This window comes from Mizugakiibacter sediminis (assembly GCF_000953855.2).
GTDB lineage: Bacteria > Pseudomonadota > Gammaproteobacteria > Xanthomonadales > Rhodanobacteraceae > Mizugakiibacter > Mizugakiibacter sediminis.
Window position 1 is genome coordinate 85,868 of record NZ_DF970177.1, and the last position, 54,406, is coordinate 140,273.

The 54,406-nt window shown below is 70.6% G+C and carries 48 protein-coding genes, 11 tRNA genes and 1 other RNA gene; 45 read left to right on the forward strand and 15 right to left on the reverse strand.

From position 1 onward, the window contains the following. Positions 1–75 precede the first annotated feature (75 nt). Positions 76–507: a SufE family protein gene (locus MBSD_RS05995; RefSeq protein ID WP_062536023.1), complete on the reverse strand. Its 432-nt coding sequence runs from the start codon at positions 505–507 to the stop codon at positions 76–78. Further along, a complete protein-coding gene (cysS, locus tag MBSD_RS06000) occupies positions 504–1,892 on the reverse strand; it encodes a cysteine--tRNA ligase (RefSeq protein WP_062536026.1) in 1,389 nt (462 codons plus the stop codon). The genes MBSD_RS05995 and cysS overlap by 4 nt, the downstream gene beginning before the upstream one ends. 162 nt (positions 1,893–2,054) lie before the next feature. Here cysS and MBSD_RS06005 point away from each other — a divergent pair, with 162 nt between their 5' ends. From MBSD_RS06005 to argH, 7 genes are all read left to right on the forward strand, one after another. Then, positions 2,055–2,579, forward strand: coding sequence for a glycine zipper 2TM domain-containing protein (locus MBSD_RS06005; RefSeq protein WP_062536028.1), 525 nt, complete (start codon positions 2,055–2,057; stop codon positions 2,577–2,579). Between the two features lie 380 nt (positions 2,580–2,959). Continuing rightward, positions 2,960–3,982, forward strand: a complete 1,023-nt coding sequence (locus MBSD_RS06010; RefSeq protein ID WP_062536029.1) for an N-acetylornithine carbamoyltransferase — start codon at positions 2,960–2,962, stop codon at positions 3,980–3,982. Between the two features lie 67 nt (positions 3,983–4,049). Further along, on the forward strand, positions 4,050–5,321 hold the full coding sequence (locus MBSD_RS06015; protein WP_062536031.1) for an argininosuccinate synthase: 1,272 nt from the start codon (positions 4,050–4,052) through the stop codon (positions 5,319–5,321). A gap of 41 nt (positions 5,322–5,362) precedes the next feature. Further along, entirely contained in the window at positions 5,363–6,463 is a 1,101-nt protein-coding gene (locus MBSD_RS06020) for an acetylornithine deacetylase (protein WP_062536033.1), read from the forward strand. A 1-nt stretch (position 6,464) separates the two neighbouring features. Beyond that, a complete protein-coding gene (locus MBSD_RS06025) occupies positions 6,465–7,781 on the forward strand; it encodes an acetylglutamate kinase (protein ID WP_062536036.1) in 1,317 nt (438 codons plus the stop codon). A gap of 57 nt (positions 7,782–7,838) precedes the next feature. After that, a complete protein-coding gene (gene argC / locus MBSD_RS06030) occupies positions 7,839–8,813 on the forward strand; it encodes an N-acetyl-gamma-glutamyl-phosphate reductase (RefSeq protein ID WP_062536037.1) in 975 nt (324 codons plus the stop codon). Beyond that, positions 8,810–10,117 (forward strand): argininosuccinate lyase, encoded by a 1,308-nt coding sequence (gene argH, locus MBSD_RS06035; RefSeq protein ID WP_062536040.1) that lies wholly within the window; start codon positions 8,810–8,812, stop codon positions 10,115–10,117. Before argC ends, argH begins: the two co-directional genes overlap by 4 nt. Before the next feature lie 120 nt (positions 10,118–10,237). On the opposite strand, the gene phbB (MBSD_RS06040) is transcribed toward argH, so the two are convergent. The 5 genes from phbB (MBSD_RS06040) to gluQRS all read right to left on the reverse strand — a co-directional run bounded on the left by phbB (MBSD_RS06040) (position 10,238) and on the right by gluQRS (position 14,077). Beyond that, positions 10,238–10,984 (reverse strand): acetoacetyl-CoA reductase, encoded by a 747-nt coding sequence (gene phbB / locus MBSD_RS06040; RefSeq protein ID WP_062536042.1) that lies wholly within the window; start codon positions 10,982–10,984, stop codon positions 10,238–10,240. A gap of 95 nt (positions 10,985–11,079) precedes the next feature. Continuing rightward, entirely contained in the window at positions 11,080–11,562 is a 483-nt protein-coding gene (gene phaR / locus MBSD_RS06045) for a polyhydroxyalkanoate synthesis repressor PhaR (RefSeq protein WP_062536044.1), read from the reverse strand. A gap of 165 nt (positions 11,563–11,727) precedes the next feature. Continuing rightward, a complete protein-coding gene (locus MBSD_RS15130) occupies positions 11,728–12,225 on the reverse strand; it encodes a hypothetical protein (RefSeq protein WP_148667820.1) in 498 nt (165 codons plus the stop codon). Positions 12,226–12,338: 113 nt separating this feature from the next. Next, positions 12,339–13,079 (reverse strand): beta-ketoacyl-ACP reductase, encoded by a 741-nt coding sequence (gene phbB / locus MBSD_RS06050; protein ID WP_062536046.1) that lies wholly within the window; start codon positions 13,077–13,079, stop codon positions 12,339–12,341. 104 nt (positions 13,080–13,183) lie between these two features. After that, the gene (gluQRS, locus tag MBSD_RS06055; protein ID WP_062536048.1) at positions 13,184–14,077 is read right to left on the reverse strand and encodes a tRNA glutamyl-Q(34) synthetase GluQRS; all 894 of its coding nucleotides are present in this window, start codon (positions 14,075–14,077) and stop codon (positions 13,184–13,186) included. 181 nt (positions 14,078–14,258) lie between these two features. Here gluQRS and htpX point away from each other — a divergent pair, with 181 nt between their 5' ends. The 4 genes from htpX to MBSD_RS06075 all read left to right on the forward strand — a co-directional run bounded on the left by htpX (position 14,259) and on the right by MBSD_RS06075 (position 19,055). Continuing rightward, positions 14,259–15,143, forward strand: coding sequence for a protease HtpX (gene htpX / locus MBSD_RS06060; protein ID WP_062536050.1), 885 nt, complete (start codon positions 14,259–14,261; stop codon positions 15,141–15,143). Between the two features lie 57 nt (positions 15,144–15,200). Beyond that, entirely contained in the window at positions 15,201–17,090 is a 1,890-nt protein-coding gene (gene htpG / locus MBSD_RS06065) for a molecular chaperone HtpG (protein WP_062536052.1), read from the forward strand. Next, on the forward strand, positions 17,074–17,487 hold the full coding sequence (locus MBSD_RS06070) for an RNA-binding S4 domain-containing protein (protein WP_062536054.1): 414 nt from the start codon (positions 17,074–17,076) through the stop codon (positions 17,485–17,487). The genes htpG and MBSD_RS06070 overlap by 17 nt, the downstream gene beginning before the upstream one ends. Before the next feature lie 302 nt (positions 17,488–17,789). Beyond that, positions 17,790–19,055: a cytochrome C gene (locus MBSD_RS06075; protein WP_201797460.1), complete on the forward strand. Its 1,266-nt coding sequence runs from the start codon at positions 17,790–17,792 to the stop codon at positions 19,053–19,055. Between the two features lie 233 nt (positions 19,056–19,288). On the opposite strand, the gene mutS is transcribed toward MBSD_RS06075, so the two are convergent. After that, complete coding sequence (gene mutS, locus MBSD_RS06080; RefSeq protein WP_062536058.1) at positions 19,289–21,922, reverse strand: DNA mismatch repair protein MutS; 2,634 nt, start codon at positions 21,920–21,922, stop codon at positions 19,289–19,291. Positions 21,923–21,979: 57 nt separating this feature from the next. On the opposite strand from mutS, the gene MBSD_RS06085 reads away from it, so the two are divergent. The 20 genes from MBSD_RS06085 to MBSD_RS06180 all read left to right on the forward strand — a co-directional run bounded on the left by MBSD_RS06085 (position 21,980) and on the right by MBSD_RS06180 (position 37,605). Further along, positions 21,980–22,489 (forward strand): CinA family protein, encoded by a 510-nt coding sequence (locus MBSD_RS06085; protein WP_062536060.1) that lies wholly within the window; start codon positions 21,980–21,982, stop codon positions 22,487–22,489. A 128-nt stretch (positions 22,490–22,617) separates the two neighbouring features. Continuing rightward, positions 22,618–23,664 (forward strand): recombinase RecA, encoded by a 1,047-nt coding sequence (gene recA, locus MBSD_RS06090; protein WP_062536062.1) that lies wholly within the window; start codon positions 22,618–22,620, stop codon positions 23,662–23,664. 74 nt (positions 23,665–23,738) lie between these two features. Continuing rightward, positions 23,739–24,239, forward strand: a complete 501-nt coding sequence (locus MBSD_RS06095; RefSeq protein ID WP_062536064.1) for a regulatory protein RecX — start codon at positions 23,739–23,741, stop codon at positions 24,237–24,239. A 174-nt stretch (positions 24,240–24,413) separates the two neighbouring features. Further along, positions 24,414–27,047 (forward strand): alanine--tRNA ligase, encoded by a 2,634-nt coding sequence (gene alaS / locus MBSD_RS06100; RefSeq protein ID WP_062536066.1) that lies wholly within the window; start codon positions 24,414–24,416, stop codon positions 27,045–27,047. A 304-nt stretch (positions 27,048–27,351) separates the two neighbouring features. Beyond that, positions 27,352–27,558: a carbon storage regulator CsrA gene (csrA, locus tag MBSD_RS06105; RefSeq protein ID WP_062536068.1), complete on the forward strand. Its 207-nt coding sequence runs from the start codon at positions 27,352–27,354 to the stop codon at positions 27,556–27,558. A 72-nt stretch (positions 27,559–27,630) separates the two neighbouring features. Then, positions 27,631–27,723, forward strand: a tRNA-Ser gene (locus MBSD_RS06110). 291 nt (positions 27,724–28,014) lie between these two features. Beyond that, positions 28,015–28,091: transfer RNA gene (locus MBSD_RS06115), tRNA-Arg, on the forward strand. Positions 28,092–28,273: 182 nt separating this feature from the next. Beyond that, positions 28,274–28,350 (forward strand) — tRNA-Pro (locus MBSD_RS06120). A gap of 22 nt (positions 28,351–28,372) precedes the next feature. Next, positions 28,373–28,449 (forward strand) — tRNA-Arg (locus MBSD_RS06125). 21 nt (positions 28,450–28,470) lie between these two features. Then, positions 28,471–28,547: transfer RNA gene (locus MBSD_RS06130), tRNA-His, on the forward strand. Between the two features lie 37 nt (positions 28,548–28,584). Continuing rightward, positions 28,585–28,660, forward strand: a tRNA-Lys gene (locus tag MBSD_RS06135). Positions 28,661–28,726: 66 nt separating this feature from the next. Then, positions 28,727–28,811 (forward strand) — tRNA-Leu (locus tag MBSD_RS06140). Between the two features lie 56 nt (positions 28,812–28,867). Further along, positions 28,868–30,163: a trigger factor gene (tig, locus tag MBSD_RS06145; RefSeq protein WP_062536070.1), complete on the forward strand. Its 1,296-nt coding sequence runs from the start codon at positions 28,868–28,870 to the stop codon at positions 30,161–30,163. A 25-nt stretch (positions 30,164–30,188) separates the two neighbouring features. After that, on the forward strand, positions 30,189–30,824 hold the full coding sequence (clpP, locus tag MBSD_RS06150) for an ATP-dependent Clp endopeptidase proteolytic subunit ClpP (RefSeq protein WP_062536072.1): 636 nt from the start codon (positions 30,189–30,191) through the stop codon (positions 30,822–30,824). Positions 30,825–30,924: 100 nt separating this feature from the next. Continuing rightward, positions 30,925–32,223 (forward strand): ATP-dependent Clp protease ATP-binding subunit ClpX, encoded by a 1,299-nt coding sequence (gene clpX, locus MBSD_RS06155; protein WP_062536074.1) that lies wholly within the window; start codon positions 30,925–30,927, stop codon positions 32,221–32,223. A 101-nt stretch (positions 32,224–32,324) separates the two neighbouring features. Beyond that, positions 32,325–34,832: an endopeptidase La gene (lon, locus tag MBSD_RS06160; RefSeq protein WP_062536076.1), complete on the forward strand. Its 2,508-nt coding sequence runs from the start codon at positions 32,325–32,327 to the stop codon at positions 34,830–34,832. Positions 34,833–35,167: 335 nt separating this feature from the next. Next, positions 35,168–35,440, forward strand: coding sequence for an HU family DNA-binding protein (locus MBSD_RS06165; protein ID WP_062536078.1), 273 nt, complete (start codon positions 35,168–35,170; stop codon positions 35,438–35,440). An 11-nt stretch (positions 35,441–35,451) separates the two neighbouring features. Next, positions 35,452–35,526 (forward strand) — tRNA-Val (locus MBSD_RS06170). 6 nt (positions 35,527–35,532) lie between these two features. Beyond that, positions 35,533–35,609: transfer RNA gene (locus MBSD_RS06175), tRNA-Asp, on the forward strand. Positions 35,610–35,691: 82 nt separating this feature from the next. After that, complete coding sequence (locus MBSD_RS06180; protein ID WP_062536079.1) at positions 35,692–37,605, forward strand: SurA N-terminal domain-containing protein; 1,914 nt, start codon at positions 35,692–35,694, stop codon at positions 37,603–37,605. A gap of 72 nt (positions 37,606–37,677) precedes the next feature. On the opposite strand, the gene MBSD_RS06185 is transcribed toward MBSD_RS06180, so the two are convergent. The 3 genes from MBSD_RS06185 to gloB form a co-directional block, all read right to left on the reverse strand. Continuing rightward, entirely contained in the window at positions 37,678–38,457 is a 780-nt protein-coding gene (locus tag MBSD_RS06185) for an enoyl-ACP reductase FabI (RefSeq protein ID WP_062536081.1), read from the reverse strand. A gap of 89 nt (positions 38,458–38,546) precedes the next feature. Then, on the reverse strand, positions 38,547–39,875 hold the full coding sequence (locus MBSD_RS06190) for a LysM peptidoglycan-binding domain-containing protein (RefSeq protein ID WP_062536083.1): 1,329 nt from the start codon (positions 39,873–39,875) through the stop codon (positions 38,547–38,549). Beyond that, complete coding sequence (gene gloB / locus MBSD_RS06195) at positions 39,872–40,636, reverse strand: hydroxyacylglutathione hydrolase (protein WP_062536109.1); 765 nt, start codon at positions 40,634–40,636, stop codon at positions 39,872–39,874. The genes MBSD_RS06190 and gloB overlap by 4 nt, the downstream gene beginning before the upstream one ends. A 101-nt stretch (positions 40,637–40,737) precedes the next feature. Here gloB and MBSD_RS06200 point away from each other — a divergent pair, with 101 nt between their 5' ends. Genes MBSD_RS06200 through dnaQ form a run of 3 tightly spaced genes read left to right on the forward strand, consistent with a single transcriptional unit; the run spans position 40,738 to position 42,659 of the window. Beyond that, positions 40,738–41,460: a class I SAM-dependent methyltransferase gene (locus MBSD_RS06200; RefSeq protein WP_148667821.1), complete on the forward strand. Its 723-nt coding sequence runs from the start codon at positions 40,738–40,740 to the stop codon at positions 41,458–41,460. Continuing rightward, the gene (rnhA, locus tag MBSD_RS06205; RefSeq protein ID WP_062536086.1) at positions 41,457–41,915 is read left to right on the forward strand and encodes a ribonuclease HI; all 459 of its coding nucleotides are present in this window, start codon (positions 41,457–41,459) and stop codon (positions 41,913–41,915) included. The genes MBSD_RS06200 and rnhA overlap by 4 nt, the downstream gene beginning before the upstream one ends. A 33-nt stretch (positions 41,916–41,948) precedes the next feature. Then, the gene (dnaQ, locus tag MBSD_RS06210; protein WP_062536088.1) at positions 41,949–42,659 is read left to right on the forward strand and encodes a DNA polymerase III subunit epsilon; all 711 of its coding nucleotides are present in this window, start codon (positions 41,949–41,951) and stop codon (positions 42,657–42,659) included. Positions 42,660–42,677: 18 nt separating this feature from the next. On the opposite strand, the gene MBSD_RS06215 is transcribed toward dnaQ, so the two are convergent. Next, positions 42,678–43,379: a PP2C family protein-serine/threonine phosphatase gene (locus MBSD_RS06215; RefSeq protein ID WP_062536090.1), complete on the reverse strand. Its 702-nt coding sequence runs from the start codon at positions 43,377–43,379 to the stop codon at positions 42,678–42,680. Between the two features lie 117 nt (positions 43,380–43,496). On the opposite strand from MBSD_RS06215, the gene MBSD_RS06220 reads away from it, so the two are divergent. The 4 genes from MBSD_RS06220 to MBSD_RS06240 all read left to right on the forward strand — a co-directional run bounded on the left by MBSD_RS06220 (position 43,497) and on the right by MBSD_RS06240 (position 47,492). Further along, positions 43,497–43,587: transfer RNA gene (locus tag MBSD_RS06220), tRNA-Ser, on the forward strand. A 769-nt stretch (positions 43,588–44,356) separates the two neighbouring features. After that, positions 44,357–45,391: a putative barnase/colicin E5 family endoribonuclease gene (locus MBSD_RS15370; protein ID WP_187300563.1), complete on the forward strand. Its 1,035-nt coding sequence runs from the start codon at positions 44,357–44,359 to the stop codon at positions 45,389–45,391. Positions 45,392–45,675: 284 nt separating this feature from the next. Further along, positions 45,676–47,034 (forward strand): DEAD/DEAH box helicase, encoded by a 1,359-nt coding sequence (locus MBSD_RS06235; protein ID WP_082306517.1) that lies wholly within the window; start codon positions 45,676–45,678, stop codon positions 47,032–47,034. Positions 47,035–47,090: 56 nt separating this feature from the next. Next, entirely contained in the window at positions 47,091–47,492 is a 402-nt protein-coding gene (locus MBSD_RS06240) for a DUF6165 family protein (protein ID WP_062536093.1), read from the forward strand. Here MBSD_RS06240 and MBSD_RS06245 read toward each other — a convergent pair. After that, positions 47,474–48,535, reverse strand: coding sequence for a glycosyltransferase family 9 protein (locus tag MBSD_RS06245; RefSeq protein WP_062536095.1), 1,062 nt, complete (start codon positions 48,533–48,535; stop codon positions 47,474–47,476). The genes MBSD_RS06240 and MBSD_RS06245 overlap by 19 nt on opposite strands. A gap of 76 nt (positions 48,536–48,611) precedes the next feature. Between MBSD_RS06245 and MBSD_RS06250 the strand changes: the two genes are divergently transcribed. The 6 genes from MBSD_RS06250 (at position 48,612) to MBSD_RS06275 (ending at position 52,497) form a co-directional block, all read left to right on the forward strand. After that, positions 48,612–49,358 (forward strand): 3-deoxy-D-manno-octulosonic acid kinase, encoded by a 747-nt coding sequence (locus MBSD_RS06250; protein WP_062536097.1) that lies wholly within the window; start codon positions 48,612–48,614, stop codon positions 49,356–49,358. Next, on the forward strand, positions 49,355–50,113 hold the full coding sequence (locus tag MBSD_RS06255) for an MBL fold metallo-hydrolase (RefSeq protein WP_062536099.1): 759 nt from the start codon (positions 49,355–49,357) through the stop codon (positions 50,111–50,113). The genes MBSD_RS06250 and MBSD_RS06255 overlap by 4 nt, the downstream gene beginning before the upstream one ends. Further along, complete coding sequence (moaA, locus tag MBSD_RS06260; protein WP_062536101.1) at positions 50,110–51,156, forward strand: GTP 3',8-cyclase MoaA; 1,047 nt, start codon at positions 50,110–50,112, stop codon at positions 51,154–51,156. Before MBSD_RS06255 ends, moaA begins: the two co-directional genes overlap by 4 nt. A 176-nt stretch (positions 51,157–51,332) precedes the next feature. Then, on the forward strand, positions 51,333–51,833 hold the full coding sequence (moaC, locus tag MBSD_RS06265; protein WP_062536103.1) for a cyclic pyranopterin monophosphate synthase MoaC: 501 nt from the start codon (positions 51,333–51,335) through the stop codon (positions 51,831–51,833). Beyond that, the gene (locus MBSD_RS06270) at positions 51,830–52,069 is read left to right on the forward strand and encodes a MoaD/ThiS family protein (RefSeq protein ID WP_062536104.1); all 240 of its coding nucleotides are present in this window, start codon (positions 51,830–51,832) and stop codon (positions 52,067–52,069) included. Before moaC ends, MBSD_RS06270 begins: the two co-directional genes overlap by 4 nt. Before the next feature lie 2 nt (positions 52,070–52,071). Further along, positions 52,072–52,497 (forward strand): molybdenum cofactor biosynthesis protein MoaE, encoded by a 426-nt coding sequence (locus tag MBSD_RS06275; RefSeq protein ID WP_062536106.1) that lies wholly within the window; start codon positions 52,072–52,074, stop codon positions 52,495–52,497. Positions 52,498–52,713: 216 nt separating this feature from the next. Here the strand turns inward: MBSD_RS06275 and ffs are convergent. Continuing rightward, positions 52,714–52,810: signal recognition particle sRNA small type (gene ffs / locus MBSD_RS06280), an RNA gene on the reverse strand. Positions 52,811–52,826: 16 nt separating this feature from the next. Next, positions 52,827–52,919 (reverse strand) — tRNA-Ser (locus MBSD_RS06285). A 292-nt stretch (positions 52,920–53,211) separates the two neighbouring features. Here MBSD_RS06285 and dnaX point away from each other — a divergent pair. Continuing rightward, the coding region (dnaX, locus tag MBSD_RS06290) for a DNA polymerase III subunit gamma/tau (protein ID WP_062536107.1) at positions 53,212–54,406 on the forward strand (1,195 nt) is incomplete at its 3' end.

Genomic DNA, 54,406 nt, shown 5'->3' on the forward strand with positions numbered 1-54,406 from the left:
CGGCGCCGCCCGCGCAGGAGCCTACGTGCAGGCGACCACCGAGACGAGCTTGACGAGCTTGCTACATCCGGCGCGTCATGCCGCCGCCAGCGCCCGCTCGGCGTGCGCGCGCACGGTCTTCAGCATGGCGGCGAGTCCGTTCGATCGCGTCGGCGAGAGGTGCTGGGCGAGGCCGATCGCCTGCACGAACGTGGGTTCGGTGGCGAGGATCTCCTCGGCGGAACGGCCGGAATAGACGCGCAGCAGCAGCGCGATCAGCCCGGAGACGATCGCCGAATCGCTGGCGGCGCGGAATTCCAGGCGCCGCGCGTCGCCCTCGGCCACCAGCCACACCTGCGACTGGCAGCCGTGCACCCTGTGCTCCTCCGTCATCAGTTCCGGCGGCAGCGGCGGCAGTCTGCGGCCGAGGTCGATCAGGTACTGGTAGCGCTCGGTCCAGTCACCGAAGTAGGCGAACTCGTCGACGATGGCCCGCTCGGCTTCGCGCGCGGTGGCTTCGGTGTTCATGCGTTCGCCATTCTCCAGCGGGTGCCCTGCGGGCCGTCCTCGATGGCGACGCCCATCGCGGCCAGCTCGTCGCGGATCGCGTCGGCGCGCGCCCAGTCGCGGGCGGCGCGGGCGGCGCGGCGCTGCTCCAGCAGCGACTCCACCGTCGCGGCATCGACGCCGGCTCCCGGCGCGGCCTGCTTGAACCAGGCTTCGGGATCCTGCTGCAGCAGGCCCAGCAGGGCGCCGCCGCCGAGCAGCGCGCCCTTGGCGCGGCGTCGCGCATCCGGCGTCGCCGCCTGGCGCGCGTCCTCGGCGAGCTTCGCCAGCACGGCGAAGGCCTCGGGCGTGTTGAGGTCGTCGCACAACGCGGCTTCCAGCGCTTCGGGCACGCCGCGATCGCTGGCGGCGACGGCGACGTCGGCCAGATCGCGCAGCACGCCGTACCAGCCGTCCAGCGTGCGCCGCGCCTGCGTGAGCGCAGCCTCCGACCAGTCCAGCGGCTGCCGGTAGTGCGCCTTCAGCAGCAGGAAGCGCAGCACCTCGGGCGGATGCCGCTGCAGCAGCTCGTGCAGCAGCATCACGTTGCCCAGCGACTTGGACATCTTGCGGCCTTCGAAGGTCAGCATGCCGTTGTGCAGCCAGTAGCGCGCGAACGGCTTGCCGCCGTGCGCGCAGGTGCTCTGCGCGACCTCGTTCTCGTGGTGCGGGAACATCAGGTCGTTGCCGCCGGCGTGGATGTCGATGGTCTCGCCGAGGTGCGCCTCGGCCATCGCCGAGCACTCGATGTGCCAGCCCGGGCGGCCGCGGCCCCACGGGCTGCCCCAGCCGGGCAGGTCGGGCGTGGACGGCTTCCACAGCACGAAATCGCCGGGATTCTTCTTGTAGGGCGCCACTTCCACGCGCGCGCCGGCCAGCATCTCGTCGGTCGAGCGCCGCGACAGACGGCCGTATTCGGGATAGCTGGCGACGTCGAACAAGACGTGGCCGTCGGCGGCGTAGGCATGGCCGTCGGCGATCAGGCGCTCGCACATGGCGATGATCTGCGGGATGTGCGCGGTGGCGTGCGGCTCGAGGTCCGGCGGGTCGACGCCGAGCCTGGCCATGTCCTCGCGGTAGGCGGCGGCGTAACGTTCGGCGATGGCGCCGATGGGCACGCCGGCTTCCTTCGCCGCGGCGTTGATCTTGTCGTCGACGTCGGTGATGTTGCGCGCGTAGACGACGCGGGGGTAATGCCGGCGCAGCAACCGCGCCAGCAGGCCGAACACCACCGGCGGCCGCGCGTTGCCGATGTGCACGTAGTTGTAGACGGTCGGCCCGCAGACGTACATGGTCACGCGCTCGGGCACGAGCGGGACGAACGGCTCGATCTGGCGGCTGAGGGTGTTGTAGAGCCTGATCTGCATGCCTGGGCCTGCGCGAGGGGAGGGGCCTACCCGTTCCAGATGAGGGTGGACAGGCGATTTTAACAGCCGCAGGGCATCCTTAGCCTCGATTCAGCGTGAGTTTGCTGCAATATGGCCGACAGAAGGCACCGAAGTGCCCCGCGCGCCCCGATGGAGGCTGTCATGCGCAAACTGCTTTTGCCGGCCCTGCTGATGCTGGTCGCGGCCGCTGCCGCGCAGGCGCAGCCGCCCGGCTATTACCGCCAGGACGACAACGCCCACTACGCCTGGGCGGACGTGCTGCGCGTCGATCCCGTGTACGAAAGCGTGCGTGTCGAGCAGCCGCGGCAGGAGTGCTACGACCAGCCGGTGGTGCGCCAGGACAGCGGCGGCAGCACGGCCGGCACCGTGCTCGGCGCGATCGTCGGCGGCGCGCTCGGCCACACCGTCGGCAAGGGCGACGGCCGCAAGGCCGCGACCATCGGCGGCGCGGTGATCGGCGGTGCGATCGGCAACCGCGCCAGCCGCGGCGGCACCTACACCGACAACCAGACCGTCTGCCGCGACGTCAGCACGGTGCGCGAGGACCGCCGCATCGTCGGCTACGACGTCGAGTACCGCTTCCGCGGCGAGACCTACGTGTCGCGGCTGGATTACGACCCGGGCGAGCGCCTGCGCGTGCGGGTCAGCGTCACGCCGGCGGACTGACCGCCCCGGCCGGCCCGCTTCCCCGGCGGCGGCCCCTGCGGCCGCCGTCGCATTCCCGGGCCGCGGATCGCCGGGCGCGCTTGCGACGCCGGAAACTTCCATGCATGATGACCGCCCGATTCCTCCGCAGGTTTCCATGAGCCACCGTCCCGCCGCCGTCCGTGTCCTGACCAGCGCCCGCATGGCCGCCGGCATGACCTCGCGCGCGCGCCGACCGCTGCCGCCAGCATCGGCCGGGTAGGCTTTCGCTCGTTCTTCATCGAATCCGACGAAAACCCGGCCTCGTGCCGGGTTTTTGTTTGATTTTTCTCGGCGCGTCTTCATGCGCGCAAAGAACGAGCCAGCCATCCATGGCCGACTTTTCGCCAAGAGCATCTTCCATGAACCTTCGCCATTTCCTCACCACCCAGGACTGGAGCCGCGCCGAGCTGGACGCGCTGCTCGCGCAGGCCGCCGCCTTCAAGCGCGCGCGCATCGGCCGCCAGCTCGAGGGCAAGGCCATTGCCTTGCTGTTCTTCAACAGTTCGATGCGCACGCGCACCAGCTTCGAACTAGGCGCGCACCAACTCGGCGGCAAGGCGATCGTGCTGGCGCCGGGCAAGGACGCCTGGCCGATCGAGTTCGGCGACGGCACGGTGATGGACGGCGAGGCCGAGGAGCACATCGCCGAGGTGGCGCGCGTGCTGAGCCGCTACGTCGACCTGATCGGCGTGCGCGCCTTCCCCAAGTTCCGGGACTGGGCGGTCGACCGCGAGGATGCGGTGATCCGCGCGTTCGCGCGCTACGCCACGGTGCCGGTGATCAACATGGAGACGATCACCCATCCCTGCCAGGAGCTGGCGCACGTGATGGCGCTCTCGGAGCACTTCGGCACGACCGATCTGCGCGGCAAGAAATACGTGCTCACCTGGACCTACCACCCCAAGCCGTTGAACACCGCGGTGGCCAACTCCGCGCTGCTGATCGCCACCCGCTACGGCATGGACGTGACCCTGCTGTGCCCCACGCCCGAGTACGTCCTCGACCAGCGCTACATGGAGGCCTCGCGGCGCAACGCCGCGGAGAACGGCGGCTCGCTGCGCGTCTGCCACGACATCGAGGAGGCCTACCGCGGCGCGCACGTGGTCTACGCCAAGAGCTGGGGCGCGCTGCCGTATTTCGGCCGCTGGGAGCAGGAGAAGCCGATCCGCGACGCCTACCGTCACTTCATCGTCGACGAAGCCAAGATGGCGCTGACCGACCACGCGGTGTTCAGCCACTGCCTGCCGCTGCGGCGCAACGTCAAGGCCACCGACGCGGTGATGGATTCGCCCGCCTGCATCGCCATCGACGAGGCGGAGAACCGGCTGCACGTGCAGAAGGCGGTGATGGCGGCTTTGGCGGAGCAGGGAGCGGGGGGGTAGGGAGCAGGCTGCGGGCTGAAGTCTTGGGCCACGACATGCGTGACGATTCGAACCGACGAGACATGAGATGACTATCGAAACCCTTGTTCCCGGCTCCCGGCTCCCGGCTCCCGGCGAGGACATCGTCCTCGCCTTCTCCGGCGGTCTCGACACCAGCTTCTGCGTCCCCTGGCTGCGCGAGCGCGGTTATGCCGTGCATACCGTGTTCGCCGACACCGGCGGCGTGGATGCCGAGGAGCGCGCCTACATCGAGGCACGCGCCAAGGAGCTGGGCGCCGCCAGCCATGTCACCGTCGACGGCGGACCGGCGCTCTGGAACGGCTTCGTCAAGCCGTTCGTGTGGGCGGGGGAAGGTTATCAGGGGCAGTATCCGCTGCTGGTGTCCGATCGGTATCTCATCGTCGAGGCGGCGCTGGCGCGCGCCGATGCGCTCGGCACGCGCGCGATCGCGCACGGCTGCACCGGCATGGGCAACGATCAGGTGCGCTTCGACCTGGCGGTGAAGGCGCTGGGCGACTACGCCATCGTCGCGCCGATCCGCGAGATCCAGAAGGAGCACGCGCAGACGCGCGCCTACGAGCAGGCCTACCTGGAAGCGCGCGGCTACGGCGTGCGCGCCAAGCAGAAGCGTTACACCATCAACGAGAACCTGCTCGGCGTGACCCTGTCCGGCGGCGAGATCGACCGCTGGCAGGCGCCGGGCGAAGGCGCGCGCGGCTGGTGCGCGCCGCGCGCCGAGTGGCCGAGCGAACCCTTGCGCGTGACGCTCGCCTTCGAACGCGGCGAGGCGGTGGCGCTGGACGGCGCGCGCCTGCCGGGCCACGCGCTGCTGGCGCGCTTGAACGCGCTGTTCGCGCGCTACGGCGTCGGCCGCGGGCTGTACACCGGCGACACCACCATCGGCCTCAAGGGCCGCATCGTGTTCGAGGCCCCGGGCTTGACCGCGTTGCTGGCGGCGCATCGCGCGCTGGAAGAGGCGGTGCTGTCCAAGCAGCAGAACCGCTTCAAGCCGGAGGCGGCGCGCAAGTGGGTGGAGCTGGTCTACGAAGGTTTCTTCCACGATCCGCTGAAGGCCGACCTGGAGGCGTTCCTCGCCTCGACCCAGCGCTGCGTCAACGGCGAGGTGGTGCTGGAAACGGCGGGCGGGCGCGTCGACGCGGTCGAGGTGCGTTCGCCGCACATCCTCAACGCCAAGGGCGCTACCTACGCGCAGTCCGCCGACTGGGGCGTGGCCGAGGCCGAAGGGTTCATTCGCCTCTACGGCATGAGCTCGACGCTGTGGGCGGAGGTGAACAGGGCAGGGGGCGGGGTAGAGGGAGCGGGGAGCGGGGAAAGGTGAAGCGTTGGCTTCGCCCGGCTCCCCGCCCCCTCGAAGAAACCATGAACGCACTGCTGCGAGACACGCTCACGCATCTGCGCGCGCTGGTCGCCCACGACACGCGCAATCCGCCGCGCGCGATCGGCGCCGGCGGCATTTTCGACTACCTGCGCGCGCGGCTGCCGGGCTTCGCGCTGACCCTGACCGACCACGGCGCCGGTGCGGTCAGCCTGCTGGCCGTGCGCGGCCGGCCGCGGCTGCTGTTCAACGTGCACCTCGACACCGTGCCGGATTCGCCGCACTGGAGCGCCAGTCCGTTCGAGCTGCGCGTCGACGGCGAACGCGCGATCGGCCTCGGCGCCTGCGACATCAAGGGCGCGGCCGCCGCGCTGCTGGCCGCCGCGGCGCACACCGACGGCGCTTGCGCGTTCCTGTTCTCCAGCGACGAGGAAGGCAACGACGCGCGCTGCATTCCGGCGTTCCTGCGCGAGCGCCGTGCGTTCGACGGCATCGTGATCGCCGAACCCACGCGCGCCGAAGCGGTGCTGGCGCATCGCGGCATCGCCTCGGTGCGCGTGCGCTTCGAGGGCCGCGCGGGCCACGCCTCCGCCGAACAGCATTCCGCCGACAGCGCGTTGCATCAGGCGGTGCGCTGGGGGGCGCGCGCGCTGGACGTGGTCGACGCCGAGGCGCACCAGCGCTTCGGCGGGCTGACCGGGCTGCGCTTCAACATCGGCCGCATCGAGGGCGGCATCAAGGCCAACGTGATCGCGCCCGAAGCCGAGCTGCGCTTCGGCTTCCGCCCGCTGCCATCGATGGATGCCGACGCGCTGCTGGCGCGCTTCCGCGCCTGCGCGGAGCCGCCGCCCGCCGCGTTCGAGGAAACCTTCCGCGGCCCGCCGCTGCCGGCCGGCGACATCGCCGGCGCCGAGGCGCGAAGGCTCGCCGCCCGCGACCTCGCCGACGCGCTGGGGCTTCCGATCGGCAACGCCGTCGATTTCTGGACCGAGGCCGCGCTGTTCTCGCAGGCCGGCTACACCGCGCTGGTGTACGGCCCCGGCGACATCGCGCAGGCGCACGGCGCCGACGAATGGGTCGCGCTGGGTCAACTGCAGACCTACGCCGACCACGTGCATCGCATCATCGACAAGGGGCTCGCCTGACGTGGACGCGCACAAGCAAACGCGCCAGACCATCGTGCGCCTGCTCTCCAGCATGGGCAGCGCCAAGGAAATCCAGCAGTATCTCAAGCGCTTCTCGCAGCTCGACGCCAAGCGCTTCGCCGTGGTCAAGGTCGGCGGCGCCGTGCTGCGCGACGACCTGGACGCGCTGACCTCCTCGCTGGCGTTCCTGCAGCAGGTCGGCCTGACGCCGATCGTGCTGCACGGCGCCGGGCCGCAGCTCGACGAGGAACTGGCCGCCGCCGGCATCGTCAAGCAGACCGTCGACGGCCTGCGCGTCACCTCGCCGCAGGCGCTGGCGATCGTGCGCCGCGTGTTCCAGGCGCAGAACCTGAAGCTGGTGGAGGCGCTGCAGGCGGTGGACGCGCGCGCCACCTCGATCCTGTCCGGCGTGTTCGAGGCCGACTACATCGATCGCGATCGCCTCGGCCTGGTCGGCGAGGTGGTGCGCGTCAACCTGGCGCCGATCGAGGCCAGCATCCGCGTGAGTTCCATTCCGGTGATCGCCTCGCTGGGCGAGACGGCGGGCGGGCAGATCCTCAACGTCAACGCCGACTTCGCCGCCAACGAACTGGTGCAGGTGCTGCAGCCGTACAAGATCGTGTTCCTCACCGGCGCCGGCGGCCTGCTGGACGGCGACGGCAAGGTGATCGATTCGATCAACCTCAGCAGCGAGTACGAGTCGCTGATGGCACAGCCGTGGATCGAGGGCGGCATGCGCCTCAAGCTGGAACAGATCAAGCGGCTGCTGGACGGGTTGCCGCCGGCGTCGTCGGTGTCGATCACGCGGCCGGCGGAGCTGGCCAAGGAATTGTTCACCCATCGCGGCTCGGGCACGCTGGTGCGGCGCGGCGAGAAAGTGCTGCGTTTCGACGGCTGGACCGGGGTCGACCGCGAACGCCTGCGCGCGCTGATCGAGTCGAGCTTCGGCCGGCGCCTGGTGCCGGACTACTTCGCGCGCACGCGGCCCTGCCGCGTCTACGTCAGCGAGAACTACCGCGCGGCGATGGTGCTCACCGACGAGGGCGGCGACGTCTACCTCGACAAGTTCGCCGTGCTGGACGAGGCGCAGGGCGAGGGCCTGGGACGCGCGGTCTGGCAGGTGATGCGCGCGGAGAACCCGCGGCTGTTCTGGCGTTCGCGCCACGGCAACGTGATCAACCATTTCTACTACGCCGAGTCGGACGGCTGCTACAAGCAGCCGCGCTGGAAGGTGTTCTGGTACGGCATGCGCGGCTTCGACGAGATCGCGCGCTGCGTCGAGCACTGCGCGGCGCGGCCGGCAACGCTGATGGACTGATTTCGATCTCCTCCCCCGCAGGCGGGCGAGGGGGGCGAAACCCAAGGGGAACCCGACATGGCAGACGACAGGAAAACCATCGGTATCGTCGGCGCGCGCGGCCACACCGGCGCGGAGCTGATCCGCCTGATCGCGGCGCATCCGCACCTCGAACCGGCTTTCGTGTCCTCGCGCGAGCTGGCCGGCCGGCGCGTGGCCGATCACGTCGACGGCTACGCGGGCGGGCTGCGCTACGAGAACCTCGATGCGGCGGCGGTGGCCGCGAAGGGCGCCGACGCGGTGGTGCTGGCGCTGCCGAACGGCGCCGCCGCGCCCTACGTCGAGGCGCTGGAGGCGCAGGCGCCGGAGACCGTGATCGTCGACCTGTCGGCCGACCACCGTTTCGACGGCGCCTGGTACTACGGCCTGCCCGAGCTGACCCGCGGCAGGTACCGCGGCGAGAGGCGCATCAGCAACCCGGGCTGCTACGCCACGGCCATCCAGCTGGCGGTCGCGCCGCTCAAGGAGGTGCTGGCCGCGCCGCCGGCCTGTTTCGGCGTGTCCGGCTACTCCGGCGCCGGCACCACGCCGTCGGACAGGAACGATCCGGAGAAGCTCCGCGACAACCTGATGCCGTACCAACTGGTCGGCCACATGCACGAGCGCGAGGCCACGCGCCAGCTCGGGCTGCCGGTCGAGTTCATGCCGCACGTCGCGCCGCACTTCCGCGGCATCACCCTCACCGCCAATCTGTGGCTGCAACGTCCGATGACGGCGGAGGCGATCAAGGCGCGCTACCGCGAACGCTACGCCGGCGAGCCGCTGGTGCGCGTCGTCGACGACGCGCCTTGGGTCAGCCGCATCGCCGGGCGCCACCATGCCGAGATCGGCGGCTTCGCCGTCGCCCAGGACGGCAAGCGCGTGGTGGTGGTGGCGACGCTGGACAACCTGCTGAAGGGCGCGGCCACGCAGGCGATGCAGAATCTCAACCTCGCGCTCGGCCTGCCGGAAACGGAAGGCATCCCCGCAGCGGCGGAGGAGGCGACGCCATGAGCGACGTGCTGTGGAAGAAGGCCGACACGCGGGTGGACGCGCGCATCATGCGCTTCCTCGCCGGCGACGACGTGCTGCTCGACGCCGAGTTCTTCCTGCACGACATCGCCGCCAGCAAGGCGCACGTCGAAGGCCTCGCCCATATCGGCGTGGTTTCCGACGACGAGGCCGCCGCGCTGAAGCGCGAACTGGATGCGCTGGCGGAGGATTTCCGCGGCGGCCGCTTCGTGCTGGACGCGCGCTACGAGGACGGCCATTCGGCGATCGAAGCGCGCCTGACCGAGCGCCTCGGCGATGCCGGCCGCCGCGTGCACACCGGGCGCAGCCGCAACGACCAGATCCTGGTGGCGACGCGGCTGTGGCTGAAGGAGCGGCTGGCGGCGCTGGAGACGCACTGCCGCGCCAGCGCGCGCGCGTGCCTCGAACGCGCCGCGGGCGAAGCGCTGCCGCTGCCCGGCTACACGCACCTGCAGCGCGCGGTGGTGTCGTCCACCGCGATGTGGTTCGCCGGCTACGCCGAAGCGTTCATCGACGACGCCGTGCGCGCGCGCCAGACCCGCGGCTGGATCGACGCCAATCCGCTCGGCACCGCCGCCGGCTACGGCGTCAATCTGCCGCTGGACCGCGCGCACACCACGCGCGCGCTCGGCTTCGCGCGCATGCAGGTGTCGCCGGTGTACGCGCAGCTCTCGCGCGGCAAGTTCGAGATCGCCGCGCTGGACGCACTGGGCGCGGCGCTGCTCGACCTGCGCCGGCTGGCCTGGGACCTGTCGCTGTTCACCACCGCCGAGTTCGGCTTCGTCGCGCTGCCGCCGGAATACACCACCGGCAGCTCGATCATGCCGAACAAGCGCAACCCCGACGTGATCGAGCTGATGCGCGCGAGCTACGCCAGCGTGGCCGCGGCGCGCGTCGAGATCGAATCGCTGCTGTCGCTGCCGAGCGGCTACCAACGCGACCTGCAGCCCAGCAAGGGCTCGCTGTTCCACGGCTTCCGCCACGGCCTCGGCGCGCTGGAGCTGCTGCCGGACCTGCTGGCGCGGCTGCGCTGGAACGAGGGCGCGATGCGCGCCGCGATCGAGCCGGCGATGTACGCCACCGATGCGGCGATCGAACAGGCCGCGGCCGGCGTGCCGTTCCGCGAGGCCTACCGGCGCGCGGCCGAGAGCGCGCAGCAGGCGGGGCAGGGGCGCAGCCCGGAGGCGAGCCTGGCCGCGCGCGTGTCGCCGGGCGGCGCGGCGGCGCTCGGCCTGGAGGTGCTGCGCGCGCGCCTCGATGCCCTCGACGACGCGCGGTCCGCATGAGGGATTCGCCGCGCCGCGGCGCCTCGGGACGGCGTTCGCCGTGGACGGCGCAAGCCGCGTGGCGGTTACCGCCCTACCCGAAACGGAGGGCCGCGCTCGCGGGAAGCGCGGGCGCTTCGCTCAGAAGCTCATGAAATAGCCGCCGTTCACCGGGATGTTGGCGCCGGTGATGAAGCCGGCGTCGTCGGCGGTGAGGAATTCCACGGTGCGGGCGATGTCGGCCGGCTCGCCCAGGCGGCCGACGGGGATCTGCGCGACGATCTGGTTGCGGATCTCCTCCGGCACCGCCATCACCATCGCGGTGCGGCAGTAGCCCGGGGAGACGCTGTTGACGGTCACGCCCTTCTTCGCCACCTCGCGCGCCAGCGCCATGCTGAAGCCGTGCATGCCGGCCTTGGCCGCGGCGTAGTTGGTCTGGCCGAACTGGCCGGTCTGGCCGTTGACCGAACTGATGTTGACGATGCGGCCGAAGCCGCGCGCGCTCATGCCGTCGACCACCTGGCGGCACATGTTGAACACGCCGTCGAGGTTCACCTGCATCAGCGTGCGCCACTGTTCCGGCGTCATCTTGCGCAGCGAGGTGTCGCGGGTGATGCCGGCGGCGTTGACCAGGATGTCGACGGCGCCGTGCTTCGCCTCGACGCGGCGTATCAGGTCGGCGCAGCTGTCGAAATCGGACACGTCCACCGGTTCGAAGGCGACGCGGCCGTCGATGTCGGCCATCTCGGCGCGGAAGGCGTCGATGCGCTCGGCGCGGGCGCCGAGGTCGGCGGCGATCACCCGGCGGCCGGCGCGGGCGAGGTAGCGGCAGATCTCGCTGCCCAGGCCGCCGATGCCGCCGGTGACGACGGCGATGCGGGTAGTCATGCGGAGCTCCTGCGTGGATGCGGCACGGCAATACGTGCTGCGGCGCAACAAACGGCGCGCATGGTAGGAGCGGGTCGGAACCCTGTCAAACGGGTTCAGCGGGATTTCTTGGCGTCCCTGGCGGCGTGCGCCTGGCCGGTGGCGGCCTCGATGAAGCCGCGCTGCAGCGACTTCCAGGCGTCCAGGTTGCGCTCGGTCAGCTCGTTCAGCATCGACCAGGGCGTCTGCCCCATCAGGCTGTTCAACTGCGTGCGGAACTGCTGCTGCTGGTCGAGGAACACCTGCAGGCTCTTTTCCAGGTACGGGCCCATGAAGCCCTGCAGCGAATCGCCATAGAAACGGATGATCTGCGACAGCAGCCGGGTGGAGAACATCGGCTGCCCGCGCTCCTCGTGCTCGGCGATGATCTGCAGCAGCACCGAGCGCGTCAGGTCCTCGCCGGTCTTGGCGTCGCGCACCTCGAAATCCTCGCCGTCCAGCACGAGCTGCCGCACCTCTTCCAGCGTGATGTAGCTGGAGATCTCGGTGTCGTACAGCCGCCGGTTGGGATACTTCTTGATGACGCGCGGTTGTGCCATGCGGCAAAACTAGCACGGGGTGCCGCGACGCACCAGTTCGAAACCCACACCGGCCAGTTCACGAAAACGCTGTCGAAGCCGAAGGGTACGGTGCCGACCCCGCCCGCGCCGCTCGATGTGGCGCGAACGGATCGGCGCGTTCATACAGCCGAATCGCCGCAGGTGTCACGCCTCGGCTTGGCAACTCCGAGCGTGTTGGTGAGAGAAGTTCCAGAGGACCCAATGGCCACCGCCGTCTCCGTCGGGTACCCAGATGTATACCCATTCGTCCTTCACGCTCGTTGCGGCGTTGCAGGTACTCACGGTGTAAGTATCGCCAGGCTGGCCCGAGGTGACCGGCGGACTGCCGGGCGGAGGCGCCGGCAAATCCAGCGTGGAAACGGACGATCTGTCGCCGACCGTGCGCTCATACGTGACGTGCAGGTCGCCAAGCGAAGAGGGGTCGATCCTCATCTCCTTGAGGCGTCCGGAATCGGCGTTGCGCTCCGGTGCGGTCATCCAAGCCACGATCGATGCGAAAGTCTCCGATCCTTTGACCACATAAGCGTGGGTGATGACGATGCTCTTCGCATGCACGTCGGGCGGCGAACCAGCGAGTGCCAAGCCGGTGCCACCGAAGCCGACGATCAGCGCGCACAGTTTCGAAACGAGACCTCCTGGCATGCTGCAGCCTCCTGGCAGTGCCGCACTCATCGGCGGCCGAGTCGATGGTAGTCATGCCGGAGGTTGGGGGAATAGGAAAAATTCCTACGCTGCGCCCGAGCGCTAACGACAGGCTACCACCCCATGTAATGCCCGCCGTTGATCGCCAGGTTCGCCCCGGTGATCCAGCCCGCCTCCTCGCCGACGAAGAAGGCCACCGCGTGCGCGATCTCGTCGGGCTCGCCCAGCCGACCCATCGGGATCTGCGCGACGATCTTGGCGCGCACCTCCTCGGGCACGGCCATCACCATGTCGGTGGCGACGTAGCCGGGCGAGACGGTGTTGACGGTGATGCCGAGCCGCGCGTTCTCTTGCGCCAGCGAGATGGTGAAGCCGTGCATGCCGGCCTTGGCGGCGGCGTAGTTGGCCTGGCCGTACTGGCCTTTCTGGCCGTTGATCGAGCTGATCTGCACGATGCGGCCCCAGCGCCGTTCGCGCATGCCCTCGATCACCGGACGGGTGACGTTGAAGCAGGCGTTGAGATTGGTGTTCACCACCTCGGTCCACTGCAGGTAGGTCATCCTGTGGAAGGTGGTGTCGCGGGTGATGCCGGCGTTGTTGATCAGGATCTCGACCGGACCGAGCCTGCGCTCGATCTCGCGCACCATCGCCTCCGAGGCCTGCGGATCGGCGACGTCGCCCGGCACGAGCGTCGCCTCGATGCCCTCGGCATGCATGCGTTCCAGCCAGGCGCGCGCGCGTTCCTCGTCGCGGTAGTTGGTGGCGACGCGGTGGCCGAGCCTCGCCAGCTTCTTCACGATCGCGGTGCCGATGCCGCCGCAGCCGCCGGTGACCAGTGCGACGCGCTGTTTCATGTCCCGCCCTCCGTGCCGAACCTGCCCGCATTCTAGGCATAGTTGCGGGGCCAGCGGGCGGCCGCGGCGCGACCCGAGGCGCGCATTCGATTGCGCGGCGGCACTCAGGCCAGCGGCGCGGGCAGGGCGGCGCCGGCCGGCGCCGGCAGCGCCTGGGCGTGCGGCAGGCGCGCCAGGTCGAAGTCGCGCACGGCCGCGGCCAGCATCGCCGCGACGCTGCCGGCCGCGGCGGCCTCGGCCAGGCCGAGGAAGGCGAGCGCGGCGCGCAGCGCCGGCCGAGGATCGGCGGGGTCCACCGCCAGCGCTCCCTCCGACTTGGACAGCTTGCGGCCGTCCGCGTCCAGCGCCAGCGGCAGGTGCAGATAGGCCGGCGTCGGCAGGCCGAGCAGGCGCTGCAGGTGGATCTGCCGCGGCGTGGAGTCCAGCAGGTCGGCGCCGCGCACCACCTCGGTGATGCCCTGCGCGGCGTCGTCCACCACCACGGCCAATTGATATGCGTACAGGCCCTCGACGCGCTTGACCACGAAGTCGCCGGCGACTTCGGCCAGCAGCTGGCGCTGCGGCCCCTGCAGGCGGTCCTCGAAGGCGATCGCGGTCTCGCCGACGCGCAGCCGCCAGGCCGGCGCGCGCGTCGGATCCGGCGGCGCCGTGCACGGTCCGCGGTGCAGGCCGCCGCGCGCGGCCACCTCGGCACGCGAACACCAGCAGGGGTAGACGTGACCGGCCGCGCGCAGGCGCTCGAACGCGGCGGCGTAGGCGTCGAGACGCGTGCTCTGGTACATCGGCGGCTCGTCCGGCGTCATGCCGAACGCGGCCAGCGCATCCAGGATCGCCCGCGCGGCGCCGGGAACTTCGCGCGGCGGGTCGATGTCCTCGATGCGCACCAGCCAGGCGCCGCCCGCGCTGCGCGCGCGCAGCCAGCTGCCCGCCGCTGCGACCAGCGAGCCGAAGTGCAGCGGGCCGGTGGGCGAGGGGGCGAAGCGGCCGCGGTAGCGCATGGCTTCATCTTGCACGGAGCGCCCGCGGCTTGAAAACCGGCCGCCGGCGCACGCGCCCGGCCGGGCCGCAGCCGATACGGCGGCGCGCCCGCCGTCAATGCTTGAAAAGACGCCCGTCAGCCCCGAAAAATCGCCTGGCGGCGTGCGCCGCTCCTCCTCCATGACTGCCCGAGAGACAGCCATGCTTCGCATCGTCCTGTTCGTCGTCACCAACCTCGCCGTCCTGCTGCTGCTGGGCGTCGTCTGCAAGATCTTCGGCATCGATGCCTGGGCCTACCGCAACGGCATGAGCCTGCAGGGCCTGCTGGTGATGGCCGCCATCTTCGGCATGGGCGGCGCCTTCATCTCCCTGGCCATCTCCAAGTGGATGGCGAAGATGACCACCGGCGCGCGGGTGATCGTCGAACCGCAGAACGCCGCCGAGCGCTGGCTGGTCGAGACCGTGCGCCGTCACGCCCAGAACGCCGGCATCGGCATGCCGGAAGTGGCCGTCTACGATGCGCCCGAGATGAACGCTTTCGCCACCGGCATGAGCAAGAACCATGCGCTGGTGGCGGTCAGCAGCGGCCTGCTGCAGAGCATGGACCGCCAGGAGGTCGAGGCCGTGCTCGGCCACGAGGTCAGCCACATCGCCAACGGCGACATGGTCACGCTGACGCTGATCCAGGGCGTGCTGAACACCTTCGTGATCTTCCTCGCCCGCGTGGTCGGCCGCGTGATCGACAGCGCGCTCAGCGGCAACCGCGAGGACCGCGGCCCCGGCTTCGGCTATTTCATGATCGTGATGGTGCTGGAGCTGGTGTTCGGCCTGATCGCCTCGATGATCGTGATGTGGTTCTCGCGCTGGCGCGAGTTCCGCGCCGACGCCGGCGGCGCCAGGCTGGCCGGCCGCGGCGCGATGATCGCGGCGCTGGAACGCCTCGCCGGCAACCGCGGCGAGAGCATGCTGCCGAAGTCGATCCAGGCGTTCGGCATTTCCGGCGATCTCACCCGCGGCTTCGCGCGCCTGTTCATGAGCCACCCGCCGCTGGAAGAGCGCATCGCCGCGCTGCGCAGCGCCGCCTGATCGCCCCCGTCGAACCCCCGCGCCGCGGCCGCGGCGCGGGGCCCGGAGAACATCCGCATGAACGCGACCGCCGCCGAAACCCGCAAGTTCGAAGCCGAAGTCGACCAGGTGCTGCACCTGGTCACGCACTCGCTGTACTCGCACAAGGAAATCTTCCTGCGCGAGCTGATCTCCAACGCCTCCGACGCCTGCGACAAGCTGCGCTTCGAGGCGCTGTCGCGCCCGGAACTGGTGCAGGACGACGCCGAGCTGCGCATCGAGATCCGCTGGGATCCCGAGGCGCGCACGCTGACCGTGCGCGACAACGGCATCGGCATGAGCCGCGACGAGGTGATCGGCAACATCGGCACGATCGCGCGCTCGGGCACGCGCCGTTTCCTCGAATCGCTGACCGGCGACGCGCGCCGCGACACGCAGCTGATCGGCCAGTTCGGCGTCGGCTTCTATTCCGCCTTCATCGTCGCCGACAAGGTGACGCTGACCACCCGCCGCGCCGATGCCGCGCCGGGCGAGGGCGTGCGCTGGGAGTCCACCGGCAGCGGCGAGTACACCGTCGAGGCGATCGAGCAACCCTGGCGCGGCACCGCGGTGACGCTGCACCTGAAGGCGGACGAGGGCGAATTCCTCGACGGCTGGAAACTGCGCGAGCTGGTACGCAAGTACTCCGACCACGTCGCTTTCCCGATCCGCCTGCCGAAGCAGAAGGACGGCAAGCCCGGCGACGAGCTGGAGACCGTCAACCACGCCTCCGCGCTGTGGACGCGGCCGAAAGCCGAACTGAAGGACGAGGACTACCAGGCCTTCTACAAATCGCTCGGCTACGGCTTCGACGACGCGCTGGCGTGGACGCACAACCGCGTCGAGGGCAGCCAGGGCTACACCCTGCTGCTGTACCTGCCGGAGCGGCCGCCGTTCGACGCGCTGTTCGCCGGCCGCGACGAACGCAAGGGGCTGAAGCTCTACATCCGCCGCGTGTTCATCATGGACGCCAGCGAGCAGTTGCTGCCGGCGTACCTGCGTTTCGTGCGCGGCGTGGTCGATTCCGACGACCTGCCGCTGAACGTCAGCCGCGAGCTGTTGCAGCACAACCGCCTGGTCGCGCAGATCCGCGCCGCCTGCGTCAAGCGCGTGCTCGACCTGATCGAGAAGCTGGCCAAGGACGAGCCGGAGAAGTTCAAGACTTTCCATACCGCCTTCGGCAACGTGCTGAAGGAAGGCGTCGCCGAGGACCCGGCCAACCGCGAGCGCATCGCCAGGCTGCTGCGCTTCGCTTCCACGCGCAGCGAGAGCGCCGAACGCACGGTGTCGCTGGACGACTACATCGCCCGCATGGCCGCCGGCCAGGAGGCGATCTACTACCTCACCGCCGACACCTACGCCGCGGCCAAGGGCAGCCCGCAGCTCGAGGCGCTGCGCGCCAAGGGCATCGAGGTGCTGCTGATGTACGACCGCATCGACGAGTGGATGGTCGGCTACCTCGACAGCTACGCCGGCAAGAAGCTGCGCAACGCCGCCAAGGGCGAACTGGGCAGCGACGTGCTGGGCGCCGACGCCGAGGCGCGCAAGCAGGCCGAGAAGGACGCCGAGGGGCTGCTGAAGAAGCTGAAGGACGCGCTCGGCGAGCGCGTGCGCGAGGTGCGCGTCAGCCAGCGCCTGACCGAATCGCCCGCCTGTCTCGCCTTCGACGAGTACGACATGGCGCCCCACATGCAGCGGCTGCTGCGCGAGGTCGGCCAGGCCGTGCCGGCGTCGGCGCCGATCCTGGAGGTGAACCCGCGGCACGCGTTGCTGCGGCGGCTGGACGCCGAAGCCGACGCCGCGCGCACGCAGGATCTGGCGCTGCTGCTGCTGGAGCAGGCGCAGGTGGCCGCGGGCGCGCAGCTCGAGGATCCGTCGGCGTTCGTGCAGCGCATCAACCGGGTGCTGCTGGGTGGCGCCACGGCCTGACACGACGCCCGCCGAACCGGCCGGCGCGGTGCGCGCCGACGTCTGGCTGTGGGCGGCGCGCTTCTTCAAGACGCGCTCGCTGGCCAAGCGGGCGATCGCCGGCGGCAAGGTTGGCGTCAACGGCGGACCATGCAAGCCGGCGAGGATGCTGCATGCCGGCGATCGCCTGGAAGTGAGCCGTGGCGAGGAGCGCTTCGAGATCGAAGTGCTGCTGCTCGCCGAACAGCGTGGCCCGGCCAGCGTCGCGCAGACCCTCTATCGCGAATCCGCCGAGAGCCGCGCCGCCCGCGAGGCGGCCCGCCAGCAGCGCCGTCTGGCGGGCGCAGTGCCCGCGCCGTCGTCGCGTCCCGACAAGCATGCGCGGCGCGAGCTGATGCGGCTGAAGGAACGAAACTGAGCGAACCCGTCGTCGCGCTGAAGACGGCCCGCCCCCTTGCGGTTGCGCAGGAAATGCATCGCGGTCCGATGCCGCAGCGGCCTCGCCACATCCGTATCCCTTGACGATCATCAAACCCGGCAGAGCCTTGCCCGCTAGGCTCGCATCGTGACGCCGGGGTGGGCCTTGGCGCTCGCATCGGCAACGGCAAGGGGTACACCATGTACACTCGGGCTCGTCATGGATCGCTCACGGCGCGTGCGCCGTGGCAGTGGTTCGCACTCGCCATCCTGCCTTTCGCGTGGGCGCATACGGCACGCGCGGTGCCGGAATTCGCCCGGCAGACCGGGCAGGCCTGCAACGCCTGCCATGTCGGCGGATTCGGGCCGCAGCTCACCGCGTTCGGCCGCAGCTTCAAGCTGGGCGGGTACACCTTGTCCACGAAGAGCGGCTTCAACGCGCCGCTGTCGGCGATGCTGGTGGAAACCTACACGCACACCAGCAAGGACCTGTCCGGCCCGGCCGGTCCGCACGCCGGCAGCAACGACAACGGGTCGCTGCAGCAGCTCTCGCTGTTCGCCGCGGGGCGCCTCGGCGAACACATCGGCATGCTGGGGCAGGTGACCTACTCCGACATCGACCGCAAGGTCGCCATGGACAATGTCGACGTGCGTTACGCCCGCAACTTCAGCCGCGGCGGCCACGGCGGGGTGTTCGGCATCACGCTCAACAACAACCCGACCGTCTCCGACCTCTGGAATACCCTGCCGGCGTGGAAATTCCCCTACATGGCGCCGGAGCTGGCCCCGGGGCCGTCCGCCAGTCCGCTGATCTACGGCGGCCTGGGCCAGCAGGTGATCGGGGCGGGCGCCTACGTCTCGCTCGACAATCGCTACTACGGGGAAGTCGGGGCGTACCGCACGCTCTCGCGTTCGCTGCTGGATACGTTCAATGTCGACTACGGCGGCAGGCTGGCGGGCGCGGCGCCCTACTGGCGCCTGACCTGGAGCCGCGACTGGAACGGCCAGACGCTGATGTTCGGCCTGGTCGGGCTGACCGCGCGGCTGCAGCCGGACGGCGCGGGAACGCCGGCCGACCGCTTCCGCGACGTCGGCGTCGACGGCGCCTACGAGCGCTACTTCGATGGCGGCAATGCGTTCACGGTGAACGCCAGCTACGTGCACGAGAAGCAGACGCTCGACGCGACCTTCGCCGGCGCGGGCGCGGAGCGCACCTCGCACACCCTCGACGCGGCCTCGCTGGATGCGTCGTACTACTTCCACGACACCTACGGCGCCACGCTGGGCTGGTTCAACACCACCGGTACGCGCGACGCGATCCTGTTCAGCCCGGATCCGGACGGCGGCAGCGCGACCGGCAACCCCGCTTCCCGCGGCGAGATCGTGCAGGTCGACTGGACGCCGTTCGGCAAGCGCGATTCGTGGGCCGAACCGTGGGCGAACCTGCGCATCGGCGTGCAGTACACGATCTACGACAAGTTCAACGGCGCCAGCCGCAACTACGACGGCTTCGGCCGCAACGCCAGCGACAACGACACGCTGTTCGTATTCCTGTGGACGGCGTTCTGAGCACGGCGAGGGAATGACGCACGGGGGCGGGAGACCGGCCTGCCCGTGCGCGTGCGGATGCGCGGCGCGTCAGCGGAGGTCGAAGCGGTCGGCGTTCATCACCTTGGCCCACGCCGCGACGAAGTCGCGCACGAATTTCTCCTTGCCGTCGGCGCCGGCATACACCTCGGCCGGCGCGCGCAGCGCGGCCCGGCCTGCGCCGCGCAGGGCAGCCGCTGCGGCCCCGCGTGCGATCAGCCGTCCAGCATGGCGCGCAAGCGGAACAGTGCGTCCAGCGCGTCGCGTGGCGACAGCTCGTTCGGGTCGAGCGCGCGCAGCGCGTCTTCCACCGCCGACGGCAGCGGCGGCGCGAACAGGCCGAGCTGCGGCGCGGGATCGGCAGCCGGCGTCGATGCGCGCGACGGCGGCAACGTATGCACGCCCTGTTCCAGCGCCGCCAGCGTGCGCCGCGCATCGGCGATCACCGCCTTTGGCAGGCCGGCCAGCGCGGCCACCTGCAGACCGAAGCTGCGGTTGGCCGGCCCCTCCTTGACCGCATGCATGAACACCAGTTGCTCGCCGTATTCGATGGCGTCGAGGTGCACGTTGGCGATGCCGGCGTACTGCGCGGCCAGCCCGGTCAGCTCGAAGTAGTGGGTGGCGAACAGGGTGAAGGCGCGGTTGACCGTGGCGAGGTGCACCGCGCAGGCCTGCGCCAGCGCCAGGCCGTCGTAGGTGGAGGTGCCGCGGCCGACCTCGTCCATCAGCACCAGGCTCTGCGGCGTGGCGTTGTGCAGGATGTTGGCGGTCTCGCTCATCTCCACCATGAAGGTGGACTGCCCGCGCGAGAGGTCGTCGCCGGCGCCGATGCGGGTGAAGATGCGATCGATCGGGCCGATCGCCGCGCGCGCCGCCGGCACGTAGCTGCCGATGTGCGCCAGCAGCACGATCAGCGCCGCCTGGCGCATGTAGGTGGACTTGCCGCCCATGTTCGGGCCGGTGATGACCAGCATGCGGCGGCCGTCGTCGAGACGGAGGTCGTTCGGCTCGAACGGCTCCTCGCGCACCTGCTCCACCACCGGATGGCGGCCGCGCTCGATCAGGATGCCGGGCGCGTCGGTCAGCTCCGGGCATGCCCAGCCGAGCGATTCGGCGCGCTCGGCGAGATTGGCGAGCGCGTCCAGTTCGGCGATCGCGGCGGCCGCCTGCTTCAACGCGGCGAGGCGCCCGGTCAGCGCGTCCAGCAGCGCTTCGTACAGCGCGCGCTCGCGCATCAGCGCGCGCTCCCTCGCCGACAGCACCTTGTCCTCGAACGCCTTCAGCTCCTCGGTGATGTAGCGCTCGGCGCCCTTGATGGTCTGCCGGCGCGTGTAGTGCGCCGGCGCCTTGTCGGCCTGACCCTTGCTGATCTCGATGTAGTAGCCGTGCACGCGGTTGTAGCCGACCTTCAGCGTCGGGATGCCGGTGGCGGCCTTCTCGCGCGCCTCCAGCTCGATCAGGAACTGGTCGGCGTGGGTGGACAGGCGGCGCAGCTCGTCCAGTTCGGCGTCGTGGCCTTCGGCGATCACGCCGCCGTCGCGCAGCAACGCCGGCGGCTGCGCCACCAGGGCGCGGCTCAGCAGGGCGACGGTGTCGGCGTGCTCGCCGATGCGCTCTGCCAGCTCGGCCAACAGGGGGCTGAACTCTTTTCGAGAAGTGCGGCCATGGATGGCCGCTTCTTGACCTTCGCGCTCAGGGAAGAGCGCACGAGCCACCTCCGGCGCGGCGGCGAGGCCGTCGCGCAGCGTCGACAGGTCGCGCGGGCGCGCCGAACGCAGGGCGACGCGGGCGAGGATGCGCTCGAGGTCGCCGACCGCGCGCAGGCGCTCGCGCAGGTCTTCGTGGCGGCGGTTCTCGGCCAGCGCACCCACCGCCTGGTGGCGGCGGCGCAGCGCGTCGCGCGCGCGCAGCGGGCGGTGCAACCAGCGCCGCAGCAGCCGCGCGCCCATCGGCGTGACGGTGCGGTCGAGCACGCCGAGCAGGGTGTACTCGCTGCGGCCGGCCGGATGCGTGTCGAGTTCGAGATTGCGTCGCGTCGCCGCGTCCATGGCGATGGTCTCGGCGGCGCTCTCCACCGCCAGTCCGGTCAGGTGCGGCAGTGCGCTCTTCTGCGTCTCCTCGACATAGCCGAGCAGGCAGCCGGCGGCGCCGATCGCCAGCGGCATGCCTGCGCAGCCGTAACCGGAGAGGTCGCGCGTGCCGAAGAAGCGGCACAGCGCGCGCTGCGCGCTGTCGGCGTCGAAGTGCCAGGGCGGCCGCTTGCGCAGGCCGGGCAGGGTGGCGACCAGCTTCGGCCAGGCGACGTCCTCGCCGACCAGCGTCTCCGCGGGCGCGAGCCGCGCCAGCTCGGCGGCCAGCGCTTCGGCGTCGGCGACCTCGGCCAGCAGGAAGCGGCCGGCCGACAGGTCCACCCAGGCGAGGCCATAGCCGCTCTTGCCGGCGGCGATCGCCAAGAGCAGGTTGTCGCGCCGTTCCTCCAGCAGGGCCTCGTCGGTCACCGTGCCCGGCGTGACCACGCGCACCACCTTGCGCTCGACCATGCCCTTGCTGGTGGCCGGATCGCCGATCTGCTCGCAGATCGCCACCGACTCGCCCAGCCGCACCAGCCGCGCGAGATAATTCTCCACCGCATGCACCGGCACGCCCGCCATCGGGATCGGTGCGCCGGCGGACTGGCCGCGCTGGGTCAGGGTGATGTCGAGCAGGCGCGCGGCCTTGCGCGCGTCTTCGTAGAACAGCTCGTAGAAATCGCCCATGCGGAAGAACAGCAGCGTGTCCGGATACTCCGCCTTGGCGGCGAGGTACTGGCGCATCATCGGCGTATGCTGGGCGAAGTCGTCGCGTTGCATGCTCGGCGCGGGTCGGGCGAGGGCGTGGAGTCGCGAATCGTGAACGTGGAGTCTCCCATGGACAAGCCGCAGATGCCCAGCGACGGCGAGCTGCACGCGCTGGCGCGGGTGGTGGCCGAGGCGCTGACCGAGCGCGGCCAGACGATAGTCGCCGCGGAGTCGTGCACCGGCGGTTGGATCGCCAAGACCCTGACCGACCTGCCGGGCAGCTCGCACTGGTTCGAGTGCGGTGTGGTCGCGTACAGCTACGAGGCCAAGGAGGCGCTGCTCGGGGTCAACCCGCACACGCTGGAACGCACCGGCGCGGTCAGCCAGGAAACCGCGGTGGAAATGGTGTCCGGCGCGCTGGCGCGGTTCGGCGCGACGGTGGCGGTGGCGGTGACCGGCATCGCCGGCCCGTCCGGCGGCACGCCCGACAAGCCGGTCGGCACGGTGTGGATCGCCTGGAAGCGCCGCGGCGGCTACGCGCGCGCCGAGCTGTTCCATTTCGGCGGCGACCGCGAGGCGGTGCGCCGGCAGACCGTGGCGCAGGCCCTCATCGGCGTGCGGAAAATCCTGACGGACTGACGCGGCGTCGCGTACGGGTGGCGCCGGCGCCGCTGTGGGATAATCGTCGCACGCGCCGCGGCGTCGCAACCGCTGAGACCGCCGCCGCGCACAGTCACCGCTAACTCCGCCCCATCGAGGAACCGGCAATGGATGACAACAAGCGTCGTGCGCTCGCCTCCGCGCTGAGCCAGATCGAGAAGCAGTTCGGCAAGGGCGCGGTGATGCGCATGGGCGACCGCAGCGCCGACGCCGTGGAGACCATCTCGACCGGCTCGCTGGCGCTGGACATCGCGCTCGGCATCGGCGGCCTGCCGCGCGGCCGCGTGGTCGAGATCTACGGCCCGGAATCCTCCGGCAAGACCACGCTGACCCTGCAGGCGATCGCCAACTGCCAGAAGAACGGCGGCACGGCCGCCTTCGTCGACGCCGAGCACGCGCTCGATCCCACCTATGCCGTCAAGCTCGGCGTGAACATCGACGACCTGCTGGTCTCGCAGCCCGACACCGGCGAGCAGGCGCTGGAGATCGCCGACATGCTGGTGCGTTCCAACGCCGTCGACATGGTGGTGGTCGACTCGGTGGCGGCGCTGACCCCGCGCGCCGAAATCGAGGGCGAGATGGGCGACCAGCTGCCCGGCCTGCAGGCGCGGCTGATGAGCCAGGCGCTGCGCAAGCTGACCGCCAACATCAAGAAGTCGAACTGCCTGGTGATCTTCATCAACCAATTGCGCATGAAGATCGGCATGATGATGCCCGGCCAGAACCCGGAAACCACCACCGGCGGCAACGCGCTGAAGTTCTACGCCTCGGTGCGCCTCGACATCCGCCGCATCGGCTCGGTGAAGAAGGGCGAGGAGATCATCGGCAACCAGACCAAGATCAAGGTGGTCAAGAACAAGCTGGCGCCGCCGTTCAAGCAGGTCACCACCGAAATCCTCTACGGCGAGGGCATCAGCCGCGAGGGCGAGCTGCTCGACATGGGCTCCGACCTCAAGCTGGTGGAGAAGTCCGGCGCCTGGTACAGCTATAAGGGCGAGCGCATCGGCCAGGGCAAGGACAACGCCCGCCAGTACCTGAAGGAGCACCCGGAGATCGCCGCCGAGATCGAAGCCCAGCTGCGCGCGCAGCTGATCGCGGAAGGCGGCCGCGGCGCGGCCGGGGCGCTGGAAGCGGCCGAAGCCGAGGAAGCCTGACGGGCGACGGGCGCGCGGTTTGCCCGCGCGCCCGGGTCCGCCGTGCCCGCGAGGGCCGGCGCCGATCTTCCGCCATGCGACGCCGCCGCGACGCCCACGACACGGACGATGCCCCGCAGCGCAGCGCCTACGACCGCGCGCTGGGCTGGCTGGCGCGCCGCGAGCAGTCGCGGCGCGAGTTGCGGGCGCGGCTCGACCGCAGCGGCTACGACGAAGACGAGACCGAGGCCGCGCTCGACCGGCTCGGCCGCGCGCAGTACCAGAGCGACGAGCGTTTCGCCGAGATGCTGGTGCGCACGCGCGTCGCGCAAGGCTACGGCCCGCGGCGCATCCGCGCCGAGTTGCGCACCCACGCCATCCCCGAGCCGACGATCCGCGCGCTGCTGGCGCAGGCCGAGGTCGACTGGGCGGCGCTGGCGCAACAACTGCTGCGGCGGCGCTACGGCCGCCCGGCGGGCGACCGCGCCGAACGCGACCGCCGCGCGCAGTTCCTCTTGCGCCGCGGCTTCGATGCCGCCACAGTAAGAACCGTCACCCACGTCGACGTGGACGATGCCGGCGCGGCCGAGGACTGAATCCGGCCGGCGCCGCGCGCACGATCCGTCACCGCTCCGGCGGAATCCCGCTGCCGATGCTTACGCGGCCCTCCCGTCGGGCGGCGGGCGCGCAGGCCGGATTTGCCGCCGGCCCGCGGCGGGAGCGGCGCTCGTCCCTACGTGGAATCGAATCGAGCTTGCTGCCGCAACCCCATGAAAACCGCCGAAATCCGATCGCGCTTCCTCGAGTTCTTCCGCGCCCGCGGCCACACCATCGTGCCGTCCAGCACGCTGGTGCCGGCCAACGACCCGACCCTGCTGTTCACCAATTCGGGGATGGTGCAGTTCAAGAACGTGTTCCTCGGCAGCGAGAAGCCGGGCTACGTGCGCGCCGCCGACGTGCAGCGCTGCCTGCGCGCCGGCGGCAAGCACAACGACCTCGACTCGGTGGGCTACACCGCGCGCCACCACACCTTCTTCGAGATGCTGGGCAACTGGTCGTTCGGCGACTACTTCAAGCGCGAGGCGATCGCCTGGGCGTGGGAGCTGCTGACCGCCGAGTTCAAGCTGCCGGCCGAGCGCCTGTGGGTCACCGTCTACCACACCGACGACGAGGCCTATGCGATCTGGCGCGACGAGATCGGCGTGCCCGCCGGGCGCATCGTGCGCATCGGCGACAACAAAGGCGCGCCGTACGCTTCCGACAATTTCTGGCAGATGGCCGACACCGGCCCGTGCGGTCCGTGCACCGAGATCTTCTACGACCACGGCCCCGGCGTCGCCGGCGGCCCGCCCGGTGCCGCGGACGCCGACGGCGACCGCTACATCGAGATCTGGAACCTGGTGTTCATGCAGTTCGACCGCGCCGCCGACGGCACGCTGACGCCGCTGCCCGCGCCCTGCGTCGACACCGGCATGGGCCTCGAACGCCTGGCGGCGGTGCTGCAGGGCGTGCACTCCAACTACGAGATCGACCTGTTCCGGCACCTGATCCAGGCCGCGGCCAAGCTCACCGGCACGACGGATCACGAGAACAAGTCGTTGCGCGTGATCGCCGACCACATCCGCGCCTGCGCGTTCCTGATCGTCGACGGCGTGCTGCCCTCCAACGAGGGCCGCGGCTACGTGCTGCGCCGGATCGTCCGTCGCGCCCTGCGCCACGGTTGGATGCTGGGCGTGCGCGGCGACTTCTTCTGGAAGATGGTCGCGCCGCTGGTCGAGCAGATGGGCGAGGCCTATCCGGAGCTCGCGCAGAAGCAGGCGCTGGTCGAGCAGGCGCTGCGTGCGGAGGAACAGCGCTTCGGCGAAACGCTGGAGCATGGCATGCGCGTGTTCGACGAGGTGGCGGCGAAGGCGGGCAAGACCATTCCCGGCGCCGAAGCCTTCCGCCTGTACGACACCTACGGTTTTCCCGTCGACCTCACCGCCGACATCGCCCGCGAGCGCGGCCTGGCCGTCGACATGGCCGGCTTCGAGGCGGCGATGGAGGAACAGCGCGAACGCGCCCGCGCCGCCAGCCAGTTCGAGGCGAAGGCGCAGATCCCGGCGGAGCTGGCCAGCGCGCTGGCGCCGACCGCGTTCCTCGGCTACGAGACGCTGCTGGCGGACGCCTGCGAGGTGCTGGCGATCGTGCGCGGCGGCCGCAAGGTCGATGCGCTGGCCGACGGCGAGGAAGGCATCGTGATCCTCGACCGCACGCCGTTCTACGCCGAGTCCGGCGGCCAGGTCGGCGACACCGGCGCGCTGGCGGCGGGCGAGGGCCGTTTCGAGGTCGCCGACACGCAGAAACTGGGCGGCGTCTTCCACGGCCATGTCGGCCGCTGGCGCGGCAGCGCGCCGCTGCGCGCCGGCGCGCGCGTGCGCGCCGCGGTCGACGCCGAGCGCCGCCGCGCCATCGTGCTGAACCATTCCGCCACCCACCTGCTGCACGCCGCGCTGCGCAAGGTGCTCGGCGAGCACGTGCAGCAGAAGGGCTCGCTGGTGGCGCCCGAGCGCCTGCGCTTCGACTTCTCGCATTTCCAGCCGATCGGAACGGAAGATCTGCGCCGCATCGAGGATCTGGTCAACGCGGAGATCCGCCGCAACGTCGAGGCGGAAGTGCGCCACATGGGCTACAAGGACGCGCTCGCCTTCGGCGCGATGGCGCTGTTCGGCGAGAAGTACGGCGACGAGGTGCGCGTGCTGCGCATGGGCGATTTCTCCACCGAGCTGTGCGGCGGCACGCACGTCGGCCGCACCGGCGACATCGGCCTGTTCAAGATCGTCGGCGAGGGCGGCGTCGCCGCCGGCGTGCGCCGCATCGAGGCGCTGACCGGCGCCGGTGCGCTGGCCTACGTCGCCGACGAGGAGCGCCGTCTCGCCGAAGCCGCGGGCCTGTTGTCGGCCGGCAGCGGCGACGTCGTCGACAAGCTGCGCCAGCTGCTGGAACGGCAGAAGCGCCTCGAGCGCGAGCTGGAATCGCTGAAGGCCAAGGCGGCTGGTTCGGCGGTGCAGGATCTGGTCGGTCAGGCGCGCGAAGTCGGCGGCATCCGCGTGGTCGCCGCGCGCGTCGACGGTCTGGATGCCAAGGCGCTGCGCGAAGGCGTGGATACGCTGAAGCAGAAACTCGGCGATTGCGTGGTGCTGCTGGCCGCGGCCGCGGACGGCAAGGCGGCGCTGGTCGGCGGCGTGCACGGCGCGGCGCTGGGCCGCGTGAAGGCCGGCGACGTCGTCGCGCAGGTCGCCCGGCAGATCGGCGGCAAGGGCGGCGGCCGCCCGGACATGGCGCAGGGCGGCGGCAACGATACGCCTGCGCTCGACGCCGCGCTGCGCGCGTTGCCGGAGTGGGTCGCCGCGCGCCTCGGCTGAGTCGAACGCGCGCCTCGGCTGAGTCGAACGCGCGAGGGTTCTCGCGGTCCAACCATCGAGGGTGCGAATCCTGCCTCGTTAATTGCGTGCGCAAGGGCCCTCGGCTAGTATCCCCCGGCCGTGTCGGCCTGGGGAGTCGTCGTCACGGTCGACGGATGCGCGGGTGAGGCCGCGTCGCCGTCGGAGCGCCCAAGCGGCGCGTCAGCGGCGAGCGGTTCGCCGGACCGTTCCTGCAAGTGCGGCTGGGGTGAGTCGCGCGGGCAGGGCAGACGGCCTGACGACATGAGCGATTAGGAGCATCGACATGCTGATTTTGACTCGCCGGGTGGGGGAAACCCTGATGATCGGTGATCAGGTGACGGTCACCGTGCTCGGCGTGAAAGGCAACCAGGTGCGCATCGGCATAAACGCGCCCAAAGACGTGGCCGTGCACCGCGAAGAGATCTACCAGCGCATCAAGCGCGAACAGGAGCATCCGGACGCGCCGGCGTCGGATTCCGAGTCGGACTGAGGCTTTACGCTCCACGCAGCAGCCGTTATCCTTCGCGGCCTGCGATGGTTCCGCCGTGCGCGTTCGTTATCCGGAGAGATGCCCGAGAGGCCGAAGGGGCTCCCCTGCTAAGGGAGTATAGGGTCAAAAGCTCTATCGAGGGTTCGAATCCCTCTCTCTCCGCCAGTTGCTGCCAGGGAGCCACGGCGTTCGCGCCGCGGCTCCTTCGCATTCGGGCAGCCGTTCGAAATAGCCGTCTGGACGTCTATTTGAAATTGCCGCGCGGGGTTGGTCCGAGGGCGGCGCGTTGGCGCCGGATCGCCGCGCGTGACGGCGCGAGCGCGGCGCCGCGGACCGGTTCCGCCGGGACGACGACGGGGGCTTGACGCCCGCACGGCATGCCGGAATAATCTCGCGTCTCGCCGAACGGCGCGCGGGCGATTGCAGCGCGGCGGACGTCGGCGAAAAGTTTAGTGCGCGCCCGTAGCTCAGTTGGATAGAGTACCAGGCTACGAACTTGGTGGTCGGGAGTTCGAATCTCTCCGGGCGCGCCATTTTTCGACGGAACGGGGTGCTGGTCACCCCGTTTTGTTTGGCTCCGTCGGCCGCGGCTCGAGGTTGCAGGCGCGCGCTCGAAGCGCCCGCGTCTGCAGCCGGACCGATTGACTGCAACCGGGCCCGTTCGTACTATTCCGAAGCTTCGGGACACTGCTCTGCCGAGAGGTCTGGAAAGCGACGGGGTATAGCTCAGCCTGGTAGAGCGCCAGCTTTGGGAGCTGGACGTCGGGGGTTCGAATCCCTCTACCCCGACCACCGGCTGTACTTGCCAGAGACTGCGCCTGTAGCTCAACCGGATAGAGCATCGGCCTTCTAAGCCGACGGTTGCAGGTTCGAGTCCTGTCGGGCGCGCCAAACGTGGTCGAGAGCTTTATGGTGGGCGTAGCTCAGCTGGTTAGAGTACCGGATTGTGATTCCGGTTGTCGTGGGTTCGAGTCCCATCGCCCACCCCAAATTCAGTACCATGTACTGAATGCATGAAAACTCAGTGGGCCGTTAGCTCAATTGGTAGAGCAGCGGACTCTTAATCCGTAGGTTCTAGGTTCGAGTCCTAGACGGCCCACCATCCTCTCCTCGGCTCGCGTGGTTCCCCAGGTGTTCGTGTCCGGCAGCATGGTGATGTCCGGGCGCAGCGAAAGTGGCGGAACTGGTAGACGCGCTGGATTTAGGTTCCAGTGGGGCAACCCGTGAGAGTTCGAGTCTCTCCTTTCGCACCAACCCGCGCGGCGGCGGCGTGAGCCGGCGGCGGCCTTTCGCAGTTTCGGGAGTCGGCATGCAAGTTTCAGTCGAGAACGTCGGCAAGCTGGAGCGCAAGCTCACGGTCAGGTTCCCCGCCGAGCAGCTGGAATCGCAGGTGCGCGAGCGCATCGTGCAGATGGGGCGCAGCGCACGCCTGAAGGGCTTCCGCCCGGGCAAGGTGCCTGCCAAGGTGATCGAGCAGCGCTTCGGCGCGCAGATCCGCGGCGAGGCGCTGTCGGACCTGATCGGCAGCACGTTCCGCGAGGCCGTGGCGAAGGAGAACCTGCGTCCGGTGGCGCCGCCGTCGATCGACACGACCGGCACGCCCGAAGGCGGCGAGATCGCCTACACGGCGACCTTCGAGGTGCTGCCCGACTTGGGCGGCGTCGACGTCTCCGCGCTGGAGATCGAGCGCGTGGTGGCCGAGGTCACCGAGGCCGACGTCGACGCGATGATCGAGACGCTGCGCCAGCAGCGCCGCAGCTTCGAGGCGGTCGAGCGCCCCTCGCAGGCGGGCGACCTGGTGCTGTTCGAGTACGCGGCGCAGACCGCCGACCGGCGCTGGCCGGAGCAGGGCCTGGAGCGCGCCGGCTCCGTGCTCGGCGGCGGCACGCTGTTCAAGGAGTTCGATGCCGCCCTGACCGGCCAGGCGGTGGGCGCCGAGCTCGAGGTCGACGTCGCCTTCCCGGCCGAGTTCCGCAACGCGGACCTGGCGGGCAAACTGGCCCGCGTCACGCTGAAGATCACCAAGGTGCAGGCGCCGAAGGTGCCCGAACTGAATGCCGACTTCATCCGCCTGTTCGGCATCAAGGACGGCACGGTGGAGTCCTTCCGCAAGGAAGTGCGTGCCAACCTGGAGCGCGAGCTCGGCAACGCCCTGCTGGGGCGCCTGAAGAACGAAGTGGCCGGCAAGCTGGCGGCCACCCGCCCGGACCTCGAGGTGCCGCGCGTGATGGTGCAGGCAGAAGCCGAGGCGATCGTCCGCGCCACCCTGCCGCAGGGCGCGCCGTTGCCGCCGGAGGCGCTGGCCGCCGCCGAGCCGCTGGCGCGCCGCCGCGTGATCGCCTCGCTGCTGATCGGCGAGATCGCCCGTCAGAACCAGCTGCGCGTGGACGGCCGGCGTGTCACCGAGCTGCTGAACGCGATCGCCTCGACCTACGAGGAGCCGCACAAGGTCATTGAACTCTACAATGCGGATCCCCAATTGATGAACGGACTGCAGAACCGCGTCCTCGAGGACCAGGTGGCGGAGTGGGTGGCGGAGCACGCCAGGACCACCGAGAAGCGCCTGAGCTTCGACGAGGTGATGCGTCCGAACCAGGCCGCCTGAGGCGGCCGCGCCCCTGGAGATCCGCATGAGCCGGTCCATCGAGCCGATCCAGAACCTCAACCTGGTGCCCGTCGTCGTCGAGCAGACCTCGCGCGGCGAGCGCGCCTACGACATCTACTCGCGTCTGCTGAAGGAGCGGGTGGTGTTCCTGGTCGGCCCGATCGACGACTACATGGCCAACGTGGTGGTGGCGCAGCTGCTGTTCCTCGAGTCCGAGAATCCGGACAAGGACATCAGCCTGTACATCAACAGCCCGGGCGGATCGGTGACCGCCGGCCTGGCGATCTACGACACCATGCAGTTCCTCAAGCCGGACGTCAGCACGATGTGCATCGGCCAGGCGGCCAGCATGGGCGCGTTCCTGCTCGCCGCCGGCGCCAAGGGCAAGCGTTTCGCCCTGCCGAACTCGCGCATGATGATCCACCAGCCCTCCGGCGGCGCGCAGGGCCAGGCCTCGGACATCGCCATCCAGGCGAAGGAGATCCTGTACATCCGCGAGCGCCTCAACGAGGCCATGGCCAAGCACACCGGCCAGCCCGTCGAGAAGATCGCCCGCGACGTCGAGCGCGACTTCTTCATGAGCGCGCCGGATGCGCAGGCGTACGGTCTGATCGACGCGGTGCTGGAGAAACGCCCCGTCGAGTCGGTTCGATCCTCCTGATCGCACGCGCTTTTTCACACTTGGCGGCTTTCCGGGCTTGTCAGGCAGGCCCGGGAGGCTATGCTATCCTCGCACCGCACCTAGATTTTCGGGGCCGAGCATGAGCGACGACCGGCAAGGCCGATCCAACGACAGCGGCAAGATCCTCTACTGCTCCTTCTGCGGCAAGAGCCAGCACGAGGTGCGCAAGCTGATCGCGGGCCCGTCCGTGTTCATCTGCGACGAGTGCGTCGAGCTCTGCAACGACATCATCCGCGAGGAGCTGGAGGAGAAGGCCGCGTCCGGCCGCAGCCACCTGCCCAAGCCGCGCGAGATCATGGAGACGCTCGACCAGTACGTGGTCGGCCAGACCCGCGCCAAGAAGGCGCTGGCGGTGGCGGTCTACAACCACTACAAGCGGCTCGAATCGCGGCAGAAGAGCGAGGACGTCGAGCTCGCCAAGTCGAACATCCTGCTGATCGGCCCGACCGGCTCCGGCAAGACGCTGCTGGCCGAGACGCTGGCGCGCCTGCTGAACGTGCCGTTCACCATCGCCGACGCCACCACGCTCACCGAGGCGGGCTACGTCGGCGAGGACGTCGAGAACATCATCCAGAAGCTGCTGCAGAAGTGCGACTACGACGTCGAGAAGGCGCAGACCGGCATCGTCTACATCGACGAGATCGACAAGATCTCGCGCAAGAGCGAAAACCCGTCGATCACCCGCGACGTCTCCGGCGAGGGCGTGCAGCAGGCGTTGCTGAAGCTGATCGAGGGCACGATCGCCTCGGTGCCGCCGCAGGGCGGGCGCAAGCATCCGCAGCAGGAGTTCCTGCAGGTCGACACGCGCAACATCCTGTTCCTGTGTGGCGGCGCGTTCGCCGGCCTCGAGAAGATCATCCAGCAGCGCTCGGAGACCACGGGCATCGGCTTCAGCGCCGAGATCCGCAGCAAGGAGCGCAAGCAGAACGTCGGCAAGCTGCTGTCCGAGGTCGAGCCGGAGGATCTGGTCAAGTTCGGCCTGATCCCGGAGTTTGTCGGCCGCCTGCCGGTGGTGGCGACGCTGGACGAGCTCGACGAGGAAGCGCTGGTCAAGATCCTCACCGAGCCGAAGAACGCGATCACCAAGCAATTCAAGAAGCTGTTCGACATGGAGGGCGTGGAGCTGGAATTCCGCCCCGAGGCGCTGACCGCGATCGCCCGCAAGGCGTTGAAGCGCAAGACCGGCGCGCGCGGCCTGCGCACCATCCTCGAGCAGGTGCTGCTCGACACCATGTACGAGCTGCCGTCGCTGGAGCACGTCAGCAAGGTCGTGGTCGACGATGCCGTCATCAACGGCCAGGCCGAGCCCTACCTGATTTACCGCGGCAACCTGCAGCAGCAGCGCGCCGCCGGCGAAGGCGCGAGCGGCGCGGCCTGACCGCGCCCTTGATCGCGGCTGCGGCCGCCTCCACTTGACGATCCGACGGCACGGGCGCAGGCTCGTGCCGCAAGCTTTTTTCTCGGGTTTCCGGAGCCACGATGCAAGAACATACGCCGATTCCCGCCGCGGCCGGGCCGCAGATCGCCGACATGCCGGTGCTGCCGCTGCGCGACGTCGTCGTCTATCCGCACATGGTCATCCCGCTGTTCGTCGGCCGCGAGAAGTCGATGAAGGCGCTGGAGACCGCGATGGAGGGCGAGCGGCAGATCCTGCTGGTGGCGCAGAAGAGCCCCGACATCGACGATCCCAAGATCGACGACCTGCACGAGATCGGCACCCTGGCCGGCGTGCTGCAGCTGCTCAAGCTGCCTGACGGCACGATCAAGGTGCTGGTCGAGGGCCAGAGCCGCGTGCGCATCACCGGCTACGCCGAGCGCGACGGCATGCTCACCGCCCGCGCCGAGGTGATCGAGTCGACCTACACGCGCGAGCAGCGCGAACTGGAGGTCGTCTCGCGCACGCTGGTGTCGCTGTTCGAGCAGCTGGTCAAGACCAGCCGCAAGCTGCCGCCGGAAATCCTCTCCACGCTGTCCGGCATCGACGACCCGTCGCGCCTGGCCGACACCATCGCGGCGCACCTGACCGTGCGCCTGGCGGACAAGCAGCGCGTGCTGGAGACGGTCGACGTCGCCGAGCGCCTGGAGATGCTGATCGGCCTGGTCGACGGCGAGATCGATCTGCAGCAGATCGAGAAGCGCATTCGCGGCCGCATCAAGACGCAGATGGAGAAGAGCCAGCGCGAGTACTACCTCAACGAGCAGATGAAGGCCATCCAGAAGGAGCTGGGCGAGCTCGAGGAAGGGCCGAGCGAAGTCGAGGAGCTGTCGCGCAAGATCGAATCCTCGGGCATGCCCAAGGAGACGCTGGCGAAGGCCCGGCAGGAACTGAACAAGCTGAAGCAGATGTCGCCGATGTCGGCCGAGGCGACGGTGGTGCGCAACTACCTCGACTGGCTGGTCGGCGTGCCGTGGAAGAAGCGCACCAAGGTGCGCAAGGACCTGCGCCTGGCGCAGGAGGTGCTGGATGCCGACCACTTCGGCCTGGAGAAGGTCAAGGAGCGCATCCTCGAGTACCTCGCCGTGCAGCAGCGCGTCGACAAGATGAAGGGGCCGATCCTGTGCCTGGTCGGCCCGCCCGGCGTCGGCAAGACCTCGCTCGGCCAGTCGATCGCCAAGGCGACCAACCGCAAGTTCGTGCGCATGTCGCTGGGCGGCGTGCGCGACGAGGCGGAGATCCGCGGCCACCGGCGCACCTACATCGGCTCGATGCCGGGCCGCATCATCCAGAACATGTCGAAGGTCGGCACGCGGAATCCGCTGTTCGTGCTCGACGAGATCGACAAGATGGCGATGGATTTCCGCGGCGACCCCTCGGCGGCGCTGCTGGAAGTGCTCGACCCCGAGCAGAACCATGCCTTCAACGACCATTACCTCGAGGTCGACTTCGACCTGTCCGAGGTGATGTGGATCGCCACGGCCAACTCGCTGAACATCCCGGCGCCGCTGCTCGATCGCATGGAGGTGATCCGCATCCCGGGGTACACCGAGGACGAGAAGGTCGCCATCGCGCAGCGCTACCTGCTGACCAAGCAGCTCAAGTCGAACGGCCTGAAGCCGGACGAACTGGTGGTCTCCGAGAGCGCCATTCGCGACATCATCCGCTACTACACGCGCGAGTCGGGCGTGCGCAATCTCGAGCGCGAGATCGCCAAGATCTGCCGCAAGGTCGTCAAGGACCTGTCGCTGGCCGCGACCGGCAAGGCGGCCAGGGGCAAGGCGGCTGCCGAGGCGGGCGCCAAGGCGCAGCCGCCGGCCAAGGCCAGGCGCGTGCAGGTCAGCGCGCGCAACCTCGACCACTACCTCGGCGTGCGCAAGTTCACCTTCGGTCGCGCCGAGCAGCAGAACGAGATCGGTCTGGTGACCGGCCTCGCCTGGACGCAGGTCGGCGGCGATCTGCTCAGCATCGAGGCGACGGTGGTGCCGGGCAAGGGCAAGCTGATCCATACCGGCCAGCTCGGCGACGTCATGCAGGAATCCATCCAGGCCGCGCTGTCGGTGGTGCGCGCGCGCGCCGACCGGCTCGGCATCGACCCGGAGTTCCACCAGAAGCACGACCTGCACGTGCACGTGCCCGAGGGCGCCACGCCCAAGGACGGCCCCAGCGCCGGCATCGCGATGTGCACCGCGCTGGTGTCCGCGCTGACCAAGGTGCCGGTGCGCTCCGAGGTGGCGATGACCGGCGAGATCACGCTGCGCGGCCGCGTGCTGCCGATCGGCGGCCTGAAGGAGAAGCTGCTGGCGGCGCACCGCGGCGGCATCACCACCGTGATCATCCCGGAAGAGAACCGCAAGGATCTCGCCGAGATCCCGAAGAACGTCACCGAGTCGCTGCAGATCCATCCGGTGAAGTGGATCGACGAGGTGCTCGATCTGGCGCTGGAACGGCCGCTCGCGCCCGCGCCGCAACGCGCGGAAGGCGAAGGCCAGCCGATCGAGACCGCGCGCGAAGAGGCCGTCGGCGAAGGCACGCCGTCGCGTCCGCACTGATCGTTCGCGGACGCCCGCTGCGCCGGACCGCGGCGGGCGATCGTCAGTCCCGCAATCGCTTGCCGCCGGTTTCGAATTTTTGCGCGCGTTTTTGCGCGCGCAAACGTACAACGCGCGCACTCGCGAATCGCTGGAAAGCGCGCCACGCCTTGTGTTGCGCGGTATTGGGGGCGCTGGTATAAAGGCTGCGCCGTGATCAGGCCGAAGCATCGACTTCGAACGATTGCGGGGATCCGAAGCGGTATATCGAGGGGGGCCCGACTGCAGCAACCGGGTGCCGCTTCTCCCGAACGCACGCACTGCGGGCCGCACCATTCCTGAGAGGGAGTCACAGAATGAACAAAGCCGATTTCGTGGCTGCTGTCGCCGACAGCACCGGCATGACCAAGGCCGACGCCGGGCGCGCCGTCGAGGCGATGCTCGAGACGATCAAGAAGTGCCTGAAGAAGGGCGACGACGTGTCGCTGGTGGGCTTCGGCACCTTCACCGTGCGCAAGCGCGCCGCGCGCAGCGGCCGCAACCCGCGCACCGGCCAGACGATCAAGATCAAGGCCTCGAAGGTTCCGGCCTTCAAGGCTGGCAAGGCGCTCAAGGACGCAATAAACTGAAGCGCTTTGCCGGGTGCTTAGCTCAGCGGTAGAGCGTCGCCCTTACAAGGCGAGGGTCGGGGGTTCGATCCCCTCAGCACCCACCACGCCGCGGAGTGGTAGTTCAGACGGTTAGAATACCGGCCTGTCACGCCGGGGGTCGCGGGTTCGAGTCCCGTCCACTCCGCCACTTACCGACAAGGGCGCCCGTGCGGCGCCCTTGTCTTTTACGGAATGCCGCCGTCGGCGGCCAGCAGCAAGCGGGCACAGCGATGCTGACCAAACTGCGTGAGATGTTTTCGGGCTGGGTGTCGAAGGTCGTCTTCGGCCTGCTGGTCTTCGTGTTCTCCTTCTTCGGCATCGAATCGTATTTCGTCGCCCGCACCGACACCTTCGTGGCCAAGGTGAACGGCCACGAGGTCAGCCAGCAGGACTTCCGCACGGCGATGGACAACTTCCGCCAGCGCGCGCTGCAGCAGAGCGGCGGCAAGCTGGACGGCAGCTACTTCGAGAAGCCCGAAGTGAAGCGCCAGGTGCTGGATGCGCTGATCGACCGCCAGCTGGTGTTGCAGGCCGGCGACAAGCTGGGGGCGGCGGTGTCCGACGCGCAGGTGCGCGACGCCATCGCGGCGATTCCCGCGTTCCAGATCGACGGCAAGTTCGATGACGGCACCTATCGCGCCGTGCTCGCCTCGCAGGGCATGTCGCCGCTGACGTTCCAGGAACGCGTGCGCTCGGATCTGCAGGCCGAAGTCCTGCCGCAGGCGATCGGCGCCAGCGCCCTCGCCACCGACGCCGACGTCGACGCCTACCTGCGCCTGCGCGGTCAGACCCGCGACATCCGCTACGCCTTGTTGCCCGCGCCCGCGGTGGGCGACGGCGCGGTGAGCGACGACGAGATCGCCGCCTACTACAAGGCGCATCCGTCCGACTTCATGAATCCGGAGACGGTGGCGCTGCAGTACCTCGAGTTGAACGCCGCCGACCTCAAGGTCGACGCGACGGTCGACGACGAATCGCTGCGGAAGCGCTACGAGGAAGAGAAGCAGCGCTTCGTGCTGCCCGAGCAGCGGCTGGTTTCGCACATCCTGGTGAAGGTGCCGGCGAACGCGACGCCGGCGCAGCAGAAGGCGGCGCTGGAAAAGGCGCAGAAACTGGACGCCGAGGCGAAGGCGCCCGGCGCCGACTTCGCCAAGCTCGCCGAGCAGTATTCCGACGACCTCGGCTCCAAGCGCCAGGGCGGCGACCTCGGCTGGATCAGCAAGGGCGAAACCGACCCCGCGTTCGAGTCGGCGCTGTTCGCGCTGCAGAAGGGGCAGATTTCCGCCCCCGTGCTGTCCAGCGAGGGCTACCACGTGATCTGGCTGCGCGACGTGCGCTCGGGCCAGGCCAAGCCGTTCGAGGAGGTGAAGGACGATCTGGCCAAGCAGATGCTGGACTCCGAGCGCGAGCGCAAGTTCAGCGAGGTGGCCGGCAAGCTGACCGACCTGATCTACCAGGACCCGAGCTCGCTGGAACCCGCGGCCAAGGCGCTCGGCCTGACCATCCAGACCACGCCGCCGTTCACCCGCAGCGGCGGCGCAGGCATCGCGGCCAATCCGAAGGTGGTGGAGGCGGCGTTCTCCAACGGCGTGCTGGTCGAGGGCAACACCTCCGATCCGGTCGAACTGGGGCCGAACCACATCGTGGTGGTGCACGTCGCCAAGCACACGCCGGCGACACCGAAGCCGCTGGCCGAGGTGCGCGACGTCATCCGTCAGCGCGTGCTGACCGAACGCGCCGAAGCCGCGGCGAAGCAGCGCGCCGACGCGCTGTACGCGAAGCTGCGGCAGGACGGCGACCTGGCCGCCGTCGCCGCCGAGGCGGGCGTGCAGGTGCAGACTGCGGCCGGCGTCGGCCGCGACGCGCAGCAGCCGGATGCGGCGCTGGTCGAAGCCGTGTTCCGCATGCCGTATCCGGCCGGCGGCAAGCCCGGCACCGCGCTGGTGCCGCTGGCGCACGGCGCCTTCGCGCTGGTCGCGCTGGATGCGGTGCACGCCGGCGATCCGGCCAAGGTCGCGCCGGCGGAGCGGGCGATGCTGCGCCAGCAACTGGCCCGGCTCTACGGCACGGAGGCGGCGCGCGAATTCATTGCCGCGCTGCGCAGCGGCGCCAAGATCGATGTCGCGGAAGACCGCATGCAGTGACGGTGCGGAAATCCCGTGCAACGAAAAGGGGCCGCGATCGCGGCCCCTTTTCGTTCGCGCCGGCGGCGGGCGTTACAGCGCCATGCCGAGGATGTTGTAGCCGGCGTCCACGTAGGTGACTTCGCCGGTGATGCCGGAGGCGAGGTCGGAACAGAGGAAGGCGGCCACGTTGCCGACTTCTTCGATGGTGACGCTGCGGCGCAGCGGCGCGGTGTTCTCCGCGTACTCCAGCATCTTGCGGAAGCCGGAGATGCCGGCCGCGGCGAGGGTCTTGATCGGACCCGCCGAGATCGCGTTGACGCGCGTGCCGTGCGGGCCCAGGCTGGCGGCGAGATAGCGCACGTTGGCCTCGAGGCTGGCCTTGGCCAGGCCCATCACGTTGTAGTTGGCGACCACGCGCGGCCCGCCCAGGTAGGTCAGCGTGACGATGGCGCCGGCGCGGCCCTGCATCATCGGCCGCGCTCCCTTGGCCAGCGCCGCCAGGCTGTAGCTGGAGATGTCGTGGGCGATGGTGAACGCCTCGCGGGTCAGGCCGTCCAGGAAGTCGCCCTGGATCGCCTCGCGCGGCGCGAACGCCACCGAGTGCACCAGGATGTCGAAGCCGTCCCAGTGCCGGCCCAGCGCCTCGTACATGGCGTCGATCTGCGCATCCTCGGCGACGTCGCAGGGGAGCACGATGTTGGAGCCGAACTCCGCGGCCGCTTCCTCGACGCGGCTCTTCAGCTTGTCGTTCTGGTAGGTGAAGGCGAGCTGCGCGCCTTCGCGGTGCATCGCGTTGGCGATGCCCCAGGCGATCGAGCGCTGACTGGCGATGCCCACGATCAGGGCGCGCTTGCCGTGCAGAAATCCCATGCGTCCTCCCGAATGCGGTGTGGCTGCGGCAGGGACCGCAGCCGGCGAAGTGTAGCGGCCCGTGCCGACGTGCGCGCGGGTATGGTGGCTCAGTCCGGCGCGCTCAGGCGCAGCACCCGGCCCGGGCGCAGCGTGTCGCCCGCCAGCCCGTTCCAGGCGCGCAGGTCGTCGACGCTGACGCGATAGCGGCGGGCGATGCTCCACAGGCTCTCGCCCGGCTGCGCGGTGTGCGTGGGCGTCGGCGCGTCGGCCGCGGCGAGCTGCGCGCCGGCCTGCGCCAGCAGCGCGTGCGGCAGCAGCAGCGTGCGTCCGGTGGACAGCGGCGCATCGGCGTCGACGGCATTCGCCGCCGCCAGCGCGGCCGCCGGCACGTCGCCGCGCGCGGCCAGCGTCTGCAGCGTGGCCGGCGCGCGCAGCCGCGCCTCGCGCCAGTCCGACCAGCGCGCTGCATCCATCAGCGCGTAGGCGCCGCGGAACCGCTCGGCATGGTCGTGCGGCAGCAGCAGGTGATGCGGCGCGCCGCGCGCGGGCATGCGCGTGCGGCGATAGCCGGCGTTGAGCGCGCGCAACGCCTCGAGCGGCATGCCGGCGAGCCGCGCCGCCACGCGCAGGTCGATCGGCGCATCCAGCGGCACCGGGACGATCCGCCCGCCGTCGTCGAGGCGCGGCAGTTCCACGCCGAAGCGCGCGGGCTCGCGCACGATGCAGGCCATCGCCAGCAGGCGGGTCAGATGCTCGCGCGTGATGCGGCCGACGGGCAGAGCGGGGATCGCCGGTGACGCGCCCGGCGCGCCGTGCCGGTCGAGCAGTCGTTTGACGCGGTATTCGCCGACGTTGAACGCCATGTCGGCCAGGCGCCAGTCGTGGAACTCGTCGTCGTAGCGGCGCAGCAGGCGCAGTGCGGCCTGCGTGGACGCGTGCACGTCGAGACGGCCGTCGTAGTCGCGGCCGAGGTCGAGGCCGAGCGTGCGAGCGGTCTGCGGCATGATCTGCCAGATGCCGGCCGGGCCGCCGCGGGCGCCGGGTACGGCGCGGTACTCGCTTTCCACCCACGGCAGCAGCACGAATTCGCCGGGCACGTCCGCCGCTTCCGCCTGCGCCTGCACGTAGCGCAACAGCGGCAGCGCGGCGCCGAGCTGCGCCTCGAAGCGGTCCGGGGCGGCGGCGTAGCGGCGCGCCCACGCGGCGATATCCGGGTCGGCGTCGCAGCCGTCCATGACGAAGCTGCGGCGCAGGCGTTCCCAGGCGTCGGAGGCGGCTGGCGCGGGTGGAGCGGGAGCCTGCGGCGCGCGCGCGACCTCTTGCGGCGGCGACGCCGGTGTCGCAGGCGGCTGCGGCGCCGGCGCGCGCACCGGCGCCTGCGCGCACGCCGCGAGCAGCGCCGCCGGTGCCGCCGCGGCGAGCAGGCGGCGCATCATGCGCGGAACGCGTCCTTGGCCGTGCGCAGCGCCGCGAAGCGCTCGACACGCGTATGCGCGTGCGCCGCGGCCGCCGTCCACGCCGCCACCGCCGGCGCATCCACGCGCAGGAACGGATTGGCGGCGCGTTCCGCGCCGAGCGTGCTCGGCAGGGTGGGCCGCGCCTGCGCGCGCAGGCCGCGCGCTTCGGCCGCCCGCGCCTGCAGCGCGGTGTTGTCCGGTTCCACCTGCAGGGCGAAGGCGGCGTTGGCGAGCGTGTACTCGTGGCCGCAGCAGACGCGCGTCGCGTCGGGCAGCGCCGCGAGGCGCTCCAGCGAAGCCAGCATCTCCGCCGGCGTGCCCTCGAACAGGCGGCCGCAGCCGAGGCTGAACAGCGTGTCGCCGCAGAACAGCAGGCCTTCGCCGGCGTAGGCGACATGGCTGCGCGTGTGGCCGGGCACGGCGATCACCTCGAAGGCCGCGACGGGCGCGGTCAGCGTCAGCCGGTCGCCGTCGCCGACGCGGCGGTCGGCGTGCGGGATGCGCGCGTCGTGCGGCGCGATCACCGTCGCTGCGTGGCGCGCCGCCAGCGCGGCCGCGCCGCCGATGTGGTCGTCGTGGTGGTGGGTGAGCAGGACCGCCGTCAGCCGCAACCCCTTGCGCGCCAGCGCCGCCTCCACCGGCGCGGCCTCGCCGGGATCGACGACCAGCGCATGCCCGGCCGCGTCGGCGAGCAGCCAGATGTAGTTGTCGCTCAGCGCGGGCAGGGCGGACAGTCGCAGCACGGGGCGATCCGGGGCGTGTCGTCACGGGACTATAACAACGCGTTGACGCCGCTCAGGTTAGCGGTCTGTTAACCTCACGGCCGCTTTCGCGCACAATCGTGACGACGATCACCGCCGCCCGCATGTCCGAAACCGTCGCCGCCCTGTACGAGACCCCGCAGTTGCGCGCCCTGTGCGCGGACGCGACGGCGGCGCTCGCGCCGGAGCTGGCGGGGCTGGCCGGAACGCATGCGCTGCTGCTCGACGCCGGCGGCGCGCCGGCGCTGCCGCCGACGCCGCTGCTGGCGGTGTGGACGCGGCTCGAGGTGCATGCCGGCGCGCTGAGCGGCGATCTGCTCGGCAACGCCGATGCGCTGCCGTTCGCCGACGACAGCTTCCGCGCGGTGGTGCTGCGCCTCGCCGCCGAGGCGATCGGCGGACCGGAAGCGCTGGCCGACGAGCTCGCGCGCGTGCTGGCGCCGCAGGGCATCGCGCTGATCGCGGCGCTGCATCCGCTCAGCCTGTGGCAGCCGTGGCTGGCGCTGCGCGCGCACCGGGGCGGCGCCGCGCTGACCCTGGCCGGACCCGGGCGCTGGCGCAGCGCGCTGGCCGCGCGCGGCGTCGACGTCTACGCGGTGCGCCGCTACGGCGCGGCGTGGCCGCGCGCGCAGTCCGCGCGCACGCAGCCGCGCTGGCTGCACGCCGCGGCCGGCGGCGGCTACATGCTGGTCGCGCGCAAGCGCCGCCCGGCGATGATCCCGCTGCGCCTGCGGCCGCGGCCGGCGGCGGTCGCCGCGCGCCACGGCACGCTCGCGCCCGGCGCGCACCGGGCCTGCGCATGAGCGACGAACCGCGCGTCGTCCACGCTTTCACCGACGGCGCCTGCCTGGGCAATCCCGGCCCGGGCGGCTGGGCCGCGCTGCTGCGCTGGAACGGCCACGAGCGGCTGCTGCGGGGCGCGGAAGCCGCGACCACCAACAACCGCATGGAGCTGGCGGCGGCGATCGCCGCGCTGGAGGCGCTGAAGCGCCCCTGCCGGGTGCGCCTCGCCACCGATTCGCAGTACGTCAAGCAGGGCATCGAGGAATGGCTGCCGCGCTGGCGCGCGAACGGCTGGCGCACCGCCGACCGCAAGCCGGTCAAGAACCAGGATCTGTGGCAGCGCCTCGCCGAAGCGGCCGCGCGGCACCGGGTGACCTGGGAATGGGTGCGCGGCCACGCCGGCCACGCCGAGAACGAACGCGTCGATCAGGCCGCGCGCGAGGCGGCCGAACGCATGCGCGCGGAAACGGTCTAGCGGGACGTCCGCGCGCGCAGGACAGGAGCACACATGCGGCAGATCGTGCTGGATACCGAAACCACCGGCCTCGAGGTCAGCCAGGGCCACCGCATCATCGAGATCGGCTGCATCGAGCTGATCGGGCGCCGGCCCAGCGGCCGCACCTTCCACCACTACTGCAACCCCGGCCGCGCGATCGACGCCGGCGCGGTGGCGGTGCACGGCATCACCGCCGAATTCCTCGCCGACAAGCCGACGTTCGCCGAACTGGTCGAGGAGTGGCTGGCGTTCGTCGAGGGTGCCGAGCTGCTGATCCACAACGCCGCCTTCGACGTCGCCTTCCTCGACGCCGAGCTGGCGCTGGCCGGCGCCCGCTACGGACGCGTCGCCGACCACGCCGAGGTGGTCGACACGCTGGCGCTGGCGCGCGCGCGCTATCCCGGCCAGAAGAACTCGCTGGACGCGTTGTGCAAGCGCCTCGGCGTGGACAACTCGCACCGCGAGTTCCATGGCGCGCTGCTGGACGCGCAGTTGCTGGCGGAGGTCTACCTGGCGATGACCGCCGGCCAGGCGGCGCTGGCGCTGGCGTTGGACGAAACGCCGGCTGCCGCGGCGACCGTGCTCGCGGCGGCGGCGCCGCTGAAACGGCCGCGCGTGCTGCGCGCCGACGCCGCGGAGTGCGCAGCGCACGAGGCGCGGCTGGATGCGCTGGACAAGGCCGCCAAGGGCGGCAGCGTGTGGCGGCGGCTGGCCGGCGGCTGAGCCGCCGCGGCGCGTGCCTCAGCGCACGCGCACCAGCACGGCGGTGATGTTGTCGCTGCCGCCGCCGTCCAGCGCGGCCAGGATCAGGTGCTCGACGCATTCCTGCGCGGTCAGGTCGGTGCGCGCGAGGATGCGCGCGATCGCCGCGTCGTCGACTTCCTCGGTCAGCCCGTCGCTGCACAGCAGGAACTGCATGCCGGGCTCGACCGCGCCGCGCACGGTTTCCACGCGCAACTGCTGCGGATCGGTGACACCGAGCGCCTGCGTCACCAGATTGCGCTGCGGATGCGCGCGCGCCTCCTCGCTGGTGATCGCCCCCTGGTCGAGCAGCTGCTGCACGAAGGAGTGGTCCTGCGAGAGCTGGCGCAGCGCGTCCTGCCACAGGTAGACGCGGCTGTCGCCGACCCAGGTGACTTCATAGGCGCCGTCGCGGATGCGCAGCGCGGCGATGGTGGTGCCCATCGGCAGCGCCTCGGCGCGGCGCTTGGAGTGGCGGATGACCGCCTCGTCGGCGCTGCGGATCGCGTCCGCCAGCGCGCGTCCCGCCGCCGCTTCGCGCAGCACGTGGTCGCGCGCAAGCGCGCTGGCCACTTCGCCGTGGTCGTGACCGCCCATGCCGTCGGCCACCAGCCACAGCCCGAGCGTGTCGTCGGCGTAGTAGGTGTCCTCGTTGTGCTCGCGGCGCAGGCCGACGTGGGTGCCGTGTCCGAATTCGATCATGGCCGGGCGTCGTGGCGGTTGCGCGGAGCATGCCGCAAGGCCCCGCGGTTGTCACGGCCGGACGCGCACCGTATCATTCGCGGCCCTCGCCCGGCGTTCCGCGCCGGTCGGGGCCGCGGAGAGGTGGCAGAGTGGTCGAATGCGCCGGACTCGAAATCCGGTGTACGGCTCGTCCGTACCGTGGGTTCGAATCCCACCCTCTCCGCCAGATTGCTTGTTTCTGCGGCTTCGTGAAAAGTCCGGCGCCGCTCCGCGATTCTGGTTGCGCTCCGCAATTCCTGCTTCGTCGGCTCGACTTTCGCGCCGCGCGCAATTGTGCTCGGTCATGACGACGGACGCATGCCCGAGCTGGCGCTGCGCCTGGCGAATGTCGCCGCTCGCGTCGGCCTTGTCCGTCGCCGCCTTCGCGCGCAGGTCGCGGAACCGGATGCCGGCGAGTCCGGCGGCGTCCGGCGTCGCCGGGAATCGCTTCTGCAACGCGCCCAGACCGATCGCCTGGCCGCGCTCGGTCACGGCCAGGCGCGTGCTGCATATGGGCATCGCGCGCTTGCGCGCCATGATCCGCTCGATCACCGCCGCCAGCTCGCCGGTCACGGCGATGCGCAGCTTCGCCCCCCGTCTTTTCCTGGCGCACCTCGAGCGCACCGTCGCGGACGTGCGTGGCGTCCATTCGGAGCGTGTCCGCGGGCCGCTGCCCGGTGAGGTAGGCCAGATCCATGGCATCGCGCAGTGCGACGTCGGCATGCGCCCACGGCGCCGCGTAGGCGGCGTCGTCCACGTACACGTCGCTGCGCCCGCAGCTGGCCTTCCGCTCGCAGCAGATCAAGAGCGCGAGCGAGAACCGCGGGACGTTCGATCCGGAGAATCCGGACATTCGGTTCAGTCAGAGTCCGATCAAGTCGGTCGAGGCCAATATCAGGCGCGGCCGCGAGGCGATGACGCGGGCGTTAATCGAGAAGGCGGATCAGCACCGGGCGATGTTCCGCACCGGTATGGGCTGGGTGGATTTCGTGTGGGGTGACAGCGCGAAGGGTCTACAACACATCATCGAGCGCAGATCGGCAGAGGGCGAAGATGCGAGACGAATGCTCGTGCGCGAAATGGTGGACACCATCGCAAGCGGTTCGGAGATTCGCCGTTCAGAAGTAGGCAAGAGTGTGCGCGTAGTGCTGCGCGATGGTGCCCATGAAGCGGTGCTGGTGCGCCACGCCGGAAGTAATTCGTGGCTTCTGACCGGATTCAGAGAATTGCCCGGTGGCGAGAGGCGGGGTGCGACGCCATCCTCGCCTACGCACGCCGAGCCTATACGTTCTCGTCTCGACGAGGGAGCGGGCGCGGAAGCTCCCGAGGCACGGTCCGGGCTCCAATTGCCCGGGGATGTGCAGGGAGCGACGCTTCAGAGCGTACCTCGTGGCGAGCGCGGAGGCAACGAAAGAGCGGCAGGCCCCGGCGCCGTAGATGGGGGCCGCGATGCCGAGACATCGTTGGGCGCCCATGGTTCGCCGAGGCCTGCCACGGCTACGTTACCGCGTGCAAGGCTGCAGATCGATGTGCAACCGCACGCCGTTGCGCCCGAGCACCTGAACCGCGTCCGCAACGTCGCCAACGACGTGGCGTCCGGCCTGCGCAACGCACCGAAGATCGAGGTGCTGGCGTCGCCGGACGAGCTGCCGCCCGGCCTGCGCGAGCGCGTGCGCTCGGACCCGGCCGAGGCCGGCATGCCGGACGGCATGTTCGTGCCCGGCCGAAACACGGTGTACCTGTTCGCCGGCGCGATTCCGGATGCGCGCCGCGCCGCCTGGGTGGTGATGCACGAGGTGGCCGGCCACTACGGCCTGCGCGGTCTGCTGGGCAACGAACTGGCGCCGTCGCTGCGCCGGGCGAGCCGCAACGACACCGTGGCGCAGCTCGCCGAGGCGATCGAGCGCGATCGCGGCGAGCCGGACATGGATCCGCTGCGCGCGACCGAGGAAGCCCTGGCCGCGCTCCGCAATTCCAAACCATCCCAGTAACGGCGCGAGTTGCAGTGGTGGATAACCCTTGCGATTGCGGATCATTTTTGCGACCATTTCACTGATCTGTCGCGAGGTTTGTCGGGATCGAAATCCGGTGTACGGCTCGTACGTACCGTGGGTTCGAGTCCCACCCTCTCCGCCAGTTTCCGCAGGCGCTCCGGTTGCGCTCCCTCCCTTCGTCGGCATGACCCGCTGCGCGCGGCGTCGCGCGGCGAGCTTGCACGTCTCGGCCTGAACCGGCGGCCGCGCCCGTCGCGGCGAGGCGGATTCAGGAGTTCTCCATGCACTTTTCCGATCTCGGCCTGGACGCCGGGTTGCTGCGCACGCTGGCCGAGGAAGGCTACGCCGCGCCGACGCCGATCCAGGCGCAGGCGATTCCGCTGGTGCTGGCCGGCCGCGACCTGCTGGCCGCGGCACAGACCGGCACCGGCAAGACCGCCGCCTTCGCGCTGCCGCTGCTGCAGCGCCTCGCCGCGTCGCCGGCCGCCGCGCGCAGGCCGCGCGCGCTGGTGCTGGTGCCGACGCGTGAGCTGGCCGCGCAGGTGGCGGAGGCGATGCGCGTCTACGGCCGCCACCTGGCGCTGCGCGTCGGCGAGGTCTACGGCGGCGTCGGCATGCAGCCGCAGGTGGAGCGCTTCCGCCGCGGCCTCGACGTCGTGGTGGCGACGCCGGGGCGCCTGCTCGACCACCTCGCGCAGCGCACCGTCGATCTGTCGGCGATCGGCATCCTCGTGCTCGACGAAGCCGACCGCATGCTCGACATGGGCTTCATCCGCGACATCCGCAAGCTGCTCGACGCGCTGCCCGCGCGGCGGCAGAACCTGCTTTTCTCGGCGACCTTCAGCGACGAGATCCGCGCGCTGGCGCAAGGCCTGCTGCGCGATCCGGCCAGCATCGAGGTGGCGCCGCGCAACACCGCGGCCGAACGCGTCGCGCAGCGCGCCCATCCGGTCGACAAGATGCGCAAGGCGGCGCTGCTCGCGCACCTGATCGCCGGCGGCGACTGGCGCCAGGTGCTGGTGTTCACCCGCACCAAGCACGGCGCCAACCGCCTCGCCGCGCAGCTCGAGCGCGCCGGCATCAGCGCGGCGGCGATCCACGGCAACAAGTCGCAGGGCGCGCGCACGCGCGCGCTGGCCGACCTGAAGGCGGGGCGCGTGCGCGCGCTGGTCGCCACCGACATCGCCGCGCGCGGCATCGACATCGACCAGCTGCCGCACGTGGTCAACTACGAACTGCCGAACGTGCCGGAGGACTACGTGCACCGCATCGGCCGCACCGGCCGCGCCGGCGCCGGCGGCGAGGCGATCTCGCTGGTCAGCGCCGACGAGCGCGACTACCTGCGCGCGATCCAGAAGCTGCTGCGCGCGGAGATTCCGTCGATGCCGGTCGCCGGCTTCGAACCCGGTTCGGCGCCGTCGCCCGCCGAGCGCGCGGCGCACGAGGACGATGCGGCGGCACGGCGCCGCGGTCGCCGTGCGGCGCCCGCGGCGCCGTCGAAGGCAGCGCCGCGCGGCCGTGGTTCCGTGCCGGCGGCACGCAACGGCGGCGCTGCGCGGACGGGCAGCGAAAGCGGCGCCCCGGTGCCCGCCTCGCGCCGGCGGCGTCGCCGCGGCGGCCGTCCGGCACGGCCGTCGTGAGCGCATCCCGTGCGCACGGTTGCTAAACTGGCGCGGCCTTCCAGCCCGAGCCCGACATGAGCCTGATTTCCGTCCCCGTCTCCTACGGCGAGCTGATCGACAAGATCACCATCCTCGAGATCAAGGCCGAGCGCATCGCCGACGCGGCCAAGCTGGCCAACGTGCGCACCGAGCTCGACCTGCTGAACGCGACCTGGAGCGCCGATGCCGCCTCGCGCACCGACATCGCCGCCGAACGCGCGCAGCTCAAGGCGGTCAACGAGGCGCTGTGGGACATCGAGGACCGCATCCGCCTGAAGGAGAAGGCGCAGGCCTTCGACGGCGAGTTCGTCGAGCTGGCGCGCGCGGTGTATTTCCGCAACGACGAGCGCGCCGCGGTCAAGCGCGCGATCAACCTCAAGCTCGGTTCGAAGCTGGTCGAGGAGAAGTCCTACCAGGACTACCGCGCGAAGCCCTGAGCGCGCGCCAGCGCCTCCAGCCGCTCGATGGCATCGTCGACCGTCACCAGGTCCATCACGCCGGGGTATTCGATCTTGGTGCCCCAGGGAATCTCCGCCGCCGGCTTGCCGAGGAAGCGGCGCGCGGCGGCGTCGTAGCGGTCGACGCACCAGCGGCGGTCGGAGTAGGGGCCGGAGCGCTGCGGATTGCTGGCCGCGTGCAGGCCGAGCACCTTGGCGCCGACGGCGTTGGCCATGTGCATCGGGCCCGCGTCCGGCGTCAGCACCACGGCGGCGCGGCGGTACAGCGCCAGCGCGCGCTTCAGCGTGTCCTTGCCGATCAGATCCAGCGGCTCCGTGCGCATCCGCGCGCGGATGGCGTCGCCCATCGCGCGTTCGGCCGCGCTGGGCCCGCCGGTCAGCACCACGCGCATGCCGAGCGCCTGCGCGGCGTGGTCGGCGGCGGCGGCGTAGCGCTCGGCGCGCCAGTTGCGCAACACGTGGCTGGAACAGGGGCTGAGCAGCAGCGCCGGCGCGCCGTCGGGCAGTTGCGCCGCGGCCCAGGCTTCGGCCTCGTCGGGAATGGGGATGTCCCAGCGCACGGCGGTCTGGCGCAGGCCGAGCGGTTCGAGGAAGCTCGCCATCGCGTCCAGCACGTGTTCGCCGCTGCGCGCGGCGATGCGCTCGTTGACGAACAGGCCGTGCAGATCCTTGGATCGCGCGCGGTCGTAGCCGATGCGGCGCCGCGCACGCACGGCGAGGCTCAACAGGTTGGCGCGCAGCGCCACCTGCAGGTGCAGCAGCGCATCGAAGCGGCGGCCGGCCAGCGCCTGCCGCACCGCGCGCCAGCCGTCGAGGCCGCGGCTCTTGTCGAACACCACGAATTCGATCCCGGCGATGTCGCCGACCAGGCGGTGTTCCAGCTTGCCGATGATCCAGGTCAGGCGGGTCTGCGGCCAGACCTGCTGCAATGTGCGCAGCAGCGGCACCACGTGCGTCACGTCGCCGAGCGCGGACGTGCGCAGCAGACACAGCGAATCGGGCGGTCGTGACCCTTGGCTCATGCGGGCTTGCTAGACTTGGGCGGAGAAGGCGGTCTTCGGCATGCGGCGTATCGCCGCACACGGATCGGATCCACGGATGATCGATGCACGCATCCATGCGAGCGCCGGCGGCGCGATTCTGTTCGACGCAGCCCTTGCCGCACAAGCGGACGAGGCCTGGTTCGACCCCGCCGCCTGGGAGGCGCGCGGCCTGCTGGAAGGGCACGGCGGCGGCCGCGGCCGGGTGACGTTCGTGCGCGCGCCGTTCGGCGCCTGCGCGCTGCGGCACTATCATCGCGGCGGCATGGTCGCGCGCGTGCTCGGCGACCGCTACCTGTGGACCGGCATGGAAAGCACCCGCAGCTTCGCCGAATTCCGCCTGCTCGCCGCGCTGCGCGGGCGCGGCCTGCCGGTGCCGGCGCCGGTCGCCGCGCGCTACCGGCGCCGCGGCGTGCACTACACCGCCGACCTGCTGACCCGCCGCATCGAGGCTTCGCAGACGCTTGCGCAGCATTTGCGCGAAGGCCGCGCCGATGCGCGTCTGCTGCAGCGCGTCGGCGCGCTGATCGCGCGCTTCCACGCCGCCGGCATCTATCACGCCGACCTCAACGCCCACAACGTGCTGATCGCGGCGGACGGCCTGTACCTGATCGACTTCGACCGCGGCGAGCTGCGCGCGCCGGCGCGCGGCTGGCAGCGGGCGAACCTGGCGCGCCTGCGGCGCTCGTTGATGAAGGTGCTGAACGGCGCCGGCCCGGCCGGCGGGGAAGGGCCGGGCGGATTCGAGGACGCGCTGTGGACGCTGCTGATGCGCGGCTACGAGACCGCCATGGAGGCCGCATGAACTGGGCGCTGCACGTGCTCGGCGTCGGCGGCGCGCAGGCCGTCGAGCTGGGCTCTTCCGGCGCGGTGGTCGAGCACGCCGGCAGGCCGCTGCTGCTGATCGACTGCGGGCCGGACACGTTCACCCGCTATCTCGACACCTACGGCGAACCGCCGGCGGCGGTGTACGTCACCCACGTGCACATGGACCACGTGGGCGGGCTGGAGCGGCTGTTCTACCGCGCCTACTTCGACCCCGAGCGGCGCGGCCGCATCCGTCTGTACGCGCACGCCGCGCTGTTGCCGCTGCTGCAGGGGCGCATCGCCGACTATCCCAACGTGATCGCCGAGGGCGGCGCCAACTTCTGGGACGCGTTCCACCTGATCCCGGTGTCGCGCGGCTTCTGGCACGCCGGCTACTGGTTCGACGTGTTTCCGACGCGCCACCACGCGCCGAACACCTCGTTCGGCATCGCCCTGGCCAACAGTTTCGTCTGGACCGGCGACACGCGGCCGATCCCCGAGCTGCTGCTGCACCACGCCGGCGGCGACGCGCTGATCGCGCACGATTGCGCGCTCATCGGTAATCCCTCGCATACCGGGCTCGACGACATCGAGCGCGAATACCCGCAGGCGCTGCGCGCGCGTCTGCTGCTCTACCACTACGGCAGCGCCGACGATGCCCGCGCGATGGCCGCCCGCGGTTACCGCATCGCCGAGCCGGGCGTACGCTATCCGCTGGCCCCGCCGGCGGCGGGCGCGGAGGTGCAGGCATGACCCGACCGGTTCCCGCAGGCGCCGTGGTCGCTCCGCCCGTCGACGCGCTCGGCCGGCCGCTGCGCGACCTGCGCATCTCGGTGGTCGACCGCTGCAACTTCCGCTGCCCGTACTGCATGCCGGAAGATCGCTATCCGGAGCACCACCCGTTCCTCGACAAGCACGACCGCCTGAGCTTCGAGGAGATCGAGCGGCTGGCGCGTGCGTTCGCGGCGCTGGGGGTGCGCAAGCTGCGCCTGACCGGCGGCGAGCCGCTGCTGCGCCGCGAGCTGCCATTGCTGGTGGGCATGCTGGCGCGCATCCCCGGCATCGAGGACATCGCGCTGACCACCAACGGCGTGCTGCTGCCGAAGCTCGCCGAGCCGCTGCGCGCCGCCGGCCTGCATCGCCTCACCATCAGCGTCGACACGCTGGACCCGGACACCTACCGCCGGCTCTCCGGCGGACGCGGCGAAGTCGGCCAGGTGCTGGCGGCGATCGCGGCCGCCGAACGCGCCGGCTTCGGCCCGCTGAAGCTGAACTGCGTGGTGATGCGCGGCGTCAACGACGGCCAGGTGCTGGACCTGGCCCGACACTTCCGCGGCAGCGGCCACGTGCTGCGCTTCATCGAGTACATGGACGTCGGCACCTTGAACGGCTGGCAGGCCGACAAGGTGGTGCCGTCCGCCGAGCTGATCGCGCGCATCCACGCGCGCTGGCCGCTGGAACCGCTGGCGCGCGGCTATCGCGGCGAGGTGGCGGAGCGTTGGCGCTTCGTCGACGGCGGCGGCGAGATCGGCTTCATCAGTTCGGTCAGCGCGCCGTTTTGCGGCGACTGCACGCGCGCGCGGCTGTCCGCCGACGGCAAGCTCTACACCTGCCTGTTCGCTCGCGACGGCGCCGACCTGCGCGGCCCGCTGCGCGCCGGCATCGACGACGCCGCGCTGCTCGAGCGCATCGCCGCGCTCTGGCGCGGCCGCAGCGACCGCTACAGCGAGCGCCGCGCCGAGCTGCGCGCCAAGGGCGATCCGAAGCACATCGAGATGTTCCAGATAGGCGGGTGAGCCGGCGCGCTTGCGCGATGCCATGAATGGCATCGCGCGCGCCGGCGAACGCCCGAGGCAGGAGCCGAGGGCGGGGTTGCGAGGCGAGCGCAGGGTGCGCGAGTCCGCAACGGCCGGCGAGCGCAGCGAGCGGCGCGTTGCCGCGATATGCACGAGAACTTGCTACGGTGACCGCGATGAAAACCTCCCCCAAGCGACTGACCCACGTCACGCGCGAAGGACGGCCGTGCATGGTCGACGTCGGCGCCAAGCGCGTCACCGCGCGGCGCGCGGTGGCGGAGGCGCGCGTGCGCTTTCCCGCCGACGTCGCCGCGACGCTGCGCCGCGAGGGCATGCGCGGCAAGAAGGGGCCGGTGATCGACACCGCGATCGTCGCCGGCGTGATGGCCGCCAAGCGCACGCACGAGCTGATCCCGTTCTGCCATCCGCTGGCGATCGAGCGCTGCGACATCGGCGCCGACTTCGACGGCGCCGACGAGCTGGTGATCCGCTGCGAGGTGGCGGTCGCGCACAAGACCGGCGTCGAGATGGAGGCCCTGACCGGCGCCGCCGTCGCCGCGCTGACCGTCTACGACATGTGCAAGGCGCTGTCGCACGAGATCGCGATCGCCGACGTGCGCCTGCTGGAGAAGTCCGGCGGCAAGCGCACCGTGCGCAAGGGCAGGGCGACGCGATGAACTACCGGCTGCTGTATTTCGCCTCGCTGCGCGACGCCGCCGGCGTCGCCGAGGAACGCGTGCAATCGGCGGCGCGCGACCCGCGCGCGCTGTACGCCGAACAGGCAGCGCGGCACGGCTTCGCGTTCGCGCCGGCGCGGTTGCGCGTCGCCGTCAACGGCGCGTTCACCGGCTGGGACCACGCGCTGGCCGACGGCGACGAGGTGGCCTTCCTGCCGCCGGTGTCGGGAGGCTGAACATGTTCCGCCTGAGCGAAATCGCCATCGACACCGCCGCGCTGCGCGCACAGCTCGCGCGCGCCGACGCCGGCGCCTGCGTCACCTTCGAAGGCTGGGTGCGCGACCGCAACGGCGGCAAGGCGGTGCGCGGGCTCGCCTACCAGAGCTACGCCGAGCTGGCCGAGCGCGAAGGCCGCAGGATCGTGGAGGAGGCGCGCGAGCGCTTCGCCATCGCCGCGGCGCTGTGCGTGCACCGCGTCGGCGAGCTTGCCGTCGGCGAGCTGGCGGTGTGGGTCGGCGTCAGCGCCGGACACCGCGATGCCGCGTTCGCCGCCTGCCGCTACATCATCGACGAGGTGAAGCGCCGCGTGCCGATCTGGAAGAACGAGCGCTACGCCGACGGCGCCTCCGGCTGGCTGCACCCCGACGACACGCCGGTGGCATAAGCGGTCGCCCCTCCTCGCCGCCATCCCGCCGCAAGCCGGGGCGACGGGGTAGTGTGGGCGTATCGTGAGCGGACGCTTTGTCAGCCCCCTTGAGTCAAGGGGGCGCATTCGACGCGCATGGCGCGTCGAATGCGGGGATGTGGAGGTGCAAATCCTTTCCGAGTAGGGCGACAAGCGACCGGACGGCGTAGCTCATCGGACGAGGAAAGGCGGCGGCCCCGCCAGCCGCACCCCGGCACCCGAATCGCCTGCTACCGTTGCTCCCTTCCGGGCCTGGCGGGGTTTGCAAGCTATCGTCGCGGGGGGACCGGCGGGGCCACCATGGGAAATGGCGGAGAGGGCGGGATTCGAACCCGCGATACGGGGTTAAGCCGTATACACACTTTCCAGGCGTGCTCCTTCAACCACTCGGACACCTCTCCGCGCCTGGGAAACTCGACAAACGACCCGTCCATGGGGCTCCGGCCGCTCGGCATCCTGCCTCGCCCGCACTGCACGCGGCCGATGCCCTTCAAGGCATCGGCCAGGCGCGTGAAGTGCGACCACGTGGACGCATCTTCACGCCCGGCAACGCTTCGAGACGGCGCATGGAGTCGCCGCATCGGAGCACGACAGCATACCGGCAGCATGGCGCAGGCACAAGCGAAGAAGCCGCCGCGCTTGGTCTGCCGCCGCCGGCTTGGCACAATCCGGTTTCGACCCAAGGTAGCCCGCATGTCCTATCAGGTTCTCGCCCGCAAGTGGCGCCCGCGGCGGTTCGTCGAGCTGGTCGGGCAGGAGCACGTCGTGCGCGCGCTGACCAACGCGCTCGAATCCGGACGCATGCACCACGCCTACCTGTTCACCGGCACGCGCGGCGTCGGCAAGACCACCATCGCGCGCATCTTCGCCAAATCGCTGAATTGCGAGCGCGGCGAGTCCGCCAATCCCTGCGGCGAATGCGCGGTGTGCACGGCGGTCGACGCCGGCCGTTTCGTCGACCTGCTCGAGATCGACGCCGCCAGCAACACCGGCGTCGACGACGTGCGCGAGGTGATCGAGAACGCGCAGTACGCCCCCACCCGCGGCCGCTACAAGGTGTACCTCGTCGACGAGGTGCACATGCTCTCCAAGAACGCATTCAACGCGCTGCTGAAGACGCTGGAGGAGCCGCCGCCGCACGTGAAGTTCCTGCTCGCCACCACCGACCCGCAGAAGCTGCCGGTGACGGTGCTGTCGCGCTGCCTGAAGTTCAACCTGAAGCGTCTGCTGCCGGCGCAGATCGTCGCGCAGATGCGCCACATCCTCGAGGCCGAGGGCATCGCCTTCGAGGCCGACGCCATCGCCGAGCTGGCGCGCGCCGCCGACGGCTCGCTGCGCGACGGCCTGTCGCTGCTCGACCAGGCGATCGCCTACGGCGGCGGCGCGGTGCGCGCGGCCGACGTGCGCGCGATGCTGGGCAGCATCGCCCAGGGCGAGGTCGGTGCGCTGCTGCAGGCACTGGCCGCCGGCGACGGCAAGGCGCTGCTGGACGAGGCCGCGCGCATCGCCGGCTTCTCGCCGGATTTCGGTGCCGTGCTGGATCAGCTCGCCGGCGCGCTGCACCGCATCCAGCTGCGCCAGCTGGTGCCGGGCTTCCGCGCCGAGGGCGAGGACGAGGATCCGCTCGCCGACGCGCTGGCCGCGCGCCTCGCGCCGGAGGACGTGCAGCTCTTCTACCAGATGGCCGTGACCGGCCGGCGCGACCTCAACCTCGCCCCCGACGCGCGTACCGGCTTCGAGATGACGCTGCTGCGCATGCTGGCGTTCCGTCCGGCCGAGGGCGGCGCGGCGGCGCCGGCCGTGACGTCGGGGCGCAGCGCCGCGGCACCCGCCGCCGCTGCCGGCGGTACACGCGCGGCGCCCGCGGCGGCGATGTCGCCTCCTTCCG

Bases quoted from the DNA above. Each gene is read 5' to 3' on its own strand.
- MBSD_RS06085 (WP_062536060.1), top strand. From the start codon at position 21,980: ATGGACAAGCCGCAGATGCCCAGCGACGGCGAGCTGCACGCGCTGGCG.
- csrA (WP_062536068.1), top strand. From the start codon at position 27,352: ATGCTGATTTTGACTCGCCGGGTGGGGGAAACCCTGATGATCGGTGAT.
- phbB (WP_062536042.1), bottom strand. From the start codon at position 10,984: ATGACTACCCGCATCGCCGTCGTCACCGGCGGCATCGGCGGCCTGGGC.
- phaR (WP_062536044.1), bottom strand. From the start codon at position 11,562: ATGGCACAACCGCGCGTCATCAAGAAGTATCCCAACCGGCGGCTGTAC.
- MBSD_RS06255 (WP_062536099.1), top strand. From the start codon at position 49,355: ATGAACTGGGCGCTGCACGTGCTCGGCGTCGGCGGCGCGCAGGCCGTC.
- gluQRS (WP_062536048.1), bottom strand. From the start codon at position 14,077: ATGCGCTACCGCGGCCGCTTCGCCCCCTCGCCCACCGGCCCGCTGCAC.
- argH (WP_062536040.1), top strand. From the start codon at position 8,810: ATGAGCGACGTGCTGTGGAAGAAGGCCGACACGCGGGTGGACGCGCGC.
- phbB (WP_062536046.1), bottom strand. From the start codon at position 13,079: ATGAAACAGCGCGTCGCACTGGTCACCGGCGGCTGCGGCGGCATCGGC.
- cysS (WP_062536026.1), bottom strand. From the start codon at position 1,892: ATGCAGATCAGGCTCTACAACACCCTCAGCCGCCAGATCGAGCCGTTC.
- MBSD_RS06250 (WP_062536097.1), top strand. From the start codon at position 48,612: ATGATCGATGCACGCATCCATGCGAGCGCCGGCGGCGCGATTCTGTTC.
- MBSD_RS06270 (WP_062536104.1), top strand. From the start codon at position 51,830: ATGAACTACCGGCTGCTGTATTTCGCCTCGCTGCGCGACGCCGCCGGC.
- moaA (WP_062536101.1), top strand. From the start codon at position 50,110: ATGACCCGACCGGTTCCCGCAGGCGCCGTGGTCGCTCCGCCCGTCGAC.
- MBSD_RS15130 (WP_148667820.1), bottom strand. From the start codon at position 12,225: ATGCCAGGAGGTCTCGTTTCGAAACTGTGCGCGCTGATCGTCGGCTTC.
- alaS (WP_062536066.1), top strand. From the start codon at position 24,414: ATGAAAACCGCCGAAATCCGATCGCGCTTCCTCGAGTTCTTCCGCGCC.
- MBSD_RS06020 (WP_062536033.1), top strand. From the start codon at position 5,363: ATGAACGCACTGCTGCGAGACACGCTCACGCATCTGCGCGCGCTGGTC.
- MBSD_RS06245 (WP_062536095.1), bottom strand. From the start codon at position 48,535: ATGAGCCAAGGGTCACGACCGCCCGATTCGCTGTGTCTGCTGCGCACG.
- MBSD_RS06095 (WP_062536064.1), top strand. From the start codon at position 23,739: ATGCGACGCCGCCGCGACGCCCACGACACGGACGATGCCCCGCAGCGC.
- MBSD_RS06005 (WP_062536028.1), top strand. From the start codon at position 2,055: ATGCGCAAACTGCTTTTGCCGGCCCTGCTGATGCTGGTCGCGGCCGCT.
- recA (WP_062536062.1), top strand. From the start codon at position 22,618: ATGGATGACAACAAGCGTCGTGCGCTCGCCTCCGCGCTGAGCCAGATC.
- argC (WP_062536037.1), top strand. From the start codon at position 7,839: ATGGCAGACGACAGGAAAACCATCGGTATCGTCGGCGCGCGCGGCCAC.
- MBSD_RS15370 (WP_187300563.1), top strand. From the start codon at position 44,357: ATGTTCCGCACCGGTATGGGCTGGGTGGATTTCGTGTGGGGTGACAGC.
- clpP (WP_062536072.1), top strand. From the start codon at position 30,189: ATGAGCCGGTCCATCGAGCCGATCCAGAACCTCAACCTGGTGCCCGTC.
- MBSD_RS06180 (WP_062536079.1), top strand. From the start codon at position 35,692: ATGCTGACCAAACTGCGTGAGATGTTTTCGGGCTGGGTGTCGAAGGTC.
- MBSD_RS06215 (WP_062536090.1), bottom strand. From the start codon at position 43,379: ATGATCGAATTCGGACACGGCACCCACGTCGGCCTGCGCCGCGAGCAC.
- MBSD_RS06015 (WP_062536031.1), top strand. From the start codon at position 4,050: ATGACTATCGAAACCCTTGTTCCCGGCTCCCGGCTCCCGGCTCCCGGC.
- MBSD_RS06240 (WP_062536093.1), top strand. From the start codon at position 47,091: ATGAGCCTGATTTCCGTCCCCGTCTCCTACGGCGAGCTGATCGACAAG.
- MBSD_RS06275 (WP_062536106.1), top strand. From the start codon at position 52,072: ATGTTCCGCCTGAGCGAAATCGCCATCGACACCGCCGCGCTGCGCGCA.
- moaC (WP_062536103.1), top strand. From the start codon at position 51,333: ATGAAAACCTCCCCCAAGCGACTGACCCACGTCACGCGCGAAGGACGG.
- MBSD_RS06235 (WP_082306517.1), top strand. From the start codon at position 45,676: ATGCACTTTTCCGATCTCGGCCTGGACGCCGGGTTGCTGCGCACGCTG.
- lon (WP_062536076.1), top strand. From the start codon at position 32,325: ATGCAAGAACATACGCCGATTCCCGCCGCGGCCGGGCCGCAGATCGCC.
- MBSD_RS06165 (WP_062536078.1), top strand. From the start codon at position 35,168: ATGAACAAAGCCGATTTCGTGGCTGCTGTCGCCGACAGCACCGGCATG.
- rnhA (WP_062536086.1), top strand. From the start codon at position 41,457: ATGAGCGACGAACCGCGCGTCGTCCACGCTTTCACCGACGGCGCCTGC.
- mutS (WP_062536058.1), bottom strand. From the start codon at position 21,922: ATGCAACGCGACGACTTCGCCCAGCATACGCCGATGATGCGCCAGTAC.
- clpX (WP_062536074.1), top strand. From the start codon at position 30,925: ATGAGCGACGACCGGCAAGGCCGATCCAACGACAGCGGCAAGATCCTC.
- MBSD_RS06190 (WP_062536083.1), bottom strand. From the start codon at position 39,875: ATGATGCGCCGCCTGCTCGCCGCGGCGGCACCGGCGGCGCTGCTCGCG.
- MBSD_RS06185 (WP_062536081.1), bottom strand. From the start codon at position 38,457: ATGGGATTTCTGCACGGCAAGCGCGCCCTGATCGTGGGCATCGCCAGT.
- dnaQ (WP_062536088.1), top strand. From the start codon at position 41,949: ATGCGGCAGATCGTGCTGGATACCGAAACCACCGGCCTCGAGGTCAGC.
- htpG (WP_062536052.1), top strand. From the start codon at position 15,201: ATGAACGCGACCGCCGCCGAAACCCGCAAGTTCGAAGCCGAAGTCGAC.
- htpX (WP_062536050.1), top strand. From the start codon at position 14,259: ATGCTTCGCATCGTCCTGTTCGTCGTCACCAACCTCGCCGTCCTGCTG.
- MBSD_RS06010 (WP_062536029.1), top strand. From the start codon at position 2,960: ATGAACCTTCGCCATTTCCTCACCACCCAGGACTGGAGCCGCGCCGAG.
- tig (WP_062536070.1), top strand. From the start codon at position 28,868: ATGCAAGTTTCAGTCGAGAACGTCGGCAAGCTGGAGCGCAAGCTCACG.
- MBSD_RS05995 (WP_062536023.1), bottom strand. From the start codon at position 507: ATGAACACCGAAGCCACCGCGCGCGAAGCCGAGCGGGCCATCGTCGAC.